Annotated in this window: 46 protein-coding genes, 2 tRNA genes and 2 pseudogenes (1 of these 50 running past the window's edge); 12 read left to right on the top strand and 38 right to left on the bottom strand. The window is 66.2% G+C overall.

The features are described from left to right. Together JO236_RS00425 and JO236_RS00420 are read right to left on the bottom strand one after the other, a co-directional pair. Nucleotides 1-954, bottom strand: the 5' portion of a protein-coding gene (locus JO236_RS00425; protein ID WP_293323177.1) for a mechanosensitive ion channel domain-containing protein. It extends 450 nt beyond the left edge of the window; only the first 954 of its 1404 coding nucleotides appear in the window; it begins with the start codon at nucleotides 952-954; its stop codon lies off the left edge, out of view. Then, the gene (locus JO236_RS00420) at nucleotides 954-3134 is read right to left on the bottom strand and encodes an adenylate/guanylate cyclase domain-containing protein (protein ID WP_293323176.1); all 2181 of its coding nucleotides are present in this window, start codon (nucleotides 3132-3134) and stop codon (nucleotides 954-956) included. The genes JO236_RS00425 and JO236_RS00420 overlap by 1 nt, the downstream gene beginning before the upstream one ends. Before the next feature lie 250 nt (nucleotides 3135-3384). Here JO236_RS00420 and JO236_RS00415 point away from each other — a divergent pair, with 250 nt between their 5' ends. From JO236_RS00415 to JO236_RS00405, 3 genes and pseudogenes are all read left to right on the top strand, one after another. Then, nucleotides 3385-4245, top strand: a complete 861-nt coding sequence (locus JO236_RS00415) for a ribokinase (protein ID WP_293323175.1) — start codon at nucleotides 3385-3387, stop codon at nucleotides 4243-4245. Nucleotides 4246-4585: 340 nt separating this feature from the next. After that, nucleotides 4586-5455, top strand: a pseudogene (locus JO236_RS00410) (PE family protein); the annotation flags it as partial. Nucleotides 5456-6014: 559 nt separating this feature from the next. Further along, entirely contained in the window at nucleotides 6015-7769 is a 1755-nt protein-coding gene (locus JO236_RS00405; RefSeq protein WP_293323172.1) for a PecA family PE domain-processing aspartic protease, read from the top strand. A 13-nt stretch (nucleotides 7770-7782) separates the two neighbouring features. Here JO236_RS00405 and JO236_RS00400 read toward each other — a convergent pair whose 3' ends face one another. Continuing rightward, entirely contained in the window at nucleotides 7783-7971 is a 189-nt protein-coding gene (locus JO236_RS00400; RefSeq protein ID WP_293323170.1) for a hypothetical protein, read from the bottom strand. A 90-nt stretch (nucleotides 7972-8061) separates the two neighbouring features. Further along, entirely contained in the window at nucleotides 8062-10104 is a 2043-nt protein-coding gene (locus tag JO236_RS00395) for an NAD(+) synthase (RefSeq protein WP_293323168.1), read from the bottom strand. Between the two features lie 57 nt (nucleotides 10105-10161). Here JO236_RS00395 and JO236_RS00390 point away from each other — a divergent pair, with 57 nt between their 5' ends. Both JO236_RS00390 and JO236_RS00385 read left to right on the top strand, forming a co-directional pair. Then, a complete protein-coding gene (locus JO236_RS00390; protein ID WP_293323166.1) occupies nucleotides 10162-10722 on the top strand; it encodes a cysteine hydrolase family protein in 561 nt (186 codons plus the stop codon). After that, nucleotides 10719-11585, top strand: coding sequence for an NAD-dependent protein deacetylase (locus JO236_RS00385; RefSeq protein WP_293323164.1), 867 nt, complete (start codon nucleotides 10719-10721; stop codon nucleotides 11583-11585). The genes JO236_RS00390 and JO236_RS00385 overlap by 4 nt, the downstream gene beginning before the upstream one ends. Here JO236_RS00385 and JO236_RS00380 read toward each other — a convergent pair whose 3' ends face one another. Further along, on the bottom strand, nucleotides 11586-11966 hold the full coding sequence (locus tag JO236_RS00380; RefSeq protein ID WP_293323162.1) for a DUF4189 domain-containing protein: 381 nt from the start codon (nucleotides 11964-11966) through the stop codon (nucleotides 11586-11588). It abuts the gene before it with no gap. 297 nt (nucleotides 11967-12263) lie between these two features. After that, nucleotides 12264-13523 carry a cytochrome P450 gene (locus JO236_RS00375; protein ID WP_293323160.1) on the bottom strand — a complete coding sequence of 420 codons (1260 nt, stop codon included), beginning with the start codon at nucleotides 13521-13523 and terminating at the stop codon, nucleotides 12264-12266. Nucleotides 13524-13632: 109 nt separating this feature from the next. Here JO236_RS00375 and JO236_RS00370 point away from each other — a divergent pair, with 109 nt between their 5' ends. Next, the gene (locus JO236_RS00370) at nucleotides 13633-14283 is read left to right on the top strand and encodes a TetR/AcrR family transcriptional regulator (protein ID WP_293323158.1); all 651 of its coding nucleotides are present in this window, start codon (nucleotides 13633-13635) and stop codon (nucleotides 14281-14283) included. Here the strand turns inward: JO236_RS00370 and proB are convergent, their stop codons facing one another. The 19 genes from proB to JO236_RS00275 form a co-directional block, all read right to left on the bottom strand. Further along, nucleotides 14284-15399: a glutamate 5-kinase gene (gene proB, locus JO236_RS00365; protein WP_293323156.1), complete on the bottom strand. Its 1116-nt coding sequence runs from the start codon at nucleotides 15397-15399 to the stop codon at nucleotides 14284-14286. Then, nucleotides 15396-16886: a GTPase ObgE gene (obgE, locus tag JO236_RS00360; RefSeq protein WP_293323154.1), complete on the bottom strand. Its 1491-nt coding sequence runs from the start codon at nucleotides 16884-16886 to the stop codon at nucleotides 15396-15398. Before obgE ends, proB begins: the two co-directional genes overlap by 4 nt. Nucleotides 16887-16975: 89 nt before the next feature. Continuing rightward, on the bottom strand, nucleotides 16976-17242 hold the full coding sequence (rpmA, locus tag JO236_RS00355; protein WP_293323152.1) for a 50S ribosomal protein L27: 267 nt from the start codon (nucleotides 17240-17242) through the stop codon (nucleotides 16976-16978). A gap of 13 nt (nucleotides 17243-17255) precedes the next feature. Beyond that, nucleotides 17256-17567 (bottom strand): 50S ribosomal protein L21, encoded by a 312-nt coding sequence (rplU, locus tag JO236_RS00350; RefSeq protein WP_293323150.1) that lies wholly within the window; start codon nucleotides 17565-17567, stop codon nucleotides 17256-17258. Between the two features lie 226 nt (nucleotides 17568-17793). Continuing rightward, the gene (locus tag JO236_RS00345) at nucleotides 17794-20730 is read right to left on the bottom strand and encodes an Rne/Rng family ribonuclease (RefSeq protein WP_293323148.1); all 2937 of its coding nucleotides are present in this window, start codon (nucleotides 20728-20730) and stop codon (nucleotides 17794-17796) included. A gap of 312 nt (nucleotides 20731-21042) precedes the next feature. Further along, nucleotides 21043-21453, bottom strand: coding sequence for a nucleoside-diphosphate kinase (gene ndk, locus JO236_RS00340; protein WP_293323146.1), 411 nt, complete (start codon nucleotides 21451-21453; stop codon nucleotides 21043-21045). Between the two features lie 23 nt (nucleotides 21454-21476). Further along, nucleotides 21477-21812 carry a DUF4233 domain-containing protein gene (locus tag JO236_RS00335; protein WP_293323343.1) on the bottom strand — a complete coding sequence of 112 codons (336 nt, stop codon included), beginning with the start codon at nucleotides 21810-21812 and terminating at the stop codon, nucleotides 21477-21479. A gap of 116 nt (nucleotides 21813-21928) precedes the next feature. Then, nucleotides 21929-23362: a bifunctional tetrahydrofolate synthase/dihydrofolate synthase gene (gene folC / locus JO236_RS00330; protein WP_293323144.1), complete on the bottom strand. Its 1434-nt coding sequence runs from the start codon at nucleotides 23360-23362 to the stop codon at nucleotides 21929-21931. After that, nucleotides 23359-26028 carry a valine--tRNA ligase gene (locus JO236_RS00325; RefSeq protein ID WP_293323142.1) on the bottom strand — a complete coding sequence of 890 codons (2670 nt, stop codon included), beginning with the start codon at nucleotides 26026-26028 and terminating at the stop codon, nucleotides 23359-23361. The genes folC and JO236_RS00325 overlap by 4 nt, the downstream gene beginning before the upstream one ends. Nucleotides 26029-26215: 187 nt before the next feature. Continuing rightward, entirely contained in the window at nucleotides 26216-27481 is a 1266-nt protein-coding gene (locus tag JO236_RS00320) for a saccharopine dehydrogenase family protein (RefSeq protein ID WP_293323140.1), read from the bottom strand. A 73-nt stretch (nucleotides 27482-27554) separates the two neighbouring features. Beyond that, entirely contained in the window at nucleotides 27555-28199 is a 645-nt protein-coding gene (locus JO236_RS00315) for a transglycosylase family protein (RefSeq protein WP_293323138.1), read from the bottom strand. Between the two features lie 1022 nt (nucleotides 28200-29221). Then, on the bottom strand, nucleotides 29222-29821 hold the full coding sequence (gene mobA / locus JO236_RS00310) for a molybdenum cofactor guanylyltransferase (RefSeq protein ID WP_293323136.1): 600 nt from the start codon (nucleotides 29819-29821) through the stop codon (nucleotides 29222-29224). A gap of 1 nt (nucleotide 29822) precedes the next feature. Next, nucleotides 29823-30923, bottom strand: a complete 1101-nt coding sequence (locus JO236_RS00305; protein WP_293323134.1) for a 2-oxoacid:ferredoxin oxidoreductase subunit beta — start codon at nucleotides 30921-30923, stop codon at nucleotides 29823-29825. 70 nt (nucleotides 30924-30993) lie between these two features. Then, nucleotides 30994-32946 carry a 2-oxoacid:acceptor oxidoreductase subunit alpha gene (locus JO236_RS00300; RefSeq protein WP_293323340.1) on the bottom strand — a complete coding sequence of 651 codons (1953 nt, stop codon included), beginning with the start codon at nucleotides 32944-32946 and terminating at the stop codon, nucleotides 30994-30996. A gap of 372 nt (nucleotides 32947-33318) precedes the next feature. Further along, nucleotides 33319-34599, bottom strand: coding sequence for an ATP-dependent Clp protease ATP-binding subunit ClpX (gene clpX / locus JO236_RS00295; RefSeq protein ID WP_293323132.1), 1281 nt, complete (start codon nucleotides 34597-34599; stop codon nucleotides 33319-33321). Nucleotides 34600-35000: 401 nt separating this feature from the next. Further along, nucleotides 35001-35645 (bottom strand): ATP-dependent CLP protease proteolytic subunit ClpP2, encoded by a 645-nt coding sequence (clpP2, locus tag JO236_RS00290; RefSeq protein WP_293323130.1) that lies wholly within the window; start codon nucleotides 35643-35645, stop codon nucleotides 35001-35003. After that, nucleotides 35642-36229, bottom strand: coding sequence for an ATP-dependent CLP protease proteolytic subunit ClpP1 (gene clpP1, locus JO236_RS00285; RefSeq protein WP_293323337.1), 588 nt, complete (start codon nucleotides 36227-36229; stop codon nucleotides 35642-35644). The genes clpP2 and clpP1 overlap by 4 nt, the downstream gene beginning before the upstream one ends. A 105-nt stretch (nucleotides 36230-36334) precedes the next feature. Then, the gene (gene tig, locus JO236_RS00280; RefSeq protein WP_293323128.1) at nucleotides 36335-37783 is read right to left on the bottom strand and encodes a trigger factor; all 1449 of its coding nucleotides are present in this window, start codon (nucleotides 37781-37783) and stop codon (nucleotides 36335-36337) included. A gap of 35 nt (nucleotides 37784-37818) precedes the next feature. Continuing rightward, nucleotides 37819-37895: transfer RNA gene (locus JO236_RS00275), tRNA-Pro, on the bottom strand. Nucleotides 37896-38048: 153 nt separating this feature from the next. On the opposite strand from JO236_RS00275, the gene JO236_RS00270 reads away from it, so the two are divergent. Next, a tRNA-Gly gene (locus JO236_RS00270) sits at nucleotides 38049-38119 on the top strand. Nucleotides 38120-38152: 33 nt separating this feature from the next. After that, a complete protein-coding gene (locus JO236_RS00265; RefSeq protein WP_293323126.1) occupies nucleotides 38153-39346 on the top strand; it encodes a serine hydrolase domain-containing protein in 1194 nt (397 codons plus the stop codon). 20 nt (nucleotides 39347-39366) lie between these two features. On the opposite strand, the gene JO236_RS00260 is transcribed toward JO236_RS00265, so the two are convergent. The 4 genes and pseudogenes from JO236_RS00260 to JO236_RS00245 form a co-directional block, all read right to left on the bottom strand. Beyond that, the gene (locus JO236_RS00260) at nucleotides 39367-39651 is read right to left on the bottom strand and encodes a hypothetical protein (protein WP_293323124.1); all 285 of its coding nucleotides are present in this window, start codon (nucleotides 39649-39651) and stop codon (nucleotides 39367-39369) included. A gap of 115 nt (nucleotides 39652-39766) precedes the next feature. Next, nucleotides 39767-40574: pseudogene (locus JO236_RS00255) on the bottom strand (Fpg/Nei family DNA glycosylase). 3 nt (nucleotides 40575-40577) lie between these two features. Continuing rightward, the gene (locus JO236_RS00250; RefSeq protein WP_293323122.1) at nucleotides 40578-41057 is read right to left on the bottom strand and encodes a ribose-5-phosphate isomerase; all 480 of its coding nucleotides are present in this window, start codon (nucleotides 41055-41057) and stop codon (nucleotides 40578-40580) included. Between the two features lie 101 nt (nucleotides 41058-41158). Then, entirely contained in the window at nucleotides 41159-41770 is a 612-nt protein-coding gene (locus tag JO236_RS00245) for an Rv2466c family mycothiol-dependent reductase (RefSeq protein WP_293323120.1), read from the bottom strand. A 263-nt stretch (nucleotides 41771-42033) separates the two neighbouring features. On the opposite strand from JO236_RS00245, the gene pepN reads away from it, so the two are divergent. Next, nucleotides 42034-44658, top strand: a complete 2625-nt coding sequence (gene pepN / locus JO236_RS00240; protein WP_293323118.1) for an aminopeptidase N — start codon at nucleotides 42034-42036, stop codon at nucleotides 44656-44658. On the opposite strand, the gene JO236_RS00235 is transcribed toward pepN, so the two are convergent. The 5 genes from JO236_RS00235 to JO236_RS00215 form a co-directional block, all read right to left on the bottom strand. After that, the gene (locus JO236_RS00235; protein ID WP_293323116.1) at nucleotides 44649-45371 is read right to left on the bottom strand and encodes a hypothetical protein; all 723 of its coding nucleotides are present in this window, start codon (nucleotides 45369-45371) and stop codon (nucleotides 44649-44651) included. The genes pepN and JO236_RS00235 overlap by 10 nt on opposite strands. A gap of 50 nt (nucleotides 45372-45421) precedes the next feature. Continuing rightward, nucleotides 45422-46114, bottom strand: a complete 693-nt coding sequence (locus JO236_RS00230) for a hypothetical protein (RefSeq protein ID WP_293323114.1) — start codon at nucleotides 46112-46114, stop codon at nucleotides 45422-45424. A 101-nt stretch (nucleotides 46115-46215) separates the two neighbouring features. Next, nucleotides 46216-46683 (bottom strand): DUF5130 domain-containing protein, encoded by a 468-nt coding sequence (locus JO236_RS00225; RefSeq protein ID WP_293323112.1) that lies wholly within the window; start codon nucleotides 46681-46683, stop codon nucleotides 46216-46218. Continuing rightward, a complete protein-coding gene (locus JO236_RS00220; protein WP_293323334.1) occupies nucleotides 46670-46894 on the bottom strand; it encodes a hypothetical protein in 225 nt (74 codons plus the stop codon). The genes JO236_RS00225 and JO236_RS00220 overlap by 14 nt, the downstream gene beginning before the upstream one ends. A gap of 89 nt (nucleotides 46895-46983) precedes the next feature. Next, complete coding sequence (locus tag JO236_RS00215; protein WP_293323110.1) at nucleotides 46984-47649, bottom strand: HNH endonuclease; 666 nt, start codon at nucleotides 47647-47649, stop codon at nucleotides 46984-46986. A gap of 145 nt (nucleotides 47650-47794) precedes the next feature. On the opposite strand from JO236_RS00215, the gene JO236_RS00210 reads away from it, so the two are divergent. From JO236_RS00210 to JO236_RS00200, 3 genes are all read left to right on the top strand, one after another. After that, the gene (locus JO236_RS00210; protein ID WP_293323108.1) at nucleotides 47795-48190 is read left to right on the top strand and encodes a globin; all 396 of its coding nucleotides are present in this window, start codon (nucleotides 47795-47797) and stop codon (nucleotides 48188-48190) included. Next, complete coding sequence (locus JO236_RS00205) at nucleotides 48190-49767, top strand: glycoside hydrolase family 13 protein (protein WP_293323106.1); 1578 nt, start codon at nucleotides 48190-48192, stop codon at nucleotides 49765-49767. Before JO236_RS00210 ends, JO236_RS00205 begins: the two co-directional genes overlap by 1 nt. Before the next feature lie 69 nt (nucleotides 49768-49836). After that, complete coding sequence (locus tag JO236_RS00200) at nucleotides 49837-50853, top strand: FAD/NAD(P)-binding protein (RefSeq protein ID WP_293323332.1); 1017 nt, start codon at nucleotides 49837-49839, stop codon at nucleotides 50851-50853. Nucleotides 50854-50912: 59 nt separating this feature from the next. Here the strand turns inward: JO236_RS00200 and JO236_RS00195 are convergent, their stop codons facing one another. The 4 genes from JO236_RS00195 to JO236_RS00180 all read right to left on the bottom strand — a co-directional run. Further along, on the bottom strand, nucleotides 50913-51587 hold the full coding sequence (locus JO236_RS00195) for a hypothetical protein (protein WP_293323329.1): 675 nt from the start codon (nucleotides 51585-51587) through the stop codon (nucleotides 50913-50915). After that, a complete protein-coding gene (locus JO236_RS00190) occupies nucleotides 51584-52000 on the bottom strand; it encodes an acyl-CoA thioesterase (protein ID WP_293323104.1) in 417 nt (138 codons plus the stop codon). Before JO236_RS00190 ends, JO236_RS00195 begins: the two co-directional genes overlap by 4 nt. After that, the gene (locus JO236_RS00185; protein ID WP_293323102.1) at nucleotides 51997-56835 is read right to left on the bottom strand and encodes an NAD-glutamate dehydrogenase; all 4839 of its coding nucleotides are present in this window, start codon (nucleotides 56833-56835) and stop codon (nucleotides 51997-51999) included. The genes JO236_RS00190 and JO236_RS00185 overlap by 4 nt, the downstream gene beginning before the upstream one ends. Before the next feature lie 97 nt (nucleotides 56836-56932). After that, a partial coding sequence (locus tag JO236_RS00180; RefSeq protein WP_293323100.1) for an ATP-binding cassette domain-containing protein occupies nucleotides 56933-57671 on the bottom strand: 739 nt, incomplete at its 5' end.

The raw sequence follows: 57671 nt of genomic DNA, 5'->3' as shown, positions 1-57671 counted from the left end.
GAAGTCGTCGGTGGCGCCGTCCAGATGGAGCCCCTCCCGCCGAGAGGCGTACCAGAGCCAACGCACGAAAGTCGACTGGGTGGCTCCGTCGTCGGCGGGTGAGTACAGCCTGACATTGGTGCGGTACTCGCCGCCGCCCAGCGCGACCGAGGTGGGCGTTGTGCCCGCCTGGAGCAACGGCAGCGCGCCCGCCACCCGCGTCAGCGTCGCGCACACTTTGTCGGGCGAATCGGCCGTGGAAAACGTGGTCGTCATCGAGCACTTGTGCGTACCTGCGGGTCGGCTCATGTTGGTGAATGACGTGGTGGCCAGCATCGAGTTCGGCATGATCCGCAGCCCGCTGCCGGTCTGTATGTGGACCGCGCGCCAGTTGACCTCGACGACCCGCCCACGCGCCGTCTGCGTGTCCAGCCAGTCGTTGATCCGGAAGGGTTGCTCGAACAGCATGAACAAGCCCGACACGATCTGTCCTACGGAGTTCTGCAGCATCAGGCCGATGACCACCGACGTGACACCCAGCGCGGTGAACAGGCCACCCACCCGCACGCCCCAGATGTAAGACAGGATCAGCGCCAGACCCACACCGATGAGCCCGAAGCGGCCGACGTCGAGGAAGATCGCCGGTACCCGTTTGCGCCAACTGTTTTCGGGCGCGCCCTCGAAAACCGTAGCGTTGAGCCCGGACAGCAACAGCACCAGGACCAGGAAGCCGAAGGCGGTGGTGAGGATTCGCACCGGGCCCAGCCCGGCGGGGATCTGTGAGGCCTTGACAAGCAGCAGCAACAGCGCGCCAAGCGGCAGCAGGAAATTGCGCAGCAGGCTTACTTGCCTGGCCAGCCCGCTGTTCCTGCGGGTGAGTGAGTTTTGCAACTCGGTGAGAACGATCAGCGCGCAGGGAAGTCCGATGGCGATCGCGACCGTCCAGTAGAACCACGACGCGTGGAACGCGTTCATCATCGCTCCGACAACCGGTAGATCGTCTGCTCGGTCCCACCGACCGAAATCGTGCCCGACTGGGTGAACTGCCGGACGTCGCGCATCGCCTCGTATACCGGTGTGGCCACGTAGATGCCGGGTTGCGCCGCCCCCCTGTGCATTTGGTAGGCCATACTCACCGCGCCGCCCCACATGTCATAGACCAGACTGGACTGCCCGACCAACCCGCTGATGACGTTGCCGGTGTTGATGCCGACCCGCAGACCCAGATCACGACCGGTTTGACCATTGAAACGCTCGATGATCCGCTGCATCTCAACGGCAAACTCGACGCTGCGGTGGATGCTGTCCAGACGCGGGGTGATCACCCCGCAGCTGGCGAGGTAGCCGTTGTGGAACGTGCGGATCCGTTCGACGCCCAGGGCTTCGGCGGCCGCATCGAACTGACGGAACAGTTCGTCGACGATCCCGACCAATTCGGCGCCCGATAGATCGTTGGAAATCTCGTCGAGCCCAACGATATCGGCGAAGACAATGGCGACGTCCTGGTGCTTCTGCGCGATGGTCGACTCGCCCTCGCGGTACCGCTGGACAACAGATTCCGGCATGAGCGCCAGCAGCATCCGATTGTTTTCGCTGCGCTGCTCGTTGAGCAACTCTTCCTTGATCGCCAGATTGCGGCTCATCTCATTGAAAGCCGCAGTAAGGTCACCGATTTCGTCTCGCGCTGTCACCGGGATGTTGATGTCGTAGTCGCCCGAACTGATCTTTCGCGTGCCTTCCTCGAGGCGCCGGACCGGTCGCACCGCCGCCTGGGCGATCAGCATCGAGGCCACACATATGACGAAAACCATAGCCGTGACGGCGATTGAGAGCGTTTTGCTGAACTTGCCCAGGCGCGCAAAAGCATCGGAGTCGTCTCGCGTCGCCAGGATCGACCAGTGCAAGTCGGAGTGCTCGATATTCAACGGGGCGTAGGCTTCCAATTCCCTGTTGCCCATGTAATCGATGCCGGTGACCACCCCGGTCTCGCCACGTTGGGCGGCACGAAGACCGGAACTCGGAACCGGCTGCACCAACGTCGTGCCGCCCAACCGGATCGCCCGGTCGACGACGTCGGGCGGCGTGCCGGCGGTTATCGCCGTGCGCCGGTATTCCTGCGGGTCTTCCAGGAAGTCCCTTGAATCCGAACGCATCAGGTCGTCGGGGCCCGCGAGATAGGTCTCAGTCGACGGGCCCATCCCGGCGTCCTCCCAGTGCCTGTTCGCGGTCATGATCTTGTTGATCTTCGCGATCGGCACCGGGAGCGCCATGACACCGGTAATCTTGCCGTTCATCCCGACTGGCGACACCACCCACGCGGTGGGGGCTTCGAGTAGCGGCTGGTACGGCTGGAAATCGGTGACCCAGACGAAGTCGACATCGTTGGAGCGCAACGCTTTTTGGTACGCGTCTCGCAGCTTTGACTCGCGATACGGGCCGGTGAGGACATTTGTCCCGAGGTCAGGGCCCTTATCCACGGAGTAGACGACATTGCCCTGCAAGTCCAGCAGGAGCGCGTCCCGGTAGTCAAAGCGGGTGACGATGCCACGCATATAAAAGTTGAACCGCGCGTTGGCGGCCGTCCAGGCGCTGCCGTCACCGGCGTCCAGCACGGGCACGGAGTCGGGTGTGGAGGCGGCGGTGTAGTACGCCTGAAGATACCTCTGCGCGTTGGAAGTTGGCAGCACCGCGTCGAGGTCGATATCCTCACCTGTTGCCCGTTTGACGGGCTTAAGCATCTGGTTTTGGTAATAATTGACAACCGACTGCTGCTGGGCCGGAGTGATCGTGGCATTGTTTAATTCGTTGAAGCCCGTGGTGAACGCCTCGGTCGCCTGGACGATACTGAATCCGCCGCTGTAGACGATCAGCGCGCTGCTTACCTCCTTGAACAGCGCCTCGACCTGCCGCTTCTGCGATTCGCGCAACTCGACCAGTCGCTCGGACTCGACTTCCCGCAACGCGCTGCGGCCGGATACCGCGCCGATCAGCGCGATGACCCCGACGCCCAGGATGCTTGACAACAGCATCGCCACCAGGATCTTGGACTGGATCCCGAATCGGAATCGCGTCCACAGCAAAGGACGCCGCACACGCCTTCTGGCCGGGGCGGTTTCGTTTCCCGGCACCGACTCTATTGGCTCACCCGATGTCAATCGGCTTCCTTCTGCTACCGGCTTGCTCCGTGCTGTTGCCTGTTGCCGTGTGCTCCCGGTCACGCTGCAGACTAGCCCGCAGCCGCGAACATATCGGCGTTTAGCCGAAACTGAGGCCGGCCCGTATCCAGGGTTTCATCGAATAGTGATGCTGCGCACCGACATAACCGCAGACATCCCCCGAAGCGTCAGGGCCGGTCGGCCCGTCCCCAGATTTCTCACCCGGACCGAAGCGACTAACGTCGACGGAATGGCAACGCGAGTCTGCGTGGTCGGCAGCGTAAACCTCGATCTGACACTGGACGTGGCTCGCCTGCCGCGCCCCGGCGAAACGGTACTGGCATCCTCGTTGACCAGGGCGCCCGGCGGCAAGGGCGGCAATCAAGCGGTCGCCGCGGCGCGCGCCGGTGCGCGGGTTCGCTTCGTCGGCGCCGTCGGCGACGATCCCGCCGCCGCACAGCTGCGGGCACACCTGCGGGCCAATGGGGTTGGGCTGGACGGCATGATCGAACGGCCCGGGCCGAGCGGGACGGCGATCATCGTGGTCGACGCCGCCGCCGAGAACACCATCGTGGTTGCGCCGGGTGCGAATGCGTGCCTGACGCTGTCCCCGTCGGTGGTCACCGATTGCGATGTGTTGTTGACCCAGTTGGAGATTCCGGTTGCGGCAGCGGTAGCCGCGGCACGGCAAGCCCGGTCGGCCGGAGCGGTCGTCATCGTCAATGCCTCACCGGCGGGCCGGGACGGAGACGCCCTGGCCGAACTGGCCGCGGCTACCGACGTGGTGATCGCGAACGAACAGGAGGCGGCCGAATGGCATTGGCGGCCAACCCACCTCGTGGTCACCCAGGGCGCCGACGGCGCCCGGTACGTCGGCACGGACGGGGAGTTCCAGGTGCCCGCGCCGGCGGTGACGGCGGTGGACACCACCGGTGCCGGCGATGTGTTCGCCGGAGTCCTGGCCGCGAATTGGCCGCCCAACCCGGGATCACCGGAGCACCGACTGCGCGCGTTGCGGCGGGCCTGCGCCGCGGGTGCGCTCGCCACATTGGTGCCCGGCGCCGGGGACTGCGCGCCGACCTCAGACGTGATCGCCGCTGTGGCCGACTGAGTTCATGGCGCGACTGACGGCACAGGGTTATCTGCCGGCCGAACTGGGTGACCTGTTGGGCTCGAGCGCGGTCGCGATGCGCGGGGCCGGAGCGGAGCGTGAGAACCGTATTGGGCAAGTTATTTCGCCGCGTTCGCGCCGGCGAACAGCGCAGTCCGATAGCCGCCTTACCGCGCCGGAATCCATGCGCCCGCGAGCGTAACGGTGCGGCGAATTCGCCGCCGGAAAATCGCCGTGGCGTTACGCTCGCGGTGATCGCGCCGCGCTACTCCGCGGGAACTAGGCTGACGAAGACAAGATCCCCTACAAGGGCTGCGACCTCGGTGGAGGGTGCTACTACATGTCGTTCGTGATCGCCGTACCGCAGATGGTGGCGTCGGCGGCTTCGGACTTGGCCGGTATAGGGGCAGTGATCGGCGAGGCCAACGCGGCGGCGGCGGTCCCGACAACCGGGGTGATGGTAGCTGCCGGTGATGAGGTGTCGGCGGCGATTGCGTCGGTGTTTTCGAGCCACGCCAAGGACTTTCAGGCACTCAGTGCGCAGGCGGCGATGTTTCATGCCCAGTTTGTGCAGGCGTTGAACGGCACGGGGGCCGCGTATACCGACACCGACGCGGCTAGTGCCTCGCCGTTGCGGGCCTTTCCGCACCCCCTCCTGCAGCCGTTGCGCACCCTGACGCAAGACGTGTTGGGGGTGATCAATGCGCCAACCGAGGCGCTGGCGGGACGCCCACTGCTCGGTAACGGCGCCAACGGGACGCCGGGAACCGGGCAAAACGGCGCACCCGGCGGGATATTAATCGGCAACGGCGGCGCCGGAGGGTCCGGCGCACCCGGCCAAAACGGCGGTGACGGCGGGGACGCCGGACTGTTCTTCGGTGCCGGCGGCGCCGGCGGGGTTGGTGGGGCGGACATTGGAGCCGGGGCCGGTAACGGCGGCGCCGGCGGCGCCGCCGCGCTCCTTTTCGGTCACGGCGGCAACGGCGGGGCCGGCGGCGTCAGTACCAGCGGCACCGGCGGCACGGGCGGCGTGGGCGGCACGGCCGCTGGCTTGCTCTACGGCGTCGGCGGTATCGGCGGCGCCGGCGGAGCCGGCGACTTCGGGGGTTTCGGCGGAGCTGGCGGCACCGGCGCCATCCTCGATCTGGTCGGCATCGGCGCTAGCGGCGGCGTTGGCGGCATCGGTGGCATCGCCGGCGGCACCGGCGGTGAGGGTGGCTCGACCGTCAACCTACTCGGACTTCTGCTGAATCCCACGCTCAACGACGGTTACCTCGTTGGCATCGGCGGCGACGGCGGGACAGGCGGGGCCAGCGCCGGTGGCTTCGGCGGCTACGGCGGCTTCGGCGGCGAGGGTGGCATCCTCTTCGGCGTCGGCGGGAACGGCGGGGCGGGTGTGTTCGGTGCGGCACAGGGCGGGTACGGCGGCCACGGCGGGATCGGCGGCTACCTCTTCGGCGCCGGCGGCAACGGCGGGCCCGGCGGGGCCAGCATCGGCGGGGGCGGGGTCGGGGGGCCCGGCGGCTTCGGCGCTGCCCTCTACGGCATAGGCGGCGACGGCGGCAACGGCGGCAACGGCGCCATCCCGGGCGCGGGTGGACTCGGCGGCCTCGGGGGGATCCTGTTCGGCGGCATGAGCGGGACGAGCGGCGCGCCCGGGTTGACAGTGTGAACTTGTCCGCGCGCTTAACGGCGTGAGAGCGATACGATTCGCGCCTACTGACTGATTCGGTGGCGATCGGTCGGTTGCCGTATCGGTTGGAGGGCTGATGTCGTATGTGATTGCGGCGCCGGAAATGGTGACGGACGCGGCGACAAATCTGGCGAATATTGGTTCGGCACTGGACGCGGCCAACGCAGCGGCGGCGGCACCGACGTCCGGGGTGCTGGCCGCGGGCGCCGATGAGGTGTCCGACGCCGTCGCGACGCTGTTGGGCGCGTATGCGCAGTCCTATCAGGCGCTCAGCGCTAAGGCGGCGGCATTTCACCTGCAGTTCGTCCAGCTCATCAATGCGGGCTCGGCCTCGTACGCCGGGGCTGAGGCCGCCAGCGCCAGACCGCTGGGGATCGTGGAGCGGTTACTGCTCGACGTGGTCAATGCACCCACCACCGCGCTGCTGGGGCGCCCGCTGATCGGCAACGGCACCAATGGTGGCACCGACGCGCAAGGGGTCGGGACTCCCGGCGGGCCGGGTGGGATCTTGTACGGCAACGGCGGGATGGGTGGGAACGGCGTCGTCGCAGGAGCGCCCGGCGGTGCCGGCGGGGACGCCGGCCTACTGGGCAGCGGCGGGACGGGCGGGGCCGGTGGGTACGGCGCGTCCGGCGGTGCCGGTGGCCGTGGTGGGTGGCTGTGGGGCGACGGCGGCGTCGGCGGGATCGGCGGGTCTCTCGCTAGTGGTGGTCCCGGCGGTTACGCCGGCCTGCTGGGCAACGGCGGGATGGGCGGGACCGGTGGGGCACTTGCGGCCGGCGGTCTCGGCGGCCGCGGCGGGTCGCTGGCCGGCAATGGCGGCACGGGCGGCACCGGCGGGGTCGCGGGTGGTGCAGGGGGCCTCGGGGGCGCCGGCGGCATGTTGGGCGCGCACGGGGTCACCGGCGTCAGTGGTGGTGCACCCACCGCGCCGCTGTATGAGATCGGCGACCGCGAGATAGCAATCATCTCCGTAGGCGGTGGCCCCAGTGGGCTGGTGTGGGTTGACACCGGGTCCACAGGTCTTTTGGTCCCACCCCAAGATGTCAATCCACAGTGGCTCGGTGCGCCCACCGCGACGGGTCAGGTGGTCGAGTACGGCAACAGCGTGCTTTTCGTGACCGAGACCTACAACACGTATACAACAACGGTGAATTTCGGGAATGGAATCAGCACCGCGCCGACCACCGTTGGTGTCATCACCTCGTATTCGGTGACGAATAATGGTGTTACAACTAATTATTCGCCCATGGAAGGACTTCCCGTCATGGGTATTGGGGCGAATCCTGGCTTCCCGTATGGGGAGGGCCCCGGCCCGCTCTCCACCAGCCCTTTGCAAGCGCTGCCGGGCAACCTCGGTCAAGGTGTGCTCATTAACAACCCGGGGGGCGTGCTGGAGTTCGCTGCCACCAACCCGTTACCGTCCTACGCTTCGGTTTCCGGAGCGCCGTGTCCGACCACCCCGTTGGGGGTGACGATCACTGGCCCTAACGGGACTGTCATATCTTCGGGAACTAGTACGGGCGCGTACATCGATTCCGGTGGTGCATACGGCGGCGTCCCGCAAACCTATATCCCGGGCAGTCAGGTCGGCGGCAATTTTCCGGTGGGAGATACCATTAACGTCTACACCAACGGCACCGATCAGACACTGCTGTACTCGGAGACGGTGACCGCTGCGAACGACCCAATAATTGTGTCAAACGCGGATAGTTTCAATACCGGCGTTTTTCCCTTCACGGGGTTCGGTGACCCCACCGGTAGCACCGGTATACCGATCTACCTCTCCTACAGCCCCAGCGGTACCGGGATGATGTACTTCGATACCTGAGAGCGTTGAGCGGTCAGCGCAGCGCCTCGATTCGCGTGGCCAGCAGCGCCGTCCATTCGCCGAGGTAACGATCGTCGCGAACGCGTGCCTGGGCAAGCTGCATCACGCCCGGGTCCGCGACCGCGGCCTGCCGGGGGCATTCGATCACCATGACCACCCCTGACGTGGCCGCCGCCTGGCTTCGGATGCCGACCGCGCGCACGTCCGCGAGCGTAACGCGGTAGCGAATCCAAGCGGATTTTTCCGCAGTGGCGCTACGCTCGCGGCCAGCGACCGCCGCGCGGACTGCGAACTAGCTTTCGGGAACCTCGCGCTCGATCTCGTCGAGCCAGATACGCGCCGACATGTCCGACGGGGCACGCCAATCCCCACGCGGCGACAGCGCACCGCCATGCGAAACCTTGGGGCCGTTGGGTAACGCCGAACGCTTGAACTGACTAAACGAGTAGAACCGCTGCACGAAGATCTGCAGCCAGTGTCGAATCTCCTTCAGCGAGTACGACGGTCGTTTGTCCTCGGGGAAACCGGGCGGCCAGTTGCCGTTCTCGGGATCGCTCCACGCATGCCATGCCAAAAACGCGATCTTGGAGGGGCGAAACCCGAAGCGCAGCACATGAAACAGTGAAAAGTCTTGCAGGGCAAAGGGCCCGACCTTCGACTCACTACTCTGCAGCTCCTCTTCCTCACCACTCGGAATGAGCTCAGGGGTGATCTCGGTGTCGAGCACCGACTGCAGCACCTCGCACACCCGCGAGTCGAATTGCTCCGACGAGATGACCCAGCGGATAAGGTGCTGAATCAACGTCTTGGGCACGCCGCCGTTGACGTTGTAGTGCGACATCTGGTCGCCGACACCGTATGTCGACCAGCCCAGCCCCAACTCGGAAAGGTCGCCGGTGCCCAGCACAAGGCCGCCGCGCTGGTTTGCCAACCGGAACAGATAGTCGGTGCGCAGGCCGGCCTGAACGTTTTCGAAGGTGACGTCGTAAAGCTTCTCGCCCCGGGCGAACGGATGGTCCATCTCCTGCAGCATCAGCTTCGCGCTGCCGGTGATGTCGATCTCTTCGAAGGTCACGCCCAGCGCGTCCGCCAGCTTGACGGCGTTGTTCTTGGTGCGCTCACCGGTGGCGAAGCCAGGCAGCGTGAACGCCAGAATGTCACTGCGCGGCCGGCCTTCCCGATCCATCGCACGCGCCGCGACGATCAGCGCATGGGTGGAGTCCAGACCGCCCGACACACCGATGACGACCTTCGGGTAGTCCAGGGCACGCAACCGTTGCTCGAGCCCGGAGACCTGGATGTTGTATGCCTCGTAGCAATCCTGTTGCAGCCGTTGCGGATCGGCCGGAACGAAGGGGAACCGCTCGACCGCGCGGAGCAGTCCGATGTCCCCGGTCGGCGGGTCGAGCCGGAACTCGATGCGCCGGAACGAGTCCGCCGACGTCTGGTGGTGCCGTCGGTTGTCGTCGAAGGTGCCCATCCGCAGCCGCTCGGAGCGCAGCAATTCGATGTCGACGTCAGCGACGCTGCGCCGCTCTCCTTTGGGGAAGCGCTCGGACTGCGCCAGCAGGACCCCGTTCTCCCAGATCATCGTCTGGCCGTCCCAGGCTAAATCGGTCGTCGACTCGCCCTCGCCCGCGACGGCGTAGACGTAGGCCGCCAGACACCGTGCGGATCCGGAGCGGGCCAGCAGGGCGCGGTCCTCCGCGCGCCCGATCGTGATCGGGCTGCCGGATAGGTTGGCCAGCACCGTCGCGCCCGCCAAAGCCGCCTCGGCGCTCGGCGGCACAGGGACGAACATGTCCTCGCAGATCTCGACGTGCAGCACCAGGCCGGGCAGATCCGACGCCGCGAACAGCAGGTCCGCGCCGAACGGGGCCTCGATGTCGCCAATGCGGATGGTGCCGCGCTCGTTGTCCCCCGCCGCGAGTTGGCGACGCTCGTAGAACTCCCGGTAGGTCGGCAGGTACGACTTGGGCGCCACACCGAGCACCACGCCGCGATGAACGACGATCGCGGTGTTGTAGATGCAATGCCGGTGCCGCAGCGGCGCACCGATTACCAGCACGGGCAGCAGATCGGCGGAGGCCGCCACGACGTCAAACAGCGCTTCCTCGACGGCATCCAGCAGGGCATCCTGCAGCAGAATGTCCTCGATCGAATACCCCGACAGCGTCAGCTCGGGGAAGACCGCCAGCGCCACCCCGTCGTCGTGGCACTCGCCCGCCAGCCGCAACACAGAGGCGGCATTGGCCGCCGGGTCGCCGATCGCGGTGTGATGCGTGCACGCGGCGACGCGGGCAAAGCCGTGCCTGTAGGCGCTATAGAAACTCATCGCCCCCCATTCTCGCCTGGCCGGTGTCAACGCCGGATCGCCGGGTATTAACTGAGCATGACCGACACCACCCTGTTGGTAGTCGACATGCTGAACAGCTACCAGCATCCCGACGCCGAAGCATTGATACCCAACGTCGAGCAAATCATCGACCCGCTGACCGATTTGGTCCGCCGCGCACACCAATCCGAGGACGTCGACGTGGTGTATGTCAACGACAACTACGGCGACTTCGCGGCCGAATTCTCCGACATCGTGCGCTCGGCGTGCGAGGGCGCACGACCCGACCTGGTGGAGCCGATCGCGCCCCCTGAGGGCAGTCGCATGATGACCAAGGTCCGGCATAGCGCGTTCTACTCGACACCGGCGGCCTATCTGCTCAATCGACTCGGCACCAAGCGACTGATCCTGGTCGGTCAGGTGACCGAGCAATGCATCCTCTACAGCGCGCTCGACGCCTATGTGCGCCACTTCCAGGTCGTGATTCCCAGGGATGCCGTCGCCCACATCGACGCCGAGCTGGGTGCTGCGGCGCTGAAAATGATGGAGCAGAACATGTCCGCCGAACTCACCGTCGCGGCGGACTGTCTGAAAGCGCCCGTAACCTCGAAGGCGTGACCGCCGTCCGTCCCGAAGCACCCGAACTGGTCGCGGAGCTGACCGGCCGCCGAGTCGCGGTGCTGACGGGTGCGGGGATCTCCACCGATTCGGGCATCCCCGACTACCGGGGTCCCGATTCGCCGCCGAGCAACCCCATGACAATCCGCCAGTTCACCTCCGATCCAGCGTTCCGGCAACGGTATTGGGCACGCAACCACGTCGGCTGGCGGCACATGGATGACACCCAGCCCAACGCCGGGCACCACGCATTGGCCTCGCTGGAGCGCGCCGGCGTGGTGCTGGGCGTGATCACCCAGAACGTCGACCTGTTGCACACCAAGGCCGGCAGCGCCAACGTCATCAATCTGCACGGCACGTACGCGCAAGTGGTGTGCCTGAACTGCGGCCACACCCTGAGCCGTGCCGCGCTGGCCGGACATCTCGAGGCGCTCAACCCGGGATTCATCGAGCACGTCGAGGCCGTGGGCGGGCCGGCGGTGGCCCCCGACGCTGATGCTGTCGTCGCCGACACCGCGTCGTTTCGCTATCTCGACTGCCCGCGGTGCGGTGGCATGCTCAAGCCCGATATCGTCTACTTCGGCGAGAGTGTGCCGAAAGAGGTTGTTAGCCAGGCTTATTCGCTGGTCGACCAATCCGAGGCACTATTGGTGGCCGGCTCGTCGCTGGCGGTGTTCTCCGGCTACCGGTTCGTGCGTCGCGCGGCCGCGCTCGGCATCCCGGTTGCCATCGTCAACCGGGGCCAAACGCGAGGTGACGACCTTGCCGCCGTCAAAGTTGACGGCGGCTGTTCGGAGCTGCTGGCTCTGCTCGCCGACGAGCTGGTGCCGCTGGGCGTCGCGAAGCGAAGGTCGTTGTCCTAGTTAGCTGTTGCACTTGTGGGATTCGATCGTCCAACCCGAGCGCGCGTGACTCATGGCGTCGGCGTCGGCGGCGGCAAGGGTCGATCCGTGGCCGCCGGCGTAGACCGCGTTGTTCGACGGATTCGGGTCGGTGGCAATGCTGACACAGTTCGTGCTGCTGGCCGCCATCACGCAGTCGGTCACGCCGGCATGCGAGTTGCAGTGACTCACCGCATCGCTTTCGGCGTCGGCCTGGCTGGGCCGCCCCGACACGATGGTCGTCGTGCCTTTGCTCGGGGAATAGGCCAGCGCGATCCAGGAGTCGTCGGCGTGAGCGACCGGGATCGCCAACACACCGGCAACCGGGAGCGCCGCCAGCATCATCATCATCGTCTTTTTCATCGGAGGTTTCCTTTCGGTTTGTTGATCGTGGCCAGTCGCGGCCCTCACCGAGGACAGCGACAAACCACACGCCGCGAAAGGTGCAATCACCTTGAAGCACAGCTTCATTCACCCGCAGGCTGTCACCATTGGTGCAGCCGTGCGGGAAAATGGTTACCTGTCGCGGTCGTGCGGCATCAGCCTCCAATGTGCGACTTGACGGATTCTCAATAAATCCTTGGAAGCGGCGCTCGGCAATAGGCGCGGCGACAACCCCGGGCCGTCAGCGTAGTTGGAAAATGCTTCCCCGCGCCGGTGTCAGAATGTGCAGGGCATGCTGCGGATCGCGTGCACGAAGTTGCCCGCCACATAGGACGGTTCGCCGGCCCGGATATCCGGAAGCTGCCGCAGCAGCTCGCCGAAGATGGCGCGCAGTTGCGCACGGGCGACGGCCGCCCCCAGGCAGAAGTGTGCTCCCCCACCGCCAAACCCGAGATGCGGGTTGGGACTGCGGCTCAGGTCGAATCGGTCGGGACGGTCGAATGCCTCCGGGTCGCTGTTGCCCGACGAGTAGAACATGACCACCTTCTCGCCGGCGCGGATCCGCTGGCCGCCGAGCTCGAAATCGGTTGCGGCCGTGCGGCGGAAGGTCATCACCGGAGTGGACCAGCGAATAAACTCCTCGACCGCGGTGCCGATCCGGTTGTCGAAATCTTCCAGCAGCCAGGCCCGCTGTTCGGGGAAGTCGGTGAGCGCCTTCAGCGCGTGGCTGACGGTCTGCCGGGTGGTGTCGTTTCCGGCCACCGAGAGCAACACGAAGAACGCGGCCACGTCCGCATCGGTGAGCCGGTCGCCGTCGACCTCGGCGTTCACCAGGCCGCTGAACAGGTCGTCACCGGGGTTCTCGCGCCGCTCGGCGGCCAATGCGTTCGCCACCTGATGCAGATACAACTGGTTCTCCACCAGCACCTCCAGCGGATTGCGCCCCGCCATGGACTCCAGGTCCGCCCAGGACACCGTGGAGTCGGCGGCGTGCGCCACGCGTTCGCGTTCGGATTCCGGAATGCCCACCATGTCCGAGAGCGTGCGAATCGGCAGCTGCTTGGCGCAATGTTCGACGAAATCCGCGCCGCTGCCTGCCGCTATGAGTTCGTCGACGATGGTTTTGGCGTTCGCGTTGATGCTGTCTTCGATGCGACGGACTTGGCGTGGGGTGAACGCGGCGCTGACCAGCTTGCGCAACAAGGTGTGCCGCGGCGGATCCATCGCCAGGAAGGACTGCGACGCCTCGAGCAATTCCTCGGGGATGTTCTCGAACATCACCCCTTGGCCGGACAGGAACACTTCGTTGTTGCGGCTGACCGCGGCGATGTCGGCGCGCCGGGTCACCGCCCAATAGCCGGGGTCGTCGGGATCGGGCATCAGGGCGTCTTCCACCGGCGGATGCCAGCTCACCGGGCGCTCGGCGCGCAACACGGCGAACGACCGCTCCCGTTCCACCGCCGTCGTCGACCAGAATGCGCGCGACGACAGGTCGATCGCGTCGTAGGTGCGGCTGGCGGGAGAGGCGGTTGTCATCTGGCGGTCCTCCGTCGCAAGGGGAAAGCTATGACCACGGTCACAAACTTGACCATATGTCTAGACATATTGTCTAGTCAAGCCATCCAACGACGGCTATGCTCGGCGAATGCCATCGGTGACCCGCAAGCCGCAGGGCGGCCGGGAAGTAGGGCGCGAACACCGGCGCGGCCAGATAGAACGCCGATTGCTCGAGGCCACCGAGCGGCTGATGCGCGATGGCGCCAGCTTCACCGAGCTCAGCGTGGATCGGTTGTCGACCGAAGCCGGTATCTCGCGGGCCAGCTTCTACATCTACTTCGAGGACAAGGGCCACCTCCTACGCCGCCTCGCCAACCAGGTGTTCGAGGACCTCACCACGGGTGCCGAACGGTGGTGGGGGGTGGCCTGGCGACACAACCCCGACGACGTGCGCGCCGCGATGGCGGCCATCATCGCCAGCTACCGGCGCCACCAACCCGTCCTTGTCGCCCTCAACGAGATGGCCGCCTACGATCCGCCGACCGCGCAGACCTATCGCGAGCTGCTGTCCGCAATCTCCGGGCGACTGAGCCAGATCATCACCGACGGTCAGGCCGTCGGCTCGGTCCGCGAGGAGCTGCCCCCCGGCACCACCGCCAGTGCGCTGACCTGGATGGTCGAGCGGGCCTGTCAGCAGGAGCTGCCGCCTAATCCGCCGGAGTACGATGCCGAGCTGGCCAGCACGCTAGCCGAGATAGTCTGGGGCGCTTTGTATCTCGAACGAGCGTCGCCGTTGTAGTTAGGCTGACCAGACCGCGACCAGGTCGTCGGCGTGCACCGCGGGACGACGCAGTTCGCCGGGCAGCTCAGAGGTCGACCGACCCATCATGGTGCCGAGTTCGGCTGCGTCATAGGCCACCACACCCCGAGCGACCAACGTCGCGTCCGGCCCGCGCAACTCCACGACGTCGCCGGCGTAGAACCGTCCCGACACCGCAGTGATGCCCGCGGACAGCAGCGAGCGGCGTTGGGAGACCACGGCCCGCACCGCGCCCGCGTCCAGCGTCAACGAGCCGGTGGACTCGGCGGCATACCGCACCCAGAACCGGCGTGCCGACATTCTGGCGGAGCTCGCCGCGAACACCGTGCCCACCGAGGCGTCGGTGAGAGCGGTCGCCGCGTCGGTCGCGGCCGCCAACAGCACCGGAACCCCGGCGTCGGCGGCCAGCAGCGCCGACGACATCTTCGACGCCATTCCCCCGGTTCCGAGGTGGCTGCCCGGGCCCGCGACCACACCATCCAGGTTCGCCGGCCCGGACACCTCGGGTATGAAACGGGCACCGGCGAACTTTCGCGGATCCGCGTCGTAGAGCCCGTCGATGTCGGAGAGCAGCACCAACGCCTCCGCGCCGACCAGGTGCGCCACCAGCGCCGAAAGCCTGTCGTTGTCACCGAACCGGATCTCGTCGGTGGCCACGGTGTCGTTTTCGTTGACGATGGCCACCGCGTGCAGCGCCCGCAGCCGGTCCAGGGTGCGCTGGGCGTTCGTGTGCTGGGCCCGCATGGAAATGTCGTGGGCGGTCAACAACACCTGCCCCACCGTGCGGCCATACCGGGCGAACGCCGCGCTCCACGAATTCACCAGTGCGACCTGACCGACGCTCGCTGCCGCCTGCTTGGTCGCCAAATCCTTTGGGCGGCGCGATAATCCGAGCGGCTCGATCCCGGCGGCGATGGCACCCGACGACACGATGACGACGTCGGTGCCCGCCTTCATCCGCGCCTCGATCGCGTCTGCGAGTCCGGCCAGCCGTCCCGCGTCGAACACTCCCTCCGGCGTGGTCACCGCGTTGCTCCCGACCTTGACGACGAGGCTGCGCGCGCTCCGAACCGCTTCCCGGTGCGGGCTGGTCATGACCCGGCACCGGCCGACGGGCCAGGGCTCTCGTCCCGCAAGCGCTCGCCGCCGCGAGCCGGCTCGCGGCGCTGACGTCGCGCGGCCTTGCGCTCGGCGGCGCCGGTGCGGTCATTACGTTCCAGCCGCGCATCTGTCCCCCGACCCGACAGCGCGACCTGCTCGCCCGCTGGCGTCTGCGGCTCCCAGTCGAAGGTCATCTCGCCGATGGTGACCGCGCACCCGGGCTCGGCACCGAGCCGCAGCAGTTCATCCTCCACCCCGAGGCGCGCGAGGCGGTCGGCCAGATATCCGACGGCCTCGTCGTTGTTGAAGTCCGTCTGGCCGACCCAGCGCGTCGGCCGCGTGCCGGTGACCACGAAGCCGCCGTGACCGTCCGGGACCACGGTGAAGCCACTGTCGTCGACGGGCACCGGACGGATCACCGGCCGGCGCGCCACCGGTGCGGGGCGGCCCGCGTTGTACTCCGAAATCATCTGCCACAGCCCAAAAACCAACGGCTGCAGCCCCTCCCGGGTGACTGTCGACACCATGAACACCGGCCAGCCGCGCTGTGCGACCTCGTCGCGGACGAACTCGGCAAGCTCGCGTGCCTCCGGCACGTCAATCTTGTTGAGCACCACCGCACGCGGCCGCTCGGCGAGGTCCTCCAGCGTCGCATCCCCTGCCAGCGTGGGTGTGTACGCGGCGAGTTCGGCTTCCAGCGCATCGATGTCGGAGATCGGGTCGCGGCCCGGTTCGGCAGTGGCGCAGTCGACGACATGCACCAGCACCGCGCATCGCTCGATGTGCCGCAGGAAGTCCAGGCCCAGGCCGCGGCCCTCGGACGCGCCCGGGATCAAGCCGGGCACATCGGCGACAGTGAACGTGTGCTCGGCCGCCGAGACCACGCCCAGATTGGGAACCAGTGTGGTGAAAGGGTATTCGGCGATTTTGGGTTTGGCCGCCGAAATCACCGACACCAGCGAGGACTTACCCGCCGACGGGAATCCGACCAGGCCGACGTCGGCGACGGTCTTGAGCTCCAGCGTGAGGTCGCGGGCTTGTCCAGGCTCGCCAAGCAGCGCGAAGCCGGGGGCCTTGCGGGCCCGCGACGCGAGCGCGGCGTTGCCCAGGCCGCCGCGGCCACCGGCGGCGGCTTCAAAACGGGTGCCGAATCCCACCAGATCGGCTAGCAGACGGCCGTTTTCATCGAGTACGACGGTGCCGTCAGGCACCTTGACTTCCAGGTCCGCGCCGGCGGCACCGTCGCGGTTGTTGCCCATCCCCTGTTTGCCCGAAGGCGCGGTGATATGCGGACGGAAATGGAAGTCCAGCAAGGTATGCACCGCGGGATCGACCACGAAGACAATGCTGCCGCCCCGCCCGCCGTTGCCGCCGTCCGGACCGCCCAGCGGTTTGAATTTCTCGCGGTGGACCGAGGCGCAGCCGTTACCGCCGGAACCGGCCCGCGTGTGGATGACGACCCGATCGACAAACCGAGGCATCTCTGTTCTCGGGCTTCCCCTCATTCGCCGAGCGTGAAGCTACGGCGACATTTTCACCGAATATTCGCCATGGTTTCACGCTCGAGACCTCAGTCGGCGGTTCCCCCGGCAGCGACGATGTTGACGGTCTTGCGGCCGCGCTTGACACCGAACTGGACCGCGCCAGACGCGGTGGCGAACAGCGTGTCATCCCCGCCGCGCCCGACGTTGACGCCCGGGTGGAACTTAGTGCCGCGCTGGCGGACCAGAATCTCGCCGGCCTTGACGAGCTGGCCGCCAAACCGCTTGACACCCAGCCGCTGGGCGGCTGAATCGCGGCCGTTGCGCGAGCTAGAAGCGCCCTTCTTGTGTGCCATGTCTGTCGCCTCGCTACTTGATCCCGGTGACCTTGAGAACCGTCAGCTGCTGACGGTGTCCCTGCCGCTTGTGGTAGCCGGTCTTGTTCTTGAACTTGTGGATGCGGATCTTGGGACCCTTGGTGTGCTCGAGCACCTCGCCGGTCACGGCGACCTTGGCCAGCGCGTCCGCGTCGGAGGTAACGGTCGCGCCGTCGACGACCAGGGCCACCGGTAACAACACATTGGCGCCGGGCTCGGAGTCGAGCTTCTCGACCTTGACCACGTCTCCGACGGCGACTTTGTACTGCTTGCCGCCGGTCTTGACGATTGCGTAGGTCGCCATCGTTGCTCCTGCCTCTTGCTAACGTCTTCTGCGCGCGTGCCAGCTGCCGTGCGCGTGGTGGGTCTTTGGCGCGGGCCCATAGCTCCCGCTCGCCGGCCGAACTCGGATGGCCCAGCCTGACGACAACTGTCCAAGGGTACGTGACCAGCGGCTACAGGGTCAAACCGCCCGGCAAGCCGGATGCAGACCGTTGACGTGTCGCGCGGTCGAATACCGCCTGCCCGCCTCAGTCGACGTGAATGGGTGGACCGGCCGGCCTACCCGCGGCCCGCCGCCGGCGCGGTTGCGACGCCAAACCGACCGGCGCATCGTCGGAATCTTCCTCGTCGTCGCCGTCATCGTCACTGTCGTCGTCGAGATCCTCGTCGTCGTCCTCGTCGAGATCGTCGTCACTGTCGTCGAGCTCGTCCGCGTCGTCGAGTTCGTCGTCATCGTCGTCGAGCTCGTCGTCCTCGTCCGTCTCGTCCGACTCGTCGTCCGTGTCGTCGCCGTCGTCCGTGTCCTCGGTGTCCTCGGTGTCCTCAAAGTCTTCGGTTTCTTCGAGATCGGCAGCAACCTGCTGGGCCTTCTCGTCAACCTCTGCGGTGACTTCCTCACCCGACTCGCCGGACCCGTCGTCGTCCCGGCCGCCGCCGGTCGACGCCGCCATCGCCTTGAACATCGGATGCTCGCCGGGGGCGTGCGCGGGCACTTTGGCCACGGGCTGCTCTTCGGAGCGGTTCTTCTTCGATCGCCTGCCCCGCCGTCCGCCGGACTCGGACTTACGCCCATTGGCCGGGGCCGAATCGACGGGGTCAGCGTGCAGCAGGATGCCGCGGCCGCCGCAGTTGGGACACGAGGTCGAGAACGCCTCGATCAGCCCGGTACCCAGCCGCTTGCGGGTCAGCTGGACCAGGCCCAGCGAGGTCACCTCGGAAACCTGGTGGCGGGTGCGGTCGCGGGCCAACGCCTCGGTCAGTCGTCGCAGTACCAGATCGCGGTTGGACTCCAGCACCATGTCGATGAAGTCGATCACCACGATGCCGCCGACGTCACGCAGTCGCAGCTGGCGCACGATCTCCTCGGCCGCTTCGAGATTGTTCTTGGTCACGGTCTGCTCGAGGTTGCCGCCGGACCCGGTGAACTTGCCCGTGTTGACGTCGATCACGGTCATCGCCTCGGTGCGGTCGATGACCAACGTACCGCCGGACGGCAACCACACCTTGCGGTCCATCGCCTTGGCCAGCTGCTCGTCGATGCGATGCACCGCGAACACATCCGGCCCGGTCTGCCCGTCGGCCCCGGTGGCGGGCTCGTATTTGGTCACCTTCGAAACTAGGTCGGGGGCAACGGAATTCACGTACTCGTTGATCGTGCTCCACGCTTCCTCACCGGACACGACGAGGCCGGCGAAGTCTTCGTTGAACAGGTCACGAATGACCTTGACCAACACGTCGGGTTCCTCGTAGAGGGCGACCGCGGCACCGGCGGCCTTCTGCTTGGTCTCGGTGGCTTTGGCGTCGATCTGGCCCCACCGCTCCTGCAGCCGGTTGACATCGGCGCGGATGTCCTCCTCTTTGACGCCCTCCGACGCGGTGCGGATGATCACCCCGGCGTCCGACGGCACCACCTCGCGCAGGATCTCCTTGAGCCGCTGGCGCTCGGTGTCGGGCAGCTTGCGGCTGATCCCGGTCGACGACGCCCCCGGTACGTAGACCAGGTAGCGGCCGGCCAGCGAGACCTGAGTGGTCAGCCGCGCACCCTTGTGGCCCACCGGGTCCTTGCTGACCTGCACCACGACGTAGTCGCCGGGCTTGAGGGCCTGCTCGATCTTGCGGTCGGCGCCACCCAGACCCGCGGCCTCCCAGTTGACCTCGCCGGCGTACAGCACGCCGTTGCGACCACGGCCGATGTCGACGAAGGCGGCCTCCATCGACGGCAGCACGTTCTGCACGATGCCCAGGTAGATGTTGCCCACCAGGGACGCCGACGCCGCCGACGTCACGAAGTGCTCGACGACGATGCCGTCCTCGAGCACCGCGATCTGGGTGTACCGCGCGCCCGGGTGCGGCGGCTCGGCGCGGACCCGGTCGCGCACCACCATGACCCGCTCGACGGCCTCGCGGCGGGCCAGGAACTCGGCCTCGGTGAGCACCGGTGGGCGGCGCCGTCCGGCATCCCGCCCGTCGCGGCGGCGTTGCCGTTTGGCCTCCAGCCGGGTCGAGCCGTCGATGCCCTTGATCTCGGTATTGGCCGCGCCGCTGGAGCCACCGTTGTCGGCGCCGCCGGACTTGCCGCCCGCGCGTGGCGCGCGCTCGTGCACGACGGTATTCGGCGGATCGTCGGGCGCGGGCCCGTCCTCGTTGTCGTCACCCGACCCCGATTTGCGGCGCCGACGCCGGCGGCGTCGCCGGTTGGCCGCCTCCGACGAGCCGTTTTCGTCGTCGCCGTTGTCGGTGTCGTCGGAGTCTTCGGAATCCTGGCCGTCAGCGTCCTCGGCGTCGGCGGATTCGCCGTCCTCACCCTGGCTGTCGGATCCGCCCTGCTCGCCGCGACCCCGGCCGCGACCCCGGCGGCCCCGGCGCCGCCGCTTGTTGGCCGGGCGGTCGGCCTGGTCCTCTTCATCGGTGGCGTCGGCGTCGGCTTTCGCCTCGGAGGCGGCGGCCTCGGCGGCGCCGCCGCCCTTGGTCTCCACGGGCTGCGGGGCCACAAACAGTGGCATGTAGGGCGGCCGGACCGGTTCGCCGGCCTCGGCCGCGGCTTGCTGGGTCTGCGCGTCCCCGGCTTTCCAGAGCAGATCGCGGACCCGGATCGCATCCTCGGCGTCCACCCCGGACTGCACGTTGCGCACCCGCCCGTCGATGCTGACGAGCGCTTCGAGCACCCGCTTACTGGTAGTTCCCAGCGCTCGAGCCAGCGTGTGCACCCTGAGGCGGTCCGGCAGCTCCTCGGGCTTGGGAGTCTCAGCACGCCAGACCAGCTCGCGGACCCGGATCGCATCCTCGTAGTCCACGCTGGACTGGACGTTGCGCATCCGTCCGTCGATGCTGACGAGCGCGTCGAGCACCCGTTTGCTGGTGGTTCCCAGCGCTCGAGCCAGCGTGTGGACCCTCAGGCGGTCCGGCAACTCCCCTGGCTGCGTCGGCTCATTTGAAGTTTCTGAAGTCGGGTCACCGTCTACCACGTATTCTCCTCAAGCCCCCGGGCGCGTCAGTCGACGCGGCCACGCAAGGGCTTCGCTATGTGTCCGGGTCACTTCTCCCGGACTTGTGATGGTCTCGCGCCGAGCGGCCCAGATAGAACCCACTCGGCGCCGTGCTGAATGTCGGCTCGACATGCGGCGCCGCATCCGCAGATATCGATGGTCGCACTTGCCTAAGTCTTCATTCGGATGTGCGAAGCCGGTCTGGCGCCGTTCACCCGACGACCAGTATCCCACATCGCTGCGCGTGCAAAATCCGGGTCAATCTCCCTGAGCTGCGTACTCCCTCAGCGGCTACGCATCGGGAAACCAAAGCGCGATCTCGCGCCGGGCCGACTCGCTCGAATCGGACCCGTGCACCAGGTTGAACTGCGTTTCCAGCCCGTAATCCCCCCGGATCGTGCCCGGCGTCGCCTTTTCCACCGGGTCGGTGCCACCGGCGAGCTGCCGAAACGCGGCAATGGCGCGCGGGCCTTCCACGATCGCAGCGACCACCGGTCCGGAGGTGATGAATTCCAGCAACGACCCGAAGAACGGTTTGCCGTCGTGCTCAGCGTAATGCCGGCTGGCCAGCTCATCGCTAACGTTCCTGAGCTGCAGTGCCGAGATGGTGAGGCCCTTTGCCTCGATGCGGCTGATGATCTCACCGATCAGGCGCCTTTCGACGCCGTCCGGCTTGATCAAAACGAGGGTCCGTTCGGTCACGGCGCACAGCGTATCCGACGGTCTCAGTCAGCCCGTTCCTGTCCGCTCGCCCCGCCGCTTTGCTGTCGACGGCGCACCTCGGCGCGGAGGTACGCGATCAGCAGCCACAACCCGGTGAACAGCAGCCCGATCACCCCGACACCGGGGTACACCACGAAGCCCGCCAGCAGCACGACCTGCGCGCCCAGGTTTATCCAGATCGCCCATGGCCGGCGCTGCAGCCCGGCGAGCAATATCAGCAGCACGGCCAGCCCAATCAGATAACCCAGCGACAGCCCGGTCAGGCCGCCACCGACCGAGCCCACCACGGGTATGGCCAGCAGCACCACGACCGCCTCCAGGAACAGCGTCGCGGCCATCACCGCACCGAAGCTCTTCCAGGGGTCGGCGGGGTCGGCCGGGTCGGCCGGGTCGGCCGGGTCGGCCGGGTCGGCTGGGTCAGGCGGTTGGGCCGGGCCGGCCGGAATCTGTCCCGTCATTGCGGATCACGGCCAAACAGGGTCCGCGCGGCCCCCGCGGTGACGACCGAACCGGTCACGACGATCCCGGTGCCCGAGAACGCCTCACCCCCCGACGCCGCGTCGTCGACGAGTGCGGTCGCGACGTCGATGGCGTCGCGCAGGTTTTCGGCCGTCGTCACCCGATCGGGTCCGAACCTCTCCCGCGCGGCCAGCTCCAGAACCTCGACGTCCAACGCCCGTGGTGACCCGTTGTGGGTCACCACGACGGAGTCGAACGCCGGCTCCAGCGCGGCGAGGATCCCGTCGACGTCTTTGTCAGCGAGCACGCTGAGCACCCCGACCAGAAAGCGGAAATCGAACTCTTCTGCCAGCGTCTGCGCCAGCGCGGCAGCGCCGGCCGGGTTGTGCGCCGCATCGATGAAAACCGTTGGCGCGCTGCGCATCCGCTCCAGTCGACCGGGACTGGTGACGGCGGCAAAACCGGCCCGCACCGCTTCGATGTCGAGCTGACGCTGCGCACCGGCGCCGAAGAAGGCCTCGACCGCGGCGAGCGCCAGCACCGCGTTGTGGGCCTGGTGCTCACCGTGTAGCGGCAGGAACAGCTCCGGGTAGACCCCGCCCAGGCCCTGCAGCGCCAACACCTGGCCGCCGACCGCGACCTGGCGGCCCAGCACGGCGAACTCGGAATCCTCCCGGGCCACCGCGGCGTCTGCGCGCACCGACTGGGCCAGTAGCACCTCCATCACCTCCGGTACCTGACGCCCGATGACTGCGACGGTGTCCGGGGCACCCTCGGGAGCCCGCGCGATGATGCCCGCCTTCTCCCCGGCGATCCCGGCGAGGTCGTCACCGAGATAGTCGACGTGGTCCACGCTGATGGGGGCGATGACGGCCACCGGGGCCGCGATCACGTTGGTGGCGTCCCAACGCCCGCCCATGCCCACCTCGACCACCGCGACGTCGACGGGTGCGTCCGCGAAGGCGGCAAACGCCATTGCGGTGACGACTTCGAACTTGCTCATCGCCGGACCGCCGACCACCTGTGACTGCTGGTCGACCATGTGCACGAACGGCTCGATCTCCCGATAGGTGGCGACGTATTGCGCTGGGCTGATGGGCTTGCCGTCGATCGCGATGCGTTCCACCGCCGATTGCAGGTGGGGGCTGGTGGTTCGGCCGGTGCGCTGCTGCAGCGCGGTGACCAGGGCGTCGACGATCCGGGTCACCGAGGTCTTGCCGTTGGTGCCGGCGACGTGAATCGAGGGGTAGCCGAGCTGCGGCGAGCCGAGCAGATCCATCAGCGCGCTGATCCGGGTCAGGCTGGGCTCGATACGGGTCTCCGGCCAGCGCTGGTCCAGCAGGTGCTCGACCTGCAACAAGGACGCGATCTCGTCCGGTGTGGGAGCGAGGTCGGCGGGACCGGGCAGCTCGAAACTCTCGAATGTCACTGCAGCGCAGCCAGTCTGGCCGTGATCCGGTCGTTTTCCTCCTGTGCCAGCCGCTGGCGGTCGCGGATCTTGCCGACGACCTGTTGCGGCGCCTTGGCCAGGAAGTCCGCGTTCCCCAATTTGGCGGCCGTCGATGCCAGCTCCTTTTGCGCTGCGGCGAGATCCTTTTCGAGGCGGCGACGCTCGGCGGCCACGTCGATGGTGCCCGAGGTGTCTAGTTCGACGACGACGGTTCCCGCGCTCAAGCGGACCTCGACCGAGGCCGACGCACTGAAGCGATCGCCGGGCTCGGTGAGCCACGCCAGCGACGCCACGGCGGCCACCTGAGTGTCCAGATCCGCGTCGGCGATGCCGGCCAACCGGGCCGACACCTTCTGCCGGTCGGCCAAACCCTGGTCGCTGCGGAACCGGCGCACCTCGGTCACCAGTTTCTGCATGTCGCTGATCCGTTGTGCGGCAACCGGGTCCAGGCATATCCCGGACGGCTTCGGCCACTCTGCGATGACGATCGAAGCCGGGTCTGCCTCCGAGCCGGTCAGCGCCTGCCAGAGCGCCTCGGTGATGAACGGAATCACCGGATGCAGCAGCCGCAGCAGCGTGTCCAATACCGCGGCGAGCACGGCGGTGGTGTGCACAACCCCGTCGGCCAGCTGCGTCTTGGCCAACTCGACATACCAGTCGCAGAATTCGTCCCAAGCGAAGTGATACAGAGCTTCGCAGGCCCGGCTGAAGTCGTAGCTGTCGAGCGCCGAATCAACCTCGGCGCGAACCTCTTCCAGCCGCCCCAAGATCCACCGATCGGCGTCGGTCAGCGCGTCAAGCGCGGGCAGCGGCGCCGCGGATTGCGTAGTGGCGCCGTTTATCAGTGCGTACCGGGTGGCGTTGAACAGCTTGGTGCCAAAGTTGCGCGACGCCCGGACATGGTCCTCACCGACCGACAGATCGCCGCCCGGACTGGCGCCGCGGGCCAGGGTGAAGCGCAGCGCGTCGGCCCCGAACATCTCCAGCCACTCCAGCGGGTCAATGACGTTGCCCTTGGACTTGCCCATCTTTCGGCCGAACTCGTCGCGGATCAGCCCGTGCAGAAACACATCGGTGAACGGCACCTGCGGGCCCCGGCGGCCGCCCTGAGTGATGGTGTCGTCTCCGCCGACGAAGGTGCCGAACATCATCATCCGCGCCACCCAAAAGAACAAAATGTCGTAGCCGGTCACCAAAACGCTTGTCGGGTAGAACTTTTCCAATTCCGCGGTTTTCTCCGGCCAACCCAGCGTGGAGAACGGCCACAGCGCCGAGGAGAACCAGGTGTCCAGCACGTCGGGGTCCTGCTCCCAGCCCTCCGGAGGTGTGTCGTCGGGGCCGACGCACACCTGCTCGCCGTTGGGCCCGTACCAGATCGGGATCCGGTGCCCCCACCACAGCTGCCGTGAAATGCACCAATCATGCATGTCGTCCACCCAGGCGAACCATCGCGGTTCCAGGCTGGCAGGATGAATCACGGTGTCCCCGTTACGCACCGCGTCACCGGCGGCCTTGGCCAGCGACTCCACCCGAACCCACCACTGCAGCGACAGCCGCGGCTCGATCGGCTCGCCGCTGCGCTCCGAGTGCCCGACGCTGTGCAGATACGGGCGTTTCTCTTCGACCACCCGGCCCTGGGCCGCCAGGGCCTCGCGCACCGCGACGCGCGCCTCGAAGCGGTCCATGCCGTCGAATTGTGTTCCGGTGTCCACGATCCGGCCTTTGGTGTCCAGGATCGACGGCATCGGCAGTTGGTGTCGCACGCCGATCTCGAAGTCGTTGGGGTCGTGAGCGGGCGTGACTTTGACTGCGCCGGTGCCGAATTCGGGGTCCACGTGCTCGTCGGCGACGACGATCATGGACCGGTCCACGAACGGGTGCTGCAGGCTGGTGCCGACCAGGTGACGGTAGCGCTTGTCGTCGGGGTGCACCGCGATCGCGGTATCTCCCAGCATCGTCTCGACCCGGGTGGTGGCGACCACAATGTGGGGCTGCGAATCGTCCAGCGAGCCATACCGGAATGACACCAGCTCGCCTTCGACGTCCTGGTAGTTGACCTCGAGGTCCGAGATCGCGGTCTCGAGCACGGGCGACCAGTTGACCAGCCGCTCGGCCTGATAGATGAGCCCGGCGTCGTAGAGCCTCTTGAAGATCGTGCGCACCGCCCGGGAGAGACCCTCGTCCATGGTGAACCGGTCACGGCTCCAGTCCACCCCGTCGCCGAGCCGGCGCATCTGGCCGCCGATGGCGCCGCCGGACTCGCGCTTCCAGTCCCACACCTTGTCGACAAACAGCTCGCGGCCGAAGTCCTCCTTGGTCTTGCCGTCGACCGCGAGTTGCTTTTCCACCACGCTCTGCGTGGCAATACCGGCGTGGTCCATGCCCGGCTGCCAGAGCACCTCGTAGCCCTGCATCCGCTTGCGACGGGTCAGGGCGTCCATCATCGTGTGTTCCAGCGCGTGGCCCATGTGCAGGCTGCCGGTCACGTTCGGCGGCGGCAGCACGATCGAATAGGCCGGTTTGGCGCTGGCCGGGTCTGCGGTGAAGTAGCCCGCATCCAGCCACCGCTGGTAAAGCACGCCCTCCATCGCGGACGGGTCCCACGACTTAGGCAGGTCGGCGGCAGAGTTATGACTTGCGGTCACCGGTCAATTCTAGAAACCGCACCTTACGGGCGGGTAAGCGCCCGAAGTTCACTAGCTGCGCAGCTCAGAGACCGCGGCCAGGGAATCCTGAGCAGCTGGCCCGGGTAGATCAGGTCGGGATTGCCAGATGCCACTGGCATCGGCGGGGGGCGGCGCACCGGCTGATACCGGCGACACGCAGACCGCGTTAACTCAACCGTTCGGTCTCCAGCGACACCCCGGCCGCCGGGAACCGCGCCAGCAACGCGTCGCCCATCGCGGCGGCGGGTGTGAGGACGCCTCGAAGGTCGGAGAGCCGATCGCGGTCGAGCGCCAACGCCAGCCCGGACTCTCCCAGAAGCACCGAAGTCGCCTTGTAGCCCGGGTCGCCGCGCTGCTCCATCCGCGCCACATAGCGGGCCCCGGTCGTCGTGGTGGTGTAGGTCTCGGTGCGGTAGTAGCCGCGCTCCCGGGTTTTTTCGCTCGGACCGGTGCCGGATTTGGGGGCAATCCGCTCCATCACCCCGCGCGGCAACAGCCGAAAGTAGCGGCTGCCCACGGCGGTCATCGCTACTGCGGCGCCACTAAAGAGGGCCGAGGCCACCGGGGCCACCGGCGAGGACCCCAGGCTCATGTGTTCGCTGTAGCGGAACCGCCTGCCGTAGGCCCAGTCCAGCAATGCATTGCTGCGGCGCACGATCCGGGTGTTGGCCGCCGCCATGACAAATGCGCCCGTCCACAGACCGCTCAGTTCCGGCGCCAGCCGGGAACCGCGCCGCCAGCGCATATCGGGCTGCCGACCGAGGTCGGGTTCGGCGCCGCGGTCGGTGCTCAGCGTGTAGGGGTCGGCGAACTGGCGGCGTAAGTCCGGGTCGCTGGAGACCGCGCGCAGAAGCTCCAGCATCGAGGCGATGGTGCCGCCGGATGCCCCGCCGACGAAGGAGCGCACCACGAAGTCGGTGTCGACGAGCTCGCCCGCGCCGTCCCGCTGCGCCGCCTGGTAGAGCGCATACACCGTCAGATCCGAGGGGATCGAATCGAATCCACAGGCGTGCACGATGCGGGCGCCGGTGTCGGCGGCCTGCTTGTGGTACAGGTCGATGCTTTCGCGGATGAACGGCGGTTCGCCGGTCAGGTCGGCGTAATCGGTGCCGGCGGCCGCGCAGGCGGCCACCAGCGGCAGCCCGTAGCGCAGATAGGGTCCGACCGTGGTCACGACGACCCGGGTGCGCGCCGCCATGTCCTCGAGCGTCGACGGCGAACTCGCGTCCGCGGCCAGCACCGGCCAGGACTGGGCGGATTCCGCCAAGGTGTTGCGGACGGCCAACAGCCGGTCGGTCGACCTGCCGGCCAGCGCTATCCGCGCGTCGCCCCCGGCCCCGGCCAGGTATTGGGCGGTCAACTTCCCGACAAAGCCGGTGGCCCCATACAAGACGATGTCGAATTCACGCGCGGAGTCCGAACCTCGGGTCACCGACCCGACGGTACTCGTGGCTCAAACGACAGAATGCCGGGCCCGAAGGCCCGGCATTCGTGTGCGCACTGGATCAGCCGCGACGACCGCAGACCGGCCAGGCGCCGATGCCCTGAGAATGCAGGACGTTCTCGGCCACCCGGATCTGCTCCTCGCGGCTGGCACCGGCCGGCGAGCCCGCGCCACCGTTCGCGTGCCAGGTCCCGGAGGTGAACTGCAGACCACCAGAGAAGCCGTTGCCGGTGCTGATCCCCCAGTTGCCACCCGACTCGCATTGCGCGATCGCGTCCCAGTTGACGCTGTACGCCTTGGGAGCCGGCGGCGCGGGAGGCTCATCCGGCCCAGGCGGCGGCGGCACGTTCGGGTCGAAGCCAAGCGGTGCCGGCGGTGGCGGCGGCGGAACGTCAGCCGGCGGGTCAGCCGGCGCAATGTCGGCCGGTGGCGGCGGCACGTTGGGATCGAAACCCACGGGCGCAGGCGCGGGCGCGGGCGGCGGCGGCACGACGTCGGAGGCCGGGGGGGCGAGGAGGTTCGGGGCCGGGTCCCCGGGGGGTGCCGCGGCGTCGGGGGCAGGCGGAACATTCGGGTCCATCACGCCGGCAGCGGGGGCCGCATTGGGGTCCAGGGGGGTATCCGCATTGGCGATACCCGCCGAGGGCAAGCTCACGAGCGTCCCTGTGAGCGCGGCGACGACGAGTGTCTTACGGACGTTCTTCAAGGGTTTTCCTTTCGCGGGGCGCGCGCCAACCCCAGCCCACGAGTCGCGGGCTGGGATGCGTATTCCGTGCGGAATTGCTGAATTGGGGCGTGCCGTCTCGTTCAGGCACGACAGCGGAGCGCTCGATCTATCCGGGGTCAGTCCGGCGGGCTGCTAGCCGACGACAGGGGGCGGCTGTTGCAATTCCCAGCTCCGCTCACACGCGGGTCCGTGTATTCAATTATTTCGGTTATATTCCTGCGGCCCATCCTCGGGCTAAGAGGAACGTACGGTAACGGCTTGGATAAGTCATCTCGAAGGAACACATATCTCGGACCTATAACGGCCAGACCCTACCGCGATCGCGCAATTGTTATTGCAGGTCAATGGTGCGTTTTAGACCGGATAGGGCATTCGCTACGGGCGCGCTCTCGTGACCCGAATCACGCCAATATTGTGACCCCCGACACCAATTGGAGCGCCCGGGCGGGCAGCGGACGCCGGCAATCCGGCGGCCAAAGAAGGCCGAACGACCCGGCCGCCCACCCGGAGTTTGCCAGCACATCCGTGTTGGTAGCGCGCGCTCGTAATAGACTGTGGCGCAAGCTCATTCACTGACTTTGCCGCCGGAGGCGTTACCCCGCACCCGCTGTCACACGGACCCCGCCCACACAGGTAAATGCACTGTGCTGCAACCTATTTCCGGACTATTCGTGGCTCGACAGGCGTCCGCGCAGGCCGGCCGGGCCGCGTCACGAAAATCGGGACAGCCGCCCGCCGCCACCGCTACTTCGCCGTCATGGCGTGGCAAAAAGGCTCATTTCCCGGAGCGGCTTTAAGGTGAGCCGGATTTGCCTAAATCGACTCTGCCCCAACGTAATACGGCGGCGCGGCGGGAATGCTAACAACTGGACGCCGGGCGTGTTGGGAGAACAATGACGCCAATAACAAACTAATTAAGCTGGGGCCTGGCAATAAATGGCATTCTCGGCGCAGCTGCGCCGCAAGTTGCTCACTCAACGAAATAGAACACGCGACAAATATCAGTGCGCCAGAAGGTCCGCGGCTGAATTGAGATTGGTCAGCAGGCGGGAATCCGACACCACGATCTGCTGCGAATCAGAGGCGTCGATCAAGTCGCTCATTTTGCGCTTACCGGCGGTGACCAGAGCATCGACCCGGTCGGCCAGATCGGTCCGGTACACCGCGGCCAGGTAGTGCGTGCGACCGTCCCACGGCAATACCACTTCGGCGCCGGTCTCGACGGCCAGGCGGGCGAGATCGTCGATCAAATCGACTGTCAGATAAGGCATGTCGACCGCGCAGACGAATGCCAGCCGCGCCCCGGCCGCCGCGGCCGCACGCAATCCACGTCCGGTCGCGGGCAGCGGACCCAGGCCCCGCATCTCGTCGCGCACGATGCGGGCGTGCTGCGTGGGCATCGGTTGTCCGGGCGCGGCCATCACGAAAACCGGCTCGCAGCGCTCTCGGATTACGTCGACCACGTGCTCGACCATCGTGGTGCGACCCCCGTTGGGGGCCGTAAAAGGCAGGGTGGCTTTGTCGCGACCCATGCGTCGGGATTCGCCACCCGCGACGACAATCCCCGCGAGCGATCCCGCGTCGGGCGTCAGCTCGGCCACGTCAATCGACGGTCCAGGTGTCGCGCCCGCGCAACAACGACTGCAGCGCGGTGCTGTCCGACGGGGACGCACTCTGGGCGGCGGCGACCTGCGAACGCGCCGCGTCGTCGTACGTGGGCCGACTGACGTGGCGGAATATGCCCAGCACGGTGTGGTCGAGGTTCTGATCGGACAACCGGGACAGCGCGAAGGCGTAGGCGGCGTCGTCGGCGTGCGCGTCGTGCACGATGATCTCGTCGACAGAGACGTCGGCGGTCTTGGCCACGTCCATCCCGAAGCCGGACCTCACCACGCAGTATTCGCCGTTGGCGCCGAACACAATTGGCTCACCGTGCCGAACCTTGATGACCCGTTCCTCGGCGCCTTCTTTGCGCAGCGCGTCGAACGAACCGTCATTGAAGATCGGGCAGTCCTGCAGAATCTCGACTACCGCGGCGCCGCGATGCTGGGCGGCGGCCTGTAGCACCTCCGTCAGCCCGGCGCGATCCGAGTCCAGTGCCCGGCCGACGAAACTCGCCTCGGCGCCCAGCGCCAGCGACACCGGGTTGAACGGGTGATCCAGCGACCCCATCGGGGTTGATTTGGTGATCTTGCCGACCTCAGACGTCGGCGAATACTGTCCCTTGGTCAGCCCGTAGATCCGGTTGTTGAACAGCAGGATCGTGATGTTGACGTTGCGTCGCAGCGCGTGGATCAGGTGGTTGCCGCCGATCGACAACGCGTCGCCGTCGCCGGTGACCACCCAGACCGACAGGTCCTCGCGGGCCAGCGCAAGGCCGGTCGCGATCGCCGGCGCTCGGCCGTGGATCGAATGAAACCCGTAGGTCTCCAGGTAGTAGGGGAACCGGCTTGAGCAACCGATGCCGCTGATGAACACGATGTTTTCGCGACGCAGGCCGAGCTCGGGCAGAAAGTTGCGGATGGTGTTCAGGATGACGTAGTCACCGCAACCCGGGCACCAGCGCACTTCCTGGTCACTGGTGAAGTCCTTGCCCTTCTGCGGCTGGTCCCCAGGAGACACTGTGGGCACGCCGGTGTTCTTTGACAACGCCGGTGTCACGCCCAAATCCTTGCCCGCCAGTTCGCTGATCAGGTTAGTCACGAGCGCCGCCCCTCCTCATCGCTTCGCTCCGCATGCGGGCGGTGCCCCCACTGCATCCTCACCGGACGGGTCATACGTCAACTCCCGCTGCAACCGTGGCGGCCGCCATTCTGGCGACCATCGTCTTGTCCTGCTCAATCTCGGCCAGTGTTCCACCCAACGCGGCGCGGATCACGCGACCCACCTCGTCGGCCAGGAAGGCGAGCCCCTGCACCTTGCTGACCGACTGCACGTCGACTAGGTATTTGCCGCGCAGCAAAAGTGCCAGCTGCCCGAGGTTCATCTCCGGGCACACCACCTGCGGGTAACGGCGTAGTACATCGCCCAGGTTGGCCGGGAACGGACTGAGATACCGGAGATGGGCGTGCGCGACCTTGACGCCCTTGCGCCGCGCACGCCGGCATGCCTCCCCGATCGGACCGTAGGAACTGCCCCAGCCGATCAACAGCAGCTCGGCGTCTCCGGTCGGGTCGTCGACCTCGAGATCGGGCACACGAATTCCGTCAATCTTGGCCTGGCGCAACCGAACCATGAGGTCGTGGTTGACGGGCTCGTAGGAGATGTCGCCGGAGCCGTTGGCCGCCTCCAGCCCACCGATGCGGTGCTCCAGCCCGGGTGTCCCCGGAACGGCGAACTGGCGCGCCAGCGTCTCGGGGTCGCGGGCATAGGGCTGGAATGGCTCGTCCGATTTCGCGAAGGTGTGCTTGATCGGCGGCAGCGTACTGACGTCCGGGATACGCCACGGCTCCGAGCCGTTAGCAATGGAGCCGTCGGAGAGCACGATCACCGGGGTGTGATACGACACCGCAATGCGCACCGCCTCGAGGGCGGTTTCGAAGCAATCGGAGGGAGACCGCGGCGCCAGCACCGCCACCGGTGATTCCCCGTTGCGGCCGTACAGTGCCTGCAGCAGGTCGGCCTGCTCGGTCTTGGTGGGCAGGCCGGTCGATGGGCCGCCCCGCTGCACGTCGATCACCAGCAACGGCAGCTCGGTCATCACCCCGAGGCCCAGCGCCTCCGACTTCAGCGAAATGCCCGGCCCGGACGTGCTGGTCACGCCCAGCGCGCCGCCGTAGGAGGCGCCCAGCGCGGCGCAGATGCCGCCGATCTCGTCTTCGGCTTGGAAGGTTGTGACGTTGAAGTTCTTGTGCTTGGACAGCTCGTGCAGGATGTCTGAGGCCGGCGTGATCGGATAACTGCCGAGCACGACCGGAATGTCGGCCAACTGACCGGCCGCAACGATGCCGTAGGCGAGCGCGGTGTTGCCCGAGATCTGGCGATACTCGCCGGCCGGCAACGTCGCCCGCGATACCTCGTAGGTTGTCCCGAAGGCCTCGGTGGTTTCGCCGTAATTCCACCCCGCCTTGAGGGCCAGCACGTTGGCTTCGGCGACGTCGGGCTTGCGGACGAACTTCTCCCTGATGAAGGTTTCGCTAGTCCGGATCGGCCGCCCGTACATCCACGACAACAAGCCGAGCGCGAACATGTTCTTGGCGCGCTGCCCGTCCTTTTTCGACGCACTTATCGCCTCGACCGCCCCGAGCGTCAGCGTGGTCATCGGCACGGCGTGCACGACGTATTCCTCGAGTTCGTCGCTCTCCAGCGGGTTGGTTACGTAACCCACTTTCGTCAGGTTGCGTTTGGTGAACTCGTCGGAGTTGGCGATCACCATTCCGCCGCGCGGCAGATCACCGAGATTGGACTTGAGGGCCGCGGGGTTCATCGCGACGAGGACGTCGGGGCGATCGCCTGCGGTCAGAATGTCGTAGTCGGCGATTTGAATCTGGAAGGAAGAGACCCCGGGCAAGGTGCCCGCAGGCGCGCGGATCTCGGCCGGATAGTTCGGCTGAGTGGCCAGGTCGTTACCGAAAAGCGCTGCCTCCGAAGTGAATCGGTCTCCGGTCAGCTGCATGCCGTCGCCGGAGTCCCCGGCGAAACGGATGACCACATTTTCCAGACGCTGGCGTCGAGCAGGCGCGGAGCTATGAGACTCTGACCCGGCTCCGTTGCCATTCGGATCCACGTCTCCGCCTTCCATGTATGACCTGGCTAGGGACTCCGATGCAGCTTCAGATTACGCGCCCTCGGAGCGCCTCTCTTGCGTTGAAGTTTGATGTCACTGGCGGTATCAATTATGGCACCGTTCGGCGGCTCAGTCGGCCGTCTCCGGCGCCTGACACGCGGCTGTCTTGCGGTCACAGCCAGCTAAAACACCATGTCAGCCAGGGGGTGGGTCAGGCAACAGGTCGACGGGTGGACAATAGTGTGGTTTTGGTCACTCTCCGTTCAGGAGAAGGCGATTTTCGTGCCCGCCATACGTAACACAGTTTTTGGAGGTGACGCCCGTCCCGACGACCCTGATCGCCGCTTAGGTCACGCTCGTAGGGGTCGTAGGCTAGGCGCTCTTGTCGCGGCGCTCGCTGCGCGAGGGCTTGCGCGGCACGATCGTCGGCAAAACGTTGTCCTGCACCGTCTCCTTGGTCACCACCACTTTGGCGACGTCGTCGCGGCTTGGGATGTCATACATCACCGGCAGCAGGACTTCTTCCATGATGGCCCGCAAACCACGGGCGCCGGTGCCGCGATGAATCGCCTGGTCGGCGATCGCTTCCAGCGCGTCGTCGGTGAACTCCAGCTCCACACCGTCCATATCGAAGAGCCGGGTGTACTGCTTGACCAAGGCGTTCTTCGGCTCGGACAGGATCTTGACCAGGGACTCCTTGTCCAGGTTGGTGACCGAGGCAACCACCGGCAGCCGACCGATGAACTCGGGGATCAGGCCGAACTTGATCAGGTCCTCGGGCATCACTTCGGCGAAGTGATCGGTGGTGTCGATCTCGGCCTTGGAGCGAACCTCGGCACCGAAGCCCAGACCACGCTTGCCGACCCGCTCGTAGATGATTTTCTCCAGTCCCGCGAACGCACCGGCGACGATGAACAAGACGTTGGTGGTGTCGATCTGGATGAACTCCTGGTGCGGGTGCTTGCGGCCACCCTGCGGCGGAACCGACGCCTGGGTGCCCTCCAGGATTTTCAGCAGCGCCTGCTGCACACCCTCGCCGGAGACGTCTCGGGTGATCGACGGGTTCTCGCTCTTGCGCGCGATCTTGTCGACCTCGTCGATGTAGATGATTCCGGTCTCCGCGCGCTTGACGTCGTAGTCGGCGGCCTGGATGAGCTTGAGCAAGATGTTCTCGACGTCCTCGCCGACGTAGCCGGCCTCGGTGAGCGCGGTGGCGTCGGCGATGGCGAACGGCACGTTGAGCATCTTGGCCAACGTCTGCGCCAGGTAGGTCTTGCCGCATCCGGTGGGTCCAAGCATCAGGATGTTGGACTTGGTCAGCTCGACGGGCTCGGTCCTCGAGTCGCGGGTTTTCTCGCCGGCCTGGATCCGCTTGTAGTGGTTGTAGACGGCGACGGCCAGCGTCCGCTTGGCGGTGTCCTGCCCGATGACGTAGCCCTCCAGGAAATCCCGGATTTCGACGGGCTTGGGCAATTCGTCGAGCTTGACGTCATCGGCATCGGCAAGCTCTTCTTCGATGATCTCGTTGCAAAGGTCTATGCACTCATCGCAGATGTACACCCCGGGGCCCGCAATGAGTTTCTTGACCTGCTTCTGGCTCTTCCCACAGAACGAGCATTTCAGCAGGTCACCGCCGTCTCCGATGCGCGCCATGATGCTTTCGGGCCTACTTCCTGTTCGCCGTTCGTCTTGCCGTCCCGCATGTAATCCCCGACGGTACCCGCTTGCTCGGGCACCACGCGACAATTAACGCCGAATCGCGTGGTTGGTATTCATCGGTGTTCATGCCCGTTTCGTTCGAATGAAACATATCGCCCGACGGCACCGGTCACGGGCTGAGACGCGCACGGCGTGTCTTGGGCGTGTCGCGGTCGCTACCTGACCGAGGCTGTGGGGCTGTGATTTCCGGGGCCCCCGCCGCAAGATGCCCGGCCAGTCCCCCGACCAATCAGCCTACAGTGGCCGTCCGGATCGCGTCAGCGATTGCCGTTGCCCAGTGTGTACGCGCCGCGAGACACCGGGCGGGCCCGCAGCCGGTGCACGTTCGGGGAAGGTCAGGCCGTCTGCGCGGAGAGCTTGCGGTACTCGAGAACGGTGTCGATGATCCCGTAGTCCTTGGCGTCCTCTGCGGTCAGGATCTTGTCCCGGTCGGTGTCCTTGCGGATCACCTCGGGGTCCTTGCCGGTGTGGCGGGCCAGCGTGGTCTCCATCAACGTACGCATCCGCTCGATCTCGGCGGCCTGGATCTCCAGGTCGGAGAACTGCCCCTGGATCACGCCGGACAGCGACGGCTGGTGGATCAGCACGCGGGCGTTGGGCAGTGCCATCCGCTTGCCCGGCGTGCCGGCGGCCAGCAGCACCGCCGCCGCCGAAGCCGCCTGACCCAGGCACACGGTCTGGATGTCGGCCCGCACGTACTGCATGGTGTCGTAGATCGCCATCAGCGAGGTGAACCCGCCACCGGGAGAGTTGATGTACATGGTGATGTCGCGGTCGGGATCGAGGGACTCCAGCACCAGCAGCTGCGCCATGATGTCGTTCGCCGACGCGTCGTCAACCTGGACGCCGAGGAAGATGATGCGCTCTTCGAACAGCTTGTTATACGGGTTGGACTCCTTGACGCCGAAGCTGGAGTGCTCGATGAACGACGGCAGGATGTAGCGCGCCTGGGGCTGGATCTGAGGGTTCTGAGTACTCACTGGGCTTCTCCATTGATATGGGCGGCGCGGGTGATGATGTGGTCGACGAAACCGTATTCCAAAGCTTCCGGGGCAGTGAACCAGCGGTCGCGATCGGAGTCCGCCTCGATGCGTTCGATCGGCTGGCCGGTGAATTCGGCGTTGAGCCGGAACATCTCCTTCTTGATGACGGCGAACTGCTCGGCCTGGATGGCGATGTCGGCCGCGCTACCGGTCACCCCACCCAGCGGCTGGTGCATCAGGATACGAGCGTGCGGCAGCGCGTAGCGCTTGCCCTTGGTGCCCGCCGCCAACAGGAACTCGCCCATCGATGCGGCCATGCCCATCGCGTACGTGGCGATGTCGCAGGGCGCCAGGACCATGGTGTCGTAGATCGCCATGCCGGCGCTGATGGATCCACCCGGCGAGTTGATATAGAGGTGGATGTCCTTGGTGGAGTCCTCGGCGGCGAGCAGCAGAATCTGCGCGCACAACCGGTTGGCGATGTCGTCGTTGACCTCCGAACCCAGGAAGATGATGCGCTCGGAGAGCAAGCGCTCATAGACCGAGTCCGTGAGGTTGAGACCCTGCGAGTTCGAACGCATGTCAGTCACGACTGGGTTACCTGCTTTCTCGAGTTCTGTATGCACCGACACTAACCAACTGAACGCGCAGTGTGACGGCCAAGCCAGCCACGTTCGCTCACAGCGTCATGCTTCAGTTTCGCCGGATTCGCTGCCGTCTTCTTCGGCCTCGTCGGCCTCGTCGAGTTCGTCGGCCTCGTCGAGTTCGTCGAGTTCGTCAGCCTCGTCGAGTTCGTCGAGTTCGTCTTGGGCTCCGCGTGTACCGAAGAACTCACTGGTGTCAATCGTGTTGCCGTCCGAGTCGGTAACCGTCGCCGCCTCGGCCACCGCCTTGAGGGCCACCTCGCGGCGCACATCGGCGAACATCGACGGCAGCTGGTTGTTCTCCTGCAGGTAGGCGAACAGCTGTTGCGGCTCGATGCCGTATTGCCGAGACGTAGCCAGCAGGCGTTGCGTGAGGTCATCCTGGCCGACCTGGACGTTGAGGTCCTCGGCCAGAGCATCCAGCAATAGTTGCCGCTTGACGTCCGTCTCCGCGGCGCTGCGGGCCTCGGCGTCGAACTCCCCGCGCGACGACCCCTGCTGGACGAGCAATTCGTTGAACTTGGCTTCGTCGTGGTTGAGGCCGCTGATCGCGTTGTGGATAACGCTGTCGTACTGGGCTTGCACGTACGACTCGGGCAACGGCACGTCGACCTGCTTGAGCAGAGCGTCGATGGTCGCGGCGCGAATCTGCTCGGCCTGCTGGGCGCGCTTGGCCAGGCGCACCTGCTCGCCGAGGCTGGCCTTCAGCTCGTCGATGGTGTCGAATTCGCTGGCCAACTGCGCGAACTCGTCGTCGGGTTCGGGTAGTTCGCGCTCCTTGATCGATTTCACGGTGACCGTGACATCGGCATCCTGCCCGGCGTGTTCGCCGGTCGCCAGCTTGGCGGTGAAGGTCTTCGACTCCTCGGCGGCCAAACCGATCAACGCGTCGTCGAGGCCCGCGATCAGCCTGCCGGAGCCGACCTCGTGGGACAGCCCCTCGGCGGCGGCGTTCGGCACGTCCTCGCCGTCGACGGTTGCCGACAAGTCGATCGACACGAAGTCGCCGGTTTGCACGGGCCGGTCCACCCCGGTCAGGGTGCCGAATCGGGCACGCAACGACTGCAGCTCGGCGTCGACGTCGTCGTCGCTGACCTCGACGGGGTCCACCGTCACGGTCAGCGCGCTCAGATCGGGCAGGGTGAGCTTGGGACGGACGTCGACCTCGACGGTGAACGCCAGGTCCTCTCCGTACTCCTTCTTGGTCACCTCGATGTCGGGCTGGCCGAGCGGCTGGACCTCCGACTCGGTGACCGCCTGCCCGTAGCGGCTGGGCAGGGCGTCGTTGACGACCTGATCGAGCATCGCCTCGCGGCCGAACCGCGCCTCCAGCAGCCTGGCCGGCGCCTTGCCGGGTCGGAAGCCGGGTAGCCGCACCTGTTTGGCCAGCTCCTTGTAGGCCCGCTGGAAATCCGGCTCGAGTTCGGTGAAGGGCACCTCCACATTGATGCGAACCCGCGTGGGGCTCAATTGCTCGACGGTGCTCTTCACGGGTGTGCTCCTTGGTGTTCGTTCGTGCGATCGATTGGTCGGGGTGACAGGATTTGAACCTGCGGCCTTCCGCTCCCAAAGCGGATGCGCTACCAAGCTGCGCTACACCCCGCACTGACCTCGCGATCCTACGGCGCGCCCGCTCGGCCTTCGCAATGACGTCCGGCGACCTCACAGACCTCATAGACCTCACGGAGCGGTTACAACGTCGCTTCGATTAGATTTGATCTCTGCCACCACGTACAGTCTCGCTCGACTAATACTCGCGGGCGTAGCTCAATGGTAGAGCCCTAGTCTTCCAAACTAGCTACGCGGGTTCGATTCCCGTCGCCCGCTCGGGGGCGAGTTGCCGCTCGATAGAAAGGCGCCATGAGCGACGTCGAACGCGCTGTTGTCCACGGCTCATGCGCATCCGACTTCGTCCGCGTCCGAGACGCTTTCGAGCGCAACTTTATGGAGCGTAAGGAGGCCGGTGCCGCCGTTGCCGTTTGGGTCGACGGGGACCTCGTCGTAAACCTTTGGGGCGGTTCGGCGGACGCTGCCGGCACCCGGCCCTGGCGGGAAAACACCCTGACGACTGTGCTGTCGGGCACCAAGGGCATGACGTCCACCTGTGTCCACCAGCTGGCCGACCGCGGTGAGTTGGACCTGCACGCGCCGGTGGCCCGCTATTGGCCCGAGTTCGGCCAGGCGGGTAAGCAGAACATCACGCTGGCCATGGTCATGGGCCACCGCTCCGGCGTCATCGGGCCGCGCACGCGGTTGAACACGAAGCAGCTCGTCGACTGGGACTTCGTCTGCGAACAGCTGGCCATCGCCGAACCGTGGTTCGAGCCGGGAACCGCGCAGGGCTACCACATGACCACGTACGGATTCATCCTCGGCGAGGTGTTCCGCCGGGTCACGGGTCGCACCGTCGGCCAGTATCTGCGCACGGAGATCGCCGAACCGATCGGCGCCGACATCCACATCGGCTTGTCCCCGGCCGACCAGCGCCGCTGCGCCGAACGGGTGAACAAGCCCACGGGACGCCAGCTGCTGGCCGAGCTGGCGGCGCCGGGCTACCCGACCAGCCTCGACGAGCACCCCAAGGCCGGGATGTCGATCGCGATGGGCTTCCTCCCCGACGACGACCTGGACACCGAAAACCTGCAACTGTGGCGCCAACTCGAGTTCCCCGGCACCAATGGGCAGGTGTCGGCGCTGGGATTGGCGACGTTTTACAACGCGCTGGCCCAGGAGAAACTGCTCAGCCGTGAGCACATGGAGCTGGCCCGGGAGAGCCAGGGCGGCTTCGAGCCCGATTTGGTGCTGGGTCCGCGCGTCGCCGACCACGGCTGGGGCCTGGGCTACATGCTTAACCAGCGGTGCATCAATGGGCCCAACCCCCGGATATTCGGCCATGGCGGCATGGGTGGCTCGTTCGGGTTTGTCGACCTGGAGCATCGAATCGGCTATGCCTATGTGGCTAACCGGTTCGATGCCAGCAAGGCCAACGCGGACCCGCGCAGCGTCTCCCTCAGCAACGCGGTGTACGAGGTGCTCGGAGTCAGCACGGACTGACCGGGCCTGCGGTCAGTCGATCACCGCTGCCACGGCTGCTGCGGCGGTCCCGACCCACCCTGCCAGCCGGGCTGACCCCAGTCACGGCTGTGGTTGTAGCCGTCAATGTCGCGGTGGTGATCGTCGTGGCAGTTGTTGCCGTCCCAGTTCGAGCCCCACCCCGGGTCCCAGAACTGACCCGGGCACCAGTGGTATTGCGCAAACGGGCCTGGTTGCGCCTGAGCGTCGCCGGCACCCACGCCGGCAATCCCCAGGGCGGCTGCTATCGCGAAAGTCGTTGCGGCTAAACGTGGAATGATTCGCATACACCCACTGTTACCCGACGAAGCTGTGTCAGATCCCGGAATGCCGGCGTTTCACCCTGTAGGTTTCCTGCCAATTAGCTTGCGGTGAAGCTTATTTGACGCATGCTCAGGATTGTTATGTTTGACAAACGCCACACCAGAACACATTTCGACCCTCGAGCACCGCGGTGCTGATCGTTGTTCCGCATACGCGGCACGCCTCGCCGGCGCGGCGATAGACATAGGTACGGGGCCGGCCCTGCCGGTACGACGGCGGGCCGTGGTCGTGTTCGGGGCGCACCACGATGATCTTGCCGCGGCGCAGACCGACCTTCATCAGCGCGACCAGATCGGTCCATGCCGCGTCGAACTCCGCCTCGCTGATCTGCAGACCGGGCCGGTAGGGGTCGATGCGGTGGCGATACAGCAACTCGCTGCGGTAGACGTTGCCCACCCCGGCGATGACGGTCTGGTCCATCAGCAGTGCGCCAATTGGCCTGCGGGACTTGCTGATCCGGGTCCAGGTCCACGACGGGTCGGCGTCCCTGCGCAATGGGTCGGGCCCGAGCCTGGCCACCACGTCGGCGACCTGCCCCTCGTCGATCAGCTCACATACCGTCGGGCCGCGCAGGTCGGTGCCATATTCGGCGCCCACCACGCGCATCCGCACCTGCCCCACCGGTTCGGGTAGCACACCGCCGGCCGGACGTTCCCATTCGGTGAACGTGCCGTACAGACCGAGATGCACGTGCACGATCGGGCCGGAGTCGTAGTGGTGAAACAAGTGCTTGCCCCACACGCTGGTGCGCCGCAACACCCGGCCGTCCACGACGGCCGCCGAACTGGCGAATCGGCCCTGCGGACTGGAGACCGCCACGGGCGCACCGGCGAAACCGCCGCTGGTGCAACCGGGCCAGCCGGTGCAGGGTGTGCCCTTCGGGCACGGCTTACGGGTGCGCGCCGGGCACCGGCGGCGCGACGTGGGTGCGTTCGTACTCCGCGAGGATGTCGATACGCCGTTGGTGGCGTTCGGCTTTCGAGAACGGCGTGTTGACGAACGCGTCGACGAAAGACAGCGCCTCCTCGACCGTGTGCATCCGGCCGCCGATTCCGATCAGTTGCGCGTTGTTGTGTTCGCGGGCCAGCGTCGCGGTCTCGACGCTCCACGCCAGCGCGCAGCGCACCCCGGGCACCTTATTGGCCGCGATCTGCTCGCCGTTGCCCGAGCCGCCCAACACGATGCCCAGGCTGTCGGGGTCGGCCACCGTCCGCGCCGCCGCGGCAATGCAAAATGCCGGGTAGTCGTCTTCGGCGTCGTAGGTGAGGGCGCCGCAGTCGATCGGCTCGTGCCCGGTTTTCGTCAGGTGTTCGATGATGTGTTGCTTGAGCTCGAATCCGGCGTGATCGGACCCCAGGTAGACGCGCATGCCCGACATTGTGCCCGACGCCTTCACCGCACCCCCACCGAGAGTGAACCTCACGACGCGTCAACGGCGTGTCGCGTCGTGAGATTCACACTCGACGCTGGCTAGTCGAACTGCGGCGGCTCGGTGCGGGTCCGCTTGAGTTCGAAGAAGTGCGGGTAGGCCGCGAAGGTCACCGAGGCGTCCCAGAGCTTGCCGGCCTCCTCGCCGCGCGGAATCTTCGAGAGCACCGGGCCGAAGAACGCCACGCCGTTGACGTGGATGGTCGGCGTCCCGACGTCGTCGCCGACAGCGTCCATTCCGGCGTGGTGGCTCTTGCGCACAGCTTCGTCGTAGGCGTCACTGGTCGCGGCCTCGGCCAGTTCTGCGGGCAGGCCGGCGTCGGCCAGCGAGAGCTTGATGACGTCGTCAAGGTCTTTGTTGCCCTCGTTGTGAATCCGGGTGCCCATCGCGGTGTACAGCGGCGCAAGCACCTCGGAGCCGTGCGCCTGTTCGGCGGCGATCGCAACTCGCACCGGGCCCCACGCCCGCTTGAGGTTTTCGCGATATTGCTCCGGCAGGTCCTCGCGGTTTTCGTTGAGCACCGCAAGGCTCATGACGTGGAAGTTCACGTCGATGTCGCGAACCTTTTCCACCTCGAGAATCCAGCGCGAGGTTATCCAGCACCACGGACACAGCGGATCGAACCAGAAATCGGCCACAGACTTGTCAGGCATTCACGGGTCCTCTCGGAGTCAGATTCGGTCGCAACACCGATGGGCACAACCGTAGCCGCCGCGCCTATGTTCCCGGTCACGCGCGAGTTGGACGATGGCGACCCGCTTCGCCCGGCTACGCCGCGCTCGCGATCGCCACGGGGCTGGACGATGGCGACCCACTTCGCCCGGCTACGCCGCGCTCGCGATCGCCACGGGGCTGGACAATGGCGACCCGCTTCGCCCGGCTACGCCGCGCTCGCGATCGCCATTAGGTTGGACGGATGGCTCTTCCTAACCTGACCCGGGACCAGGCCGTCGAACGCGCAACCTTGGTCACCGTCGACAGCTACCAGATCAGCCTCGACCTCACCGACGGCAACGGCGACCCGAGCGAAGGGACGTTCCGCTCCACTACCAAGGTGACTTTCGACGCCCTGGGCGGTGCCGACACGGTCATCGACCTCGCCGCGGACAGGATTCACAGCGCCACGCTCAACGGCCGCGATCTCGATGTGTCCGAATACGACGAGTCGACCGGGATCCCGCTGCGTGGGCTGGCCGACCGCAACGTCCTGGTCGTCGACGCCGACTGCCGCTATTCCAACACCGGCGAGGGTCTGCATCACTTCGTCGACCCGGTGGACGGCGAGACCTACCTGTACTCCCAATTCGAGACCGCCGACGCCAAACGCATGTTCACCTGCTTCGACCAGCCCGATCTCAAAGCGACGTTCGACGTCCGGGTGACCGCGCCGGGGCACTGGAAGGTGGTCTCCAACGGCGCCACCACCGATATCACCGACGGGGTGCACACCTTTGCCACCACGCCGCGGATGAGCACCTATTTGGTGGCCCTGATCGCCGGACCCTACGCCGTCTGGGAGGACACCTACAGCGATGAACACGGCGAGATACCGCTGGGCATCTACTGTCGTGCCTCGCTGGCCGAGCACATGGACGCCGAGCGGCTGTTCACCCAGACCAAGCAGGGATTCGGCTTCTACCACAAGAACTTTGGGTCACCGTATGCGTTCGGCAAGTACGACCAGCTGTTCGTACCCGAATTCAACGCCGGCGCAATGGAAAACGCCGGAGCGGTGACGTTCTTGGAGGACTACGTCTTCCGGAGCAAGGTCACCCGAGCCTCCTACGAGCGCCGCGCCGAGACTGTGCTGCACGAGATGGCACACATGTGGTTTGGCGACCTGGTCACCATGACCTGGTGGGACGACCTGTGGCTGAACGAATCCTTCGCCACCTTCGCCTCGGTGCTGTGCCAAAGCGAGGCAACCGAATTCACCGAGGCGTGGACGACGTTCGCGACGGTGGAAAAGTCCTGGGCTTACCGCCAGGACCAGCTGCCGTCGACGCATCCGATCGCGGCCGAGATCCCTGACCTGGCCGCGGTCGAAGTCAACTTCGACGGCATCACCTACGCCAAGGGCGCCTCGGTGCTCAAGCAGTTGGTCGCCTATGTCGGCCTGGACCACTTCCTGGCCGGATTGCGCGACTACTTCCGCGCCCACGCCTTCGCCAACGCGACGTTCGACGATCTGCTCTCAGCGCTGGAGAAAGCGTCCGGCCGCGACCTGTCGAATTGGGGTCAGCAGTGGCTGAAAACCACTGGGCTGAACACACTTCGGCCGGATTTTGACGTGGACGGCGACGGCAAGTTTACCCGGTTCGCCGTGACGCAGAGCGGTGCCGAGCCGGGCAAGGGCGAGACGCGCGTACACCGGCTGGCCATCGGAATCTACGACGAGGATCCTTCCGACGGGTCCGGCCGCTTGGTACGCCTGCGTCGCGAAGAACTCGACGTCGACGGGTCCGTCACGGATGTTCCTGCGCTGGTTGGTGTTTCGCGTGGCAAACTGATCCTGGTCAACGACGACGACCTGACCTACTGCTCGCTGCGGCTCGACGCCCAGTCGCTGCAGACCGCACTGAGGCGCATCGCCGACATTGCCGAGCCGCTGCCGCGCTCGTTGGTGTGGTCGGCTGCCTGGGAGATGACCCGCGACGCCGAGCTGCGCGGCCGCGATTTCGTCGCGCTGGTGTCGGGCGGCGTGCACGGCGAAACGGAGGTCGGGGTATTGCAACGGCTGTTGATGCAGGCGCAGACGGCACTGGCTTCTTATGCCGAGCCAGCCTGGGCTCGCGAGCACGGCTGGCCGCAATTCGCCGATCGGCTACTGGAATCGGCCCGCGACGCCCAGCCGGGTTCGGACCATCAGCTGGCCTACGTCAACGCCCTGTGCACGTCGGTGTTGTCGCCGCGGCATGTCGAGACGTTGGCGGCCGTGCTGGACGGTGACCCTGCCGCGCAGGGGTTGGCGGGCATCGAGATCGACACCGACCTGCGCTGGCGCATCGTGACGGCACTGGCGACCGCCGGGGCAATCGACGCCGACGGACCGAAGACGCCCAAGATCGACGCCGAGGTGCAACGCGACCCGACCGCAGCCGGCAAGCGGCACGGCGCCCAGGCCGCGGCGGCACGACCGCAATTCGACGTCAAGGACCAAGCGTTCACCAGGGTGGTCGAGGACGACACCTTGGCCAATATCTCCAGCCGCTCGATCATCGCCGGCATAGCCGCGCCGGGGCAAGCTGAGCTGCTCAAGCCGTTCACTGCACGTTATTTCCAAGTGATACAAGGGGTTTGGGAGCGGCGATCTAGCGAAGTCGCGCAAACGGTGGTGATCGGCCTGTACCCATACTCGGATATCAGCGAGGAGGGCATTGCCGCCGCCGACGAGTTTCTGCGCGATCCGGCAGTGCCATCGGCATTGCGCCGACTGGTTCTCGAAGGCCAAGCGGGGGTGAAGCGTTCGTTGCGCGCGCGGCGGTTCGACGCGGATCAAACCCCGGATCAAACCCCCGATCAAACCCCGGATCAGACATAGCCGCCATCGGACAAGCCGGCGTCCTCTTCAAGCCTGTTCGTCTTGCGAAACACCCTCTCGCGCAACATCTCCCACCCGTAGTCGGCAACCATCCGCGCATGACCCCTGACGGCCCATTGCCGGGAGTGGCGCTCCTCGTGGTGCAGAACCCGATCCAGGGCGAGGTCGGTCTCCACGGGCCTGCCGTCGCGCCCGGCGTACCAGGCGTGACCGGACTTCACGATCAGGCGCAGCATCTCCGCGGGATCGGCGCTGCGGATGTTGACCATGAAGATGTCACCCCACGCGGTACCACCCTGCGCGCTGAACATGCGCAAAATCCGATTGCCGGCGACACCCATGAGCATTCCGTTCGGGGTCGTGACGAGTCGCCCGCCGTGGGCCAGGACGAATCCGACATCCTGGTCGTAGCTCCAGCGGTTCGCGGTCTGCCTGTCGATGATGCGCTGCACCTCGGCCGCCGAGTAGGGCGTATCCGGGAAATCGTTGGCAATCCCCGGCTGATCGCCGGCCTTGTCGTAGCCGGTGCCGGCGTTGACGACGTACGTCAGCACCGTCGCCCGACGCGCGTCGTCCCCGCTGAGGCCCGGCGCAAGCAGGAAGAACGACTTGCCGTGCGGGTCTTTGATTTCCTCGAGTTCCTCGAGAAGTTTGATGTTCTCCGCGGTGATGCCGTGCCGTTCGCCGATCTCGGAGACGACTTCTGCTGGCACGCCCTGACGTTCGACGTTTCGCAACCACATGGCCCGGCGACCCAACGCGGTTATTGCACCGTTTGTTGGGTGACTGTCATCTCGAAATCGCCGCCGCCCCAGGCTGACATGAAGGTGGCGACGGGCACCTGCTCGTCACGGCCGTCATCGGTGCCGCTGTCGTTGAGGTGCGCGACGCCGTTGCCGGCGTCCACACCGATCACCACCACTTCGTGGTCACCTGTTTGGGCATGGTGGCCCTCCCAGATTGTTGCGCTGCTCACCGGGATCATCACGGCGTGGTGCGAGCCGAGCGCGTTCTCCAAGGCGGTCAGTGCGGCCTCACCCTTGGCGTCTTCGGAGGTGGTGGCCTGGATGCCGTAGTGCGTCAGCAGGACCGCGATGTCGCGGGTGTCGACGCCCTCTCCTTCGGTATCGGTGTACACCGTCGTTCCGCTTGCGGCGACGCTGGGCGTGCTCTGCGCGAGTTCGATGATCTGCTGTTCGCTGGGCATTTGGCCGGTGATCTGGCCGACCACGCCGGCCACCGACATCAGCACGCAGTTGTTGTTGAACGACTGCGCGGCCCAGTACTGGGCAGCCTTGGCCGGGTCGCCGTACATGCCGGAGGGGTCCGCCGCGGCCGGCGCCGCCAGCACCACGCTCGTACCGCCGGCCCCGGTCAACGCGACCAGGCCGACGAAGACTGTCACCGCGGTGGCACGTACCACGGCTACCGCGCGCGGCAGAAAGCTGGCGGTCATGCAGGTTCCTCTCTCGGTCATTTCGAAACGGTTGCACCGTAACGCTAAACGAGGAACCGAACGGCTGGTTGGCTTTGCGCGCAAGAGGACGGAGCAGACAACTAGGCCGGCGAAATCTCCGCACTCATCGCGAGGACCGCGTTTATCAGACCGCCGATCAGATTGCCCTGCTCGAACGAGGACGCCGCGGCGGCCACCCCTTGCGGCGCCGCCGACTCGGCACCTCGGCCGCGGACTTGTGAGCCGTAGACCACTTCGATGGCGCACTGGTCCGGCGAGACGGCGAGCAGCACCGCGTTGTCCGGTGTCGGCACCTTGGCCAGGATCTCGCGCGCGCGTGCCGCGGTGTCGCTGCCCAGGTCGCCGAGGTAAACGGCGAACCGCGTCATGGAGGCCCGCGAGCTGTACTTCAGTGCGTCATCCAGGGCGACGAGGTCTTTGATCGGGAACGGGTAGTGCACGGACACTTCGCCGGGCTCGGTGACCCCGGAAATCCGACCGCTAGTCGTGACGACCCAACCCGAGGGTAGGTGGGTGTGCTCGATCGTCGCTAAATCACCACGTCCCACTGGCGCCACCTCCGACTGTGAACTCCGATGCTGCGTGGCCGTGCGCGCCGCCGACGGCTTCGTCGGTGGCCGCCCACAGGATCGGGGCATGGGTCCAGGGCTCAGACAACTTATAGGTCGCCGGGTGCGGGCCCCTGCGGGACCAGATCAGCCCCACCAGGATGGCGACCAGCAGTAGCGGGATCCCCGTCATAAGCATGTGGATCTGCATGATGCTCACGACGCAAACCGTATCCCACCACAGCCGCTATCGGCGCACTTGGTGCGCAAGAAACTCACCCCGCCCGCGGGCAATCCGGCTTAAGCGGCGCCTTCACCCAGGTAGCGAGCCCACGCTGGATCGAGCTCCTTGACCGTGGACAGCAGACGCCAATGCTGCCCGGTCGGCGGCATGGGCGCCCGGCGCAGATCCCAGCCGAGTTCGGTGAGCAGCTTGTCGCCCTTGCGATGGTTGCAGGGCGAGCAGCAGGCGACGCAGTTCTCCCAGGAGTGGTCGCCGCCGCGACTGCGGGGCACCACGTGGTCGACGGTGTCGGCCTTCGCCCCGCAGTAGGCGCAGCAGAATCGGTCGCGGTGCATCAGCGCGGCGCGGGTCATCGGGACGCGGGCTCGGTAGGGCACCCGCACGTAGGAGCGCAGCTGGATCACCGAGGGCACCACGATGGAGCTGGTCGCCGAATGAATGACCGGCCCGGCCGGGTCGTGGTGTACGACGTCGGCCTTGCCGCAGATCAGCATGACGATGGCCCGCCGCAGCGGCAATGCGGTCAGCGGCTCGTAGGTCGAGTTCAGCAGCAGCACCCGCCGGCGGTTCCAGATCGACGCGGTGTCGTGCCGGTTCGGCGGATGGGTGTCGACACGCGGATGACCTTCAACACGGTGCAGGCATGACGCGGTCGCGGGCCCGGTCGACCCAGCCGCGGCACCCGAATTGCGGTGGCTGCGGCGTCTCTTGCCCTGCGCCATGTAGCTCCTCCGCGGATAGTCCACCATGATTCGCCGCTAATCGCACCCTTATTGCAGGTGCGCGCCGTGTCGATCCGGTGAACAGCGGGCAAGGCTTCCGGCCCGGCTTCCCCTGCTCGCCAACCGATACACCACAATGGAGAGGATGGATCAGGGCCAAGAGACCTTCTACGACGCAGTCGGCGGTGCCGAGACCTTCAACGCGATCGTCGCGCGCTTCTACCAGCAGGTACCCGAGGACGAGATACTGCGTGAGCTCTACCCGGCGGACGACCTGGCGGCCGCCGAGGAACGGCTGCGGATGTTCCTCGAGCAATACTGGGGCGGCCCGCGGACCTACTCCGACCAGCGCGGCCACCCCCGGCTGCGGATGCGGCACGCACCGTTCCGGATCACCCCGATCGAGCGCGACGCCTGGCTGCGATGCATGCACATCGCTGTTGCCTCGATTGACCCGCAAACTCTCGATGATGAGCACCGCCGCGAACTGCTCGACTACCTCGAGATGGCCGCCCACTCCTTGGTGAACTCGGGGTTCTAATGGCTGCTCAGAGCGAGGCATGGTGGTCGAGTGCGGTCTTCTACCAGGTGTACCCGCGATCGTTCGCCGACAGCGACGGCGACGGGGTGGGCGATCTGGATGGCTTGACGGCCCGGCTCGACTACCTGAAAGACCTTGGTGTCGACGCGCTCTGGCTCAACCCCGTCACCGTCTCGCCGATGGCCGACCACGGCTACGACGTCGCCGATCCGCGTGACGTCGACCCGTTGTTCGGAGGGCTGGCCGCGTTCGAACGGCTGATCGGCGCGGCCCACCAGCGGGGCATCAAGGTCACCATGGACGTGGTGCCCAACCACACCAGCTCGGCGCACCCGTGGTTTCAGACGGCGCTGCGCGCCGGGCCGGGCACCGACGCGCGCGAGCGCTACATCTTTCGCGACGGGCGCGGTGCCGGCGGGCTGCTGCCGCCGAACAACTGGAAATCGGTGTTCGGCGGATCGGCCTGGACCCGGGTGGTCGAGCCGGACGGCAAGCGCGGCCAGTGGTATCTGCACCTGTTCGACGTCGAGCAGCCCGACCTGAACTGGGACAACCCGGAGGTCTTCGACGACTTCGAAAAGACGCTGCGGTTTTGGCTGGAACGCGGCGTGGACGGTTTCCGCATCGACGTCGCACACGGGATGGCAAAGCCGCAAGACCTGCCGGACTCGCCCGAAGTCGGGAGCCGGGTGTTACACCACACCGACGACGACCCCCGCTTCAACCACCCGAGCGTGCACGCGATTCACCGCGATATCCGCACCGTCATCGACGACTATCCCGGCGCGGTGACCGTCGGCGAGGTGTGGGTCACCGACAATGCCCGGTGGGCCGAGTATCTGCGACCCGACGAACTGCATCTCGGCTTCAATTTCCGGCTGGCCCAGATCGCCTTCGACGCCACCGAAATTCACGACGCGGTGCGAAATTCTTTGGCGGCCACGGCTCTTGAGAATGCGACCCCGACGTGGACGCTGTCCAACCACGACGTGGGCCGCGAGGTCACCCGGTACGGCGACGGGACGATCGGGCTGCGCCGGGCGCGCGCGATGGCGATGCTGATGCTCGCGCTGCCGGGCGCGGTATTCATCTACAACGGCGAGGAACTTGGCCTGCCCGACGTGTTGGACCTGCCCGACGAGGTGCTGCAGGACCCGACATGGGAGCGGTCCGGACATACCGAACGCGGACGCGACAAGTGCCGAGTTCCGATTCCGTGGTCGGGCGATGCTCCCCCGTTCGGGTTCTCGACGTCAGCCGACACCTGGTTGCCGACGCCCGCCGATTGGGTGGCGCTGACCGTCGAAAATCAGGACGCGGACGCCGACTCGACGTTGTCGTTCTTCCGCCGCGCACTCGAATTACGCAGGCAAAGAAGCGAATTCGCGGGGACTGCCATCGATTTCCTGTCCGCGGCCAGCGATGCGGTGGTCTTTCGGCGTCGCGACGGCGGCCTCGTGTGCGTGTTGAACGCCGGCGATCGCCCGGTCGAGCTGCCGGCGGGCGAAGTCATCCTGGCCAGCGCGCCACTGGTCGACGGCGAACTGCCGCCGGACAGCGCGGCGTGGCTGGTCTAGCGAAGAGGCGAGCCAGCATCTCGATGCCCGCTGCTCTATATCTGGTACATGGCACCCTTTGCGTGGACAGTGATCGGAGCGGGTCCCGCGGGAGTTGCCGCGGTGGGAAGACTCCTTGATGCGGGAATCGCACCGGAAACGATTGCTTGGATTGATCCCGACTTTGCCGGTGGCGACATCGGGCAGAAATGGCGGCCGGTGTCGAGCAACACAATTGTCGGGACATTTCTTAGCTTCTTGAATCGCTCTCCGGCATTCCGGTTCTCGGAGGCACCTGCCATGCCGCTGCGGGAAGTCGACCCCGAGGAAACCTGTGCCCTCGCACTCGTCGCAGAACCATTGGTTTGGATCACCGAGCACCTGCGCGAGCGGGTCCAAACCTTTCAGACGACGGCAATCGCGCTGTCCTTGGCGCAGCGGCACTGGACGATTGAGACAAGCGAGCAGGAAGTCGCCGCGGAAAATGTGATCCTCGCCGTCGGAGCCATCCCGAAGAAACTCTGCCATCCGCACCTCGACGAGATTCCGGTCGAAGTGGCGCTTGATCCAGAAAAGCTGGCCCAGCAGCCGCTGGAGGGTGCGACGGTTGCCGTCTTCGGCTCGTCACACTCGTCGATGATCGCCTTGCCGCATTTGCTTCGCCATCCCGTCGAACGGGTGATCAACTTTTACCGGAGTCCGCTGAAATACGCGGTTTACCTTGACGATTGGATCTTGTTCGACGATACCGGCCTCAAGGGACGCGCGGCGGTGTGGGCCCGGGAAAATATCGACGGAACATATCCCGAACGGCTGGAGAGATGCTGGGTATCCGGCCCGGATTTCAAGGAGAAACTCCAAGCTTGCGATCGCGTTGTCTATACCGTCGGGTTCGAGCGGAGAAAGCTGCCCGACACGCCGCAATGGGGGCAGCTGGATTACAACCAGAGGAACGGAATTCTGGCCCCCGGGTTGTTCGGGCTGGGCATCGCGTTTCCGGAGTACGCGGAAGATCCCTACGGGTTCGGACAATATCGAGTGGGGCTGCAGAAGTTTATCGATTACCTGGACTCCGTTCTCCCCTTGTGGCGGCTCTACGGGCCCTGATGCGACCGCTTAAAATCGCCGTGATCCCGTCCCGGAACCCGACGCAGCACTCCGGTGCCTCACCGCAGCACCAGCGCTGCGTGGGCGCGGCGCCAGTACACCGACCCGAACCTGGCGTCGACACGCAGCCAGGCCGGCAGTATCCGGACGCGGATCGGCTCGTCGGCGGGGATCGCGCCCGAGGACTGCGGTAGGAAACCCATTGCGGTCAAAGCGAATATGCAGCGCATGGGCAGTCCGACGCTGACGTCGGCCGAGCTGACCCGGATCACCTCCTGGTCGAGCAGCGAAACCGGCGGGCCGTGGGAACCGCTGTGCTCCTTGGCCAGTTGTGTTCCTTGCTGCGCGAGGTCGAGCATGACCTTTGCCGGCACGTCGTCGAGATGGACGAAACCTGACTCCGGGGGGAGCGCACCTCGCCACGCCGAGTCCATCGCGAAGCCCGGGTCGACGTAGCCCGACGAATCCATGGCCGCCAGGCCGCGCGCCAAAGCGTCAGCGCCGACCGACAGGTCCTCGGGCCGCGCGGTGCCGGCCACCACACGACTGGCCAAAACGTCGAAACCCGTTGCCACCCAGGCGCTTACCAATTGGGCGGATCGAACGCGAAGCCGGATGATAGCCGTCTCGTCGAGCCGCCGCGCATGATCGACGAACGTAGCCAGATCCCGTCGGTGCGCCGAATCGCTGAGCCAGAGCCCTCGCTCGGCTCCGCCCCCCGCTTCCGCCGCTATTCCCTTAGCCACCGTTTTAAGTACTCCCGATGATGCGGCGCCAAACGCACCAGCCGCTGCTCGTCGATGTGGAAGGCGGCGAGCTGCGTCTCGGCGATGACCGCCGGTTTGGACTCGGGCTCCGCGGCGACCGAACGCACCTCGTAGCCCAACGTGAAGTCGACCGCCCGGAGCCGCTTGACCCACATCGCCACCTGCAACGGTGAATCGACCAGCCGCAGTTGACCTTTGTAGGTGACCCGCACGTCGGCGATCAGCAGTCCGGTGGTGGTGATGTCGGAGGCAAAAGCGTCACGCAGGAAGGGGACCCGGGCTTCTTCGAGGATGGTGACCATGGTCGCGTGGTTGATGTGCTGGTACATATCGATATCCGACCAGCGCACGGGAACAGGCGCGACGAATCCCACGGTCAACTCGACGATCCCCGTCCACTGGTGCGTGTCATGCGGCGGATCTGGCGCGCCGCCACGGACAGTGTGGCGAGGTCCTTCTCGCCACTTTCCCGCAGCTCGTCGAGGGTCCGGCGGGCACGCTCCACCCGGGAGGCGCTGATGTGTTCCCACTCGGCGATCTTCTCTTCGCCACTTTCCTCCGGCTCCCCCACCGCGAGCACGTCGAAACACAGCGCCCGCAACGACGCATAGATATCGTCACGAATCGCCAAGCGCGCCAACGCATGCCAGCGGTCATTCCGCGGCAGTTCGGACACCGCCGTCAACAGGCTGTCGGTGCCCAGCCGGTCCATCAGGGCGAAGTAGGTGTCGGCGACGTCGGCGGTATCGACCTCGGTGATGTCGGCGATGTCGATGATGTCGAGCAGGCTGTAGCGATACAACCCGGCCGCGACCCGGTAGGCCAGGTCTTCGGGCGCCCCCTGCGCCGCGAATTCCGCGGCTTCCTTTTCCACGATGGCCTTGTCGTCGCCGCGCAACCACTCCGACATGCGCGGCGTCAACGCCTTGACCTTGGCGGCGAACCGGTTGATTTCGGCACCGACGGCCAGCGGCTGTGGACGGTAGTTGAGCAGCCAACGTCCGGCGCGGTCGATCAGCCGCCGGGTATCCAGCGTCAACCGGTCTGACAGGGCAACCGGCAGATTCGCCGCGCGGATCCGGTGCCAGACGTGGCCGATACCGAATATGGCGTCCGTGGCGACATAGGTGCGCACCGCGTGAATGGGAGGCACGCCAACGTCTTCGGCGATCCGGAACGCGTAGCTGATGCCGGCGGTGTCCACCAGGTCGTTGACCAGCATGGTGGTGACGATCTCGCGGCGCAGCTGGTGCGACCGGATCTCGGGGGTGAAGCGTTCGCGCAGCGGCGTCGGAAAGTATCGCGGCAGCCTGGACGCGAACACATCGAGGTCCGGAAGGTCGGTGGTCAACAGCTCCTCTTTGAGAGCCAGCTTGACGTGCGCCATCAACGTCGCGAGCTCGGGCGAGGTGAGCCCCAGGCCCATGTCGGTGCGGCGCGCAATCTCCTTCTCGGACGGCAGCGCTTCCAGTTCGCGGTTGACGCCGCGCTCGGCCACCAGGTAGGCGATCTGCATCGCATGCACCGGCAGCAGGCTTGGCGCGTTGGCGCGACTGGTGCCCATCAGGTCGTTTTGGTCCTCGTTGTCGGCGAGCACCAGCTGCGCTACCTCGTCGGTCATCGACTCCAGCAGCTCTTTACGTTCCTCGACTTTGACCTTGCCGGCGGTGACCAGCGCGTCGATCAGGATCTTGATGTTGACCTCATGGTCGGAGCAGTCCACGCCGGCGGAGTTGTCCATCGCGTCGGTATTGATCCGGCCGCCCGCCAGGTCGAATTCGACGCGGCCCAATGCCGTCACGCCGAGATTGCCGCCCTCGCCGATTACCTTGGCGCGCACCTGGTTCCCATTGACCCGCACCGGATCATTAGCACGATCGCCGACATCGGCGTCGGACTCCGATTCGGCTTTGACGTAGGTGCCGATGCCACCGTTGAAGAGCAGATCCACCGGTGCCTGCAGGATGGCTCGCATGAGGTTGGGCGGGGCCATCTCGCTGACGTCGCCGTCGATGCCGAGCGCGCTGCGGACTTGCGCGCTGATCGGAATGGCCTTCTGCTCGCGGCTGTACACCCCGCCGCCGCGGCTGATCAGCGACTTGTCGTAATCGTCCCAACTGGACCGGGGTAGGGCGAACATCCGCTGACGTTCCACCCACGACGACGCGGGGTCGGGGTCCGGGTCGAGGAAGATGTGCCGGTGGTCGAATGCGGCGATCAGCCTGATGTGCTTGCTCAGCAGCATGCCGTTGCCGAACACGTCGCCGCTCATATCGCCGACGCCGACGACGGTGAAGTCCTCGGTCTGCGTATCGACGCCCATCTCCCGGAAGTGCCGTTTGACGGCTTCCCAGGCGCCTTTGGCGGTGATGCCCATGGCCTTGTGGTCGTAGCCCACGGATCCGCCTGAGGCGAACGCGTCCCCTAGCCAGAACCCGTAGGACTTGGCGACATCGTTGGCGATGTCGGAGAACGTGGCGGTGCCTTTGTCGGCGGCGACGACGAGGTAGGCGTCGTCGCCGTCGCGCCGCACCACCTGCGGCGGCGGGATTACCTTACCGGTGTTGTGGTCGACGTTGTCGGTGATGTCCAGCAGCCCCGAAATGAAAAGTTGGTAGCACGCAACGCCTTCGGCACGGGTGGCGTCGCGGTCGACGGCCGCGTCGCCGGTCGACAGCGGCGGCCGCTTGAGCACGAAACCGCCCTTGGCTCCGACCGGCACGATGACGGCGTTCTTCACCGCCTGCGCCTTGACCAGGCCCAGGATCTCGGTGCGGAAGTCGTCGCGGCGGTCCGACCAACGCAGGCCGCCGCGCGCCACATGGCCGAACCGCAGGTGCACGCCCTCCACGCGGGGCGAGTACACGAAGATCTCGAACTTCGGACGCGGCAGCGGCAGCTCGTCGATCAGCTGCGCGTTGAGCTTGAGCGACAGCACATTTCGACTGCGGGCCGAATCCTGGTGTGTCACGAAGTGATTGGTGCGCAGGGTGGCCTGAACGAGCGACGCGAACGCGCGCAGGATGCGGTCGGTGTCCAGGCCCACCAGTGCGTCGATGTCGGCGGCCACCGCGGCGGCAGCCGCTTGCGCGTCGCGGCCGGTCGCCGACCCCGCGGGATTGGGGTCGAACAGCGCCTCGAACAACGTGACCAGCGAGCACGCGGTCGAAGGATGTTCGTTGAGCACCGATTCGATGTGTGATTGGCTGTAGGGAAAACCCGCCTGCCGCAAGTACTTTGCATACGCTCGCAACAGCACCACTTGTTGCCAGTTCAGTCCGGCGCGCATGACCAGTTCGTTGAGGCGGTCGATCTCGACGCGGCCGTGCCAGATCGCGGTGACCGCGTCGGCGAAGCGCTGCGCACCGGCGTCCCGCTCTGCGGCCGAGGACGCCAGCGGGATGGTGGGATGCGGGGAGATCTTGAACTGGTAAATCCAGACCGGCAGGCCGTCGGGCCGGGTGACGCTGAACGGTCGCTCTTCGAGCACGACGACGCCCATGCTCTGCAGCATCGGCAGCAGCTCGCTCAAGGAGGCGGTACACCCGCCCAGGAACCAGGTCAGCTGGGCTACCCCTTGCTCATCGCGCTCGGAGAACACCAATTTGACCGAATCAGGGGTCAGCTCTTTGATGATGGCGATCTGCTCGATGGCGTCGGCCGGGTTCACCGCCTGCTTATAGGCCTCGGAGAACGCGCCGGCGTAATGCTCGGCGTCGGCCAGCGAGACCGGACCCTCCGAGAGGGTTGAGGTGGCACCGGTCAGCCGGTCGCCCCATGTCCGCGCCGCCTCGGTCAGTAGCGCTTGGATCCGGATCCGGTTGGCTTCGGAGACATCGACGCTGCCGGGCGCGGAATCTTCGGGCAGCCGTACCATGAAATGCATTAGTGCCCAAGGTGATTCGCTAACACGCGCGGTGAATTCTAGTCGCGTCCCACCAAATTCGCGGACCAGGATGTCCTCGATCTTCAAGCGCACCGGCGTGGTGTAGCGATCGCGTGGCACATACACCAGGCAGGAGACGAAGAACTGCAGCCTATCCGCCCGCAGGAATAGCAGCGCTCGGCGCTGGGATCCGAGATCGATCACGGCCTTCGCCATCGCCAGCAGCCGCTCGGCGCTCAGCGTGAAGAGTTCCGGCCGGGGAACGGTCTGGATGACGTCAAGCAGTAGCTGGCCCGGGTGGCTGGGGTCGCTGCGAGCCAGATCCAGCGCCTCACGGACCCGGCGCGAGATCGTCGGGATTTCCAGGACGTCGGCGTTCATCGCAGCGACGGTGAAAAGCCCGACGAAACGATGCTCGAGAACTTGCTTGCCGCCGTTGTTGTCGAGATATTCGCGAACCGCGATGGCATACGGGTAGGCGCCGTACCGCAGGTAGCTGCCCACGGCGGCTTGCGCCAAGACCAGTAGTTTGTCGTCGTCGGTAAGCCGTGGCCGGGAACCGCTGCGTGCGCGCAGCACGCCGAGGCCACTCGACCCGTCGCCGATGACCAGAGCGTCCTGCACCCGGCAGGGCTGGTACCCCAGCAGCAGGAAATTTCCCCTGTCCAGCCAGCGCAACAGGTCGGCGACGTCCTCGCGATCCGGTGCGGCAAAGCGTCCTTCGGTGTTGGCGTCGACGCGCGCGGCCAGGTCGCCAAGGATGGTGATCATCGCGGCCGCGTCGACGGCGACGCGCTGGACGTCGACCAGGACCTTGGGCAGCAGGCGTTCAACCTCGGCCAGAGCCGTGCGATCGACGGAGGGCACGAGCTTGACGTAGATCCACGCCTCGCCGACGTACGGCGATGTGCCTTCGGCCTTGGGTTCGACGCTGAGCAGCTCGCCGGTCGGGCTGCGGTGCACCTCGAAGACCGGGGTCATGATGGCCGTGTAGAACACCCCGAGCCGGTGTAGCAGGACGGTGACCGAATCCATCAGCATGCTGCCGTGGTCGGTGACCACCTGCAGCGCCGGGCCGAATCCCCCGGCTTCGTCGGCCGGGTAGACGCACACACAGCTGTCGCCCGCGGCACGGTGTTGGCCGAGCCGATAGTGCGCAGCCAGCATGGGCGCCGTCACCAACGAGGCAGGATCCGCTGAGCCGGACGGCCCGTCGTCGGCCGGTCCGCGATAGCTGTCCAGGTAGGCCTTGGAGATCCATTGGGGAATGTCGTTGCTCTGCGTGAATTTCCACGCGACATCTTGCTTAGCACCGGGATCGATCGTCATACCGATTGCTCCCAACTCGCGAATACACCGGCTCGATTGCCCCACTCCTCAGCGGCCATCCCGGCCGCATCGTCGCGAGGCTGTAGCAGAGCTGACCTTAGTCGCGTGTCAGCTTGCGGTGGGTCACTCTGTGCGGACGCGCCGCCTCAGCCCCGAGCCTGTCCACCTTGTTTTCTTCGTATGCGCCGAAGTTGCCCTCGAACCAGAACCATTTGGCCTCGTTGTCGTCATCGCCTTCCCAAGCCAGGATGTGCGTGCAGGTCCGGTCCAGGAACCAGCGATCGTGCGAAATCACCACCGCGCAGCCGGGGAATTGCTCGAGAGCGTTCTCCAGCGAGCTCAGCGTTTCGACGTCCAGGTCGTTGGTTGGCTCGTCCAGCAGAATGAGGTTGCCGCCCTGCTTGAGCGTCAGTGCCAGGTTGAGCCTGTTGCGTTCGCCTCCAGACAGCACGCCGGCCGGCTTTTGCTGGTCGGGACCCTTGAAGCCGAACGCCGACACGTAGGCCCGCGACGGTACCTCGGTGTGGCCGACCTCGATGTGGTCGAGCCCATCCGAGACCACTTCCCACACTGTCTTTTTCGGATCGATACCGGCGCGGGCTTGGTCTACGTAACTCAGCTTGACGGTCTCTCCGACCTTGACGGTGCCGCTGTCCGGCTCCTCGAGCCCGACGATGGTTTTGAACAGTGTGGTCTTGCCGACGCCGTTGGGACCGATGACGCCGACAATCCCGTTGCGGGGCAGGGTGAAGGAAAGATCCTTGATCAGGGTGCGTCCATCGAAGCCCTTGTCGAGGTGCGCGACCTCGACAACCAGGTTGCCCAGTCGGGGCCCG

The organism is Mycobacterium sp., assembly GCF_019247635.1.
GTDB lineage: Bacteria > Actinomycetota > Actinomycetes > Mycobacteriales > Mycobacteriaceae > Mycobacterium.
The sequence above is the reverse complement of the archived record's forward strand: the minus strand, read 5'-3'. Positions and strand labels throughout refer to the sequence as shown.

What these genes read in the sequence shown, in the direction of transcription:
- JO236_RS00210 (WP_293323108.1), top strand. Translation starts at nt 47,795, where the DNA reads ATGGATCAGGGCCAAGAGACCTTCTACGACGCAGTCGGCGGTGCCGAG.
- JO236_RS00370 (WP_293323158.1), top strand. Translation starts at nt 13,633, where the DNA reads ATGCCATCGGTGACCCGCAAGCCGCAGGGCGGCCGGGAAGTAGGGCGC.
- JO236_RS00260 (WP_293323124.1), bottom strand. Translation starts at nt 39,651, where the DNA reads ATGCGAATCATTCCACGTTTAGCCGCAACGACTTTCGCGATAGCAGCC.
- JO236_RS00185 (WP_293323102.1), bottom strand. Translation starts at nt 56,835, where the DNA reads ATGACGATCGATCCCGGTGCTAAGCAAGATGTCGCGTGGAAATTCACG.
- JO236_RS00390 (WP_293323166.1), top strand. Translation starts at nt 10,162, where the DNA reads ATGACCGACACCACCCTGTTGGTAGTCGACATGCTGAACAGCTACCAG.
- JO236_RS00415 (WP_293323175.1), top strand. Translation starts at nt 3,385, where the DNA reads ATGGCAACGCGAGTCTGCGTGGTCGGCAGCGTAAACCTCGATCTGACA.
- JO236_RS00220 (WP_293323334.1), bottom strand. Translation starts at nt 46,894, where the DNA reads ATGCAGATCCACATGCTTATGACGGGGATCCCGCTACTGCTGGTCGCC.
- JO236_RS00380 (WP_293323162.1), bottom strand. Translation starts at nt 11,966, where the DNA reads ATGAAAAAGACGATGATGATGATGCTGGCGGCGCTCCCGGTTGCCGGT.
- rplU (WP_293323150.1), bottom strand. Translation starts at nt 17,567, where the DNA reads ATGGCGACCTACGCAATCGTCAAGACCGGCGGCAAGCAGTACAAAGTC.
- pepN (WP_293323118.1), top strand. Translation starts at nt 42,034, where the DNA reads ATGGCTCTTCCTAACCTGACCCGGGACCAGGCCGTCGAACGCGCAACC.
- clpX (WP_293323132.1), bottom strand. Translation starts at nt 34,599, where the DNA reads ATGGCGCGCATCGGAGACGGCGGTGACCTGCTGAAATGCTCGTTCTGT.
- clpP1 (WP_293323337.1), bottom strand. Translation starts at nt 36,229, where the DNA reads ATGCGTTCGAACTCGCAGGGTCTCAACCTCACGGACTCGGTCTATGAG.
- JO236_RS00335 (WP_293323343.1), bottom strand. Translation starts at nt 21,812, where the DNA reads ATGGCCGCGACGCTGTTCCTGGAGGCGGTCGTGGTGCTGCTGGCCATA.
- obgE (WP_293323154.1), bottom strand. Translation starts at nt 16,886, where the DNA reads ATGCCTCGGTTTGTCGATCGGGTCGTCATCCACACGCGGGCCGGTTCC.
- JO236_RS00205 (WP_293323106.1), top strand. Translation starts at nt 48,190, where the DNA reads ATGGCTGCTCAGAGCGAGGCATGGTGGTCGAGTGCGGTCTTCTACCAG.
- JO236_RS00405 (WP_293323172.1), top strand. Translation starts at nt 6,015, where the DNA reads ATGTCGTATGTGATTGCGGCGCCGGAAATGGTGACGGACGCGGCGACA.
- JO236_RS00395 (WP_293323168.1), bottom strand. Translation starts at nt 10,104, where the DNA reads ATGAGTTTCTATAGCGCCTACAGGCACGGCTTTGCCCGCGTCGCCGCG.
- JO236_RS00245 (WP_293323120.1), bottom strand. Translation starts at nt 41,770, where the DNA reads ATGCCTGACAAGTCTGTGGCCGATTTCTGGTTCGATCCGCTGTGTCCG.
- rpmA (WP_293323152.1), bottom strand. Translation starts at nt 17,242, where the DNA reads ATGGCACACAAGAAGGGCGCTTCTAGCTCGCGCAACGGCCGCGATTCA.
- JO236_RS00375 (WP_293323160.1), bottom strand. Translation starts at nt 13,523, where the DNA reads ATGACAACCGCCTCTCCCGCCAGCCGCACCTACGACGCGATCGACCTG.
- proB (WP_293323156.1), bottom strand. Translation starts at nt 15,399, where the DNA reads ATGACCAGCCCGCACCGGGAAGCGGTTCGGAGCGCGCGCAGCCTCGTC.
- JO236_RS00265 (WP_293323126.1), top strand. Translation starts at nt 38,153, where the DNA reads ATGAGCGACGTCGAACGCGCTGTTGTCCACGGCTCATGCGCATCCGAC.
- JO236_RS00250 (WP_293323122.1), bottom strand. Translation starts at nt 41,057, where the DNA reads ATGCGCGTCTACCTGGGGTCCGATCACGCCGGATTCGAGCTCAAGCAA.
- JO236_RS00230 (WP_293323114.1), bottom strand. Translation starts at nt 46,114, where the DNA reads ATGACCGCCAGCTTTCTGCCGCGCGCGGTAGCCGTGGTACGTGCCACC.
- JO236_RS00215 (WP_293323110.1), bottom strand. Translation starts at nt 47,649, where the DNA reads ATGGCGCAGGGCAAGAGACGCCGCAGCCACCGCAATTCGGGTGCCGCG.